The sequence below is a fragment of the Sphingomonas sp. 1F27F7B genome, from assembly GCF_005503355.1.
GTDB lineage: Bacteria > Pseudomonadota > Alphaproteobacteria > Sphingomonadales > Sphingomonadaceae > Sphingomonas.
Map to the genome: position 1 here is coordinate 111,250 of NZ_SCMK01000004.1, position 56,442 is coordinate 167,691.

Annotated in this window: 50 protein-coding genes (1 of these 50 only partly in view); 27 read left to right on the forward strand and 23 right to left on the reverse strand. The window is 68.4% G+C overall.

Features of this window, described 5'->3' with window-relative positions; translation table 11 throughout:
• Window positions 1-78, reverse strand: partial view of a mannose-1-phosphate guanylyltransferase/mannose-6-phosphate isomerase gene (locus FFS08_RS05185; RefSeq protein ID WP_137862617.1) — the 5' end (the start) only. It extends 984 nt beyond the left edge of the window; 78 of the gene's 1,062 nt are visible here — the first part of the coding sequence; the start codon lies at window positions 76-78; the stop codon falls past the left edge of the window.
• Between the two features lie 160 nt (window positions 79-238).
• On the opposite strand from FFS08_RS05185, the gene FFS08_RS05190 reads away from it, so the two are divergent.
• The 6 genes from FFS08_RS05190 to FFS08_RS05215 all read left to right on the forward strand — a co-directional run bounded on the left by FFS08_RS05190 (window position 239) and on the right by FFS08_RS05215 (window position 9,308).
• Window positions 239-1,627 carry a TIGR03013 family XrtA/PEP-CTERM system glycosyltransferase gene (locus FFS08_RS05190; RefSeq protein WP_137862616.1) on the forward strand — a complete coding sequence of 463 codons (1,389 nt, stop codon included), beginning with the start codon at window positions 239-241 and terminating at the stop codon, window positions 1,625-1,627.
• A complete protein-coding gene (gene prsK, locus FFS08_RS05195; RefSeq protein WP_137862615.1) occupies window positions 1,628-3,685 on the forward strand; it encodes an XrtA/PEP-CTERM system histidine kinase PrsK in 2,058 nt (685 codons plus the stop codon).
• The gene (gene prsR / locus FFS08_RS05200) at window positions 3,682-5,040 is read left to right on the forward strand and encodes a PEP-CTERM-box response regulator transcription factor (RefSeq protein WP_137862614.1); all 1,359 of its coding nucleotides are present in this window, start codon (window positions 3,682-3,684) and stop codon (window positions 5,038-5,040) included. The genes prsK and prsR overlap by 4 nt, the downstream gene beginning before the upstream one ends.
• Window positions 5,024-7,105 carry a tetratricopeptide repeat protein gene (locus tag FFS08_RS05205; RefSeq protein ID WP_137862613.1) on the forward strand — a complete coding sequence of 694 codons (2,082 nt, stop codon included), beginning with the start codon at window positions 5,024-5,026 and terminating at the stop codon, window positions 7,103-7,105. Before prsR ends, FFS08_RS05205 begins: the two co-directional genes overlap by 17 nt.
• 301 nt (window positions 7,106-7,406) lie before the next feature.
• Window positions 7,407-8,219, forward strand: coding sequence for a DUF815 domain-containing protein (locus FFS08_RS05210; protein ID WP_137862612.1), 813 nt, complete (start codon window positions 7,407-7,409; stop codon window positions 8,217-8,219).
• Window positions 8,220-8,291: 72 nt separating this feature from the next.
• Entirely contained in the window at window positions 8,292-9,308 is a 1,017-nt protein-coding gene (locus FFS08_RS05215; RefSeq protein WP_137862611.1) for a sensor histidine kinase, read from the forward strand.
• 30 nt (window positions 9,309-9,338) lie between these two features.
• Here the strand turns inward: FFS08_RS05215 and FFS08_RS05220 are convergent, their stop codons facing one another.
• Entirely contained in the window at window positions 9,339-11,129 is a 1,791-nt protein-coding gene (locus FFS08_RS05220) for an ABC-F family ATP-binding cassette domain-containing protein (RefSeq protein WP_137862610.1), read from the reverse strand.
• A gap of 104 nt (window positions 11,130-11,233) precedes the next feature.
• On the opposite strand from FFS08_RS05220, the gene FFS08_RS05225 reads away from it, so the two are divergent.
• The 4 genes from FFS08_RS05225 (at window position 11,234) to FFS08_RS05240 (ending at window position 14,375) form a co-directional block, all read left to right on the forward strand.
• Window positions 11,234-11,536, forward strand: a complete 303-nt coding sequence (locus FFS08_RS05225; RefSeq protein WP_249341082.1) for a hypothetical protein — start codon at window positions 11,234-11,236, stop codon at window positions 11,534-11,536.
• A 20-nt stretch (window positions 11,537-11,556) separates the two neighbouring features.
• A complete protein-coding gene (locus FFS08_RS05230) occupies window positions 11,557-12,225 on the forward strand; it encodes a response regulator transcription factor (protein ID WP_137862608.1) in 669 nt (222 codons plus the stop codon).
• Between the two features lie 142 nt (window positions 12,226-12,367).
• Window positions 12,368-13,675 (forward strand): sensor histidine kinase, encoded by a 1,308-nt coding sequence (locus FFS08_RS05235; protein ID WP_137862759.1) that lies wholly within the window; start codon window positions 12,368-12,370, stop codon window positions 13,673-13,675.
• A 220-nt stretch (window positions 13,676-13,895) separates the two neighbouring features.
• Complete coding sequence (locus FFS08_RS05240) at window positions 13,896-14,375, forward strand: hypothetical protein (RefSeq protein WP_137862607.1); 480 nt, start codon at window positions 13,896-13,898, stop codon at window positions 14,373-14,375.
• Between the two features lie 78 nt (window positions 14,376-14,453).
• Here FFS08_RS05240 and FFS08_RS05245 read toward each other — a convergent pair whose 3' ends face one another.
• Window positions 14,454-15,443, reverse strand: a complete 990-nt coding sequence (locus FFS08_RS05245) for an LLM class flavin-dependent oxidoreductase (protein ID WP_137862606.1) — start codon at window positions 15,441-15,443, stop codon at window positions 14,454-14,456.
• Between the two features lie 117 nt (window positions 15,444-15,560).
• Here FFS08_RS05245 and FFS08_RS05250 point away from each other — a divergent pair, with 117 nt between their 5' ends.
• A complete protein-coding gene (locus FFS08_RS05250) occupies window positions 15,561-16,238 on the forward strand; it encodes a pyrimidine 5'-nucleotidase (RefSeq protein ID WP_137862605.1) in 678 nt (225 codons plus the stop codon).
• Complete coding sequence (gene dapD, locus FFS08_RS05255) at window positions 16,235-17,053, forward strand: 2,3,4,5-tetrahydropyridine-2,6-dicarboxylate N-succinyltransferase (protein ID WP_137862604.1); 819 nt, start codon at window positions 16,235-16,237, stop codon at window positions 17,051-17,053. Before FFS08_RS05250 ends, dapD begins: the two co-directional genes overlap by 4 nt.
• Window positions 17,054-17,090: 37 nt before the next feature.
• Here dapD and FFS08_RS05260 read toward each other — a convergent pair whose 3' ends face one another.
• Window positions 17,091-18,044 (reverse strand): HupA family protein, encoded by a 954-nt coding sequence (locus FFS08_RS05260; RefSeq protein ID WP_137862603.1) that lies wholly within the window; start codon window positions 18,042-18,044, stop codon window positions 17,091-17,093.
• A 121-nt stretch (window positions 18,045-18,165) separates the two neighbouring features.
• On the opposite strand from FFS08_RS05260, the gene FFS08_RS05265 reads away from it, so the two are divergent.
• Window positions 18,166-18,930 carry a tryptophan 2,3-dioxygenase gene (locus tag FFS08_RS05265; protein WP_137862602.1) on the forward strand — a complete coding sequence of 255 codons (765 nt, stop codon included), beginning with the start codon at window positions 18,166-18,168 and terminating at the stop codon, window positions 18,928-18,930.
• On the forward strand, window positions 18,927-20,039 hold the full coding sequence (locus FFS08_RS05270; RefSeq protein WP_137862601.1) for a kynureninase/PvdN C-terminal domain-containing protein: 1,113 nt from the start codon (window positions 18,927-18,929) through the stop codon (window positions 20,037-20,039). The genes FFS08_RS05265 and FFS08_RS05270 overlap by 4 nt, the downstream gene beginning before the upstream one ends.
• Window positions 20,040-20,088: 49 nt before the next feature.
• Here the strand turns inward: FFS08_RS05270 and FFS08_RS05275 are convergent, their stop codons facing one another.
• On the reverse strand, window positions 20,089-20,388 hold the full coding sequence (locus tag FFS08_RS05275) for a UrcA family protein (protein WP_137862600.1): 300 nt from the start codon (window positions 20,386-20,388) through the stop codon (window positions 20,089-20,091).
• 197 nt (window positions 20,389-20,585) lie between these two features.
• On the opposite strand from FFS08_RS05275, the gene FFS08_RS05280 reads away from it, so the two are divergent.
• Window positions 20,586-22,151, forward strand: a complete 1,566-nt coding sequence (locus tag FFS08_RS05280) for a winged helix-turn-helix domain-containing protein (protein ID WP_137862599.1) — start codon at window positions 20,586-20,588, stop codon at window positions 22,149-22,151.
• Here FFS08_RS05280 and FFS08_RS05285 read toward each other — a convergent pair.
• Together FFS08_RS05285 and FFS08_RS05290 are read right to left on the reverse strand one after the other, a co-directional pair.
• A complete protein-coding gene (locus FFS08_RS05285; protein ID WP_137862598.1) occupies window positions 22,148-22,576 on the reverse strand; it encodes a CoA-binding protein in 429 nt (142 codons plus the stop codon). The genes FFS08_RS05280 and FFS08_RS05285 overlap by 4 nt on opposite strands.
• Before the next feature lie 4 nt (window positions 22,577-22,580).
• A complete protein-coding gene (locus tag FFS08_RS05290) occupies window positions 22,581-23,537 on the reverse strand; it encodes a P-loop NTPase (RefSeq protein WP_137862597.1) in 957 nt (318 codons plus the stop codon).
• A 70-nt stretch (window positions 23,538-23,607) separates the two neighbouring features.
• Between FFS08_RS05290 and hflK the strand changes: the two genes are divergently transcribed.
• The 4 genes from hflK to FFS08_RS05310 all read left to right on the forward strand — a co-directional run bounded on the left by hflK (window position 23,608) and on the right by FFS08_RS05310 (window position 28,891).
• Window positions 23,608-24,711 (forward strand): protease modulator HflK, encoded by a 1,104-nt coding sequence (gene hflK, locus FFS08_RS05295; protein ID WP_249341076.1) that lies wholly within the window; start codon window positions 23,608-23,610, stop codon window positions 24,709-24,711.
• Window positions 24,708-25,562, forward strand: a complete 855-nt coding sequence (gene hflC, locus FFS08_RS05300; protein ID WP_137862596.1) for a protease modulator HflC — start codon at window positions 24,708-24,710, stop codon at window positions 25,560-25,562. Before hflK ends, hflC begins: the two co-directional genes overlap by 4 nt.
• 94 nt (window positions 25,563-25,656) lie before the next feature.
• Window positions 25,657-27,153 carry a DegQ family serine endoprotease gene (locus tag FFS08_RS05305; RefSeq protein WP_137862595.1) on the forward strand — a complete coding sequence of 499 codons (1,497 nt, stop codon included), beginning with the start codon at window positions 25,657-25,659 and terminating at the stop codon, window positions 27,151-27,153.
• 70 nt (window positions 27,154-27,223) lie between these two features.
• Window positions 27,224-28,891 carry a helicase HerA-like domain-containing protein gene (locus tag FFS08_RS05310; RefSeq protein ID WP_137862594.1) on the forward strand — a complete coding sequence of 556 codons (1,668 nt, stop codon included), beginning with the start codon at window positions 27,224-27,226 and terminating at the stop codon, window positions 28,889-28,891.
• A gap of 49 nt (window positions 28,892-28,940) precedes the next feature.
• Here the strand turns inward: FFS08_RS05310 and FFS08_RS05315 are convergent, their stop codons facing one another.
• The 3 genes from FFS08_RS05315 to FFS08_RS05325 form a co-directional block, all read right to left on the reverse strand.
• Window positions 28,941-30,008 carry an AI-2E family transporter gene (locus FFS08_RS05315; protein ID WP_137862593.1) on the reverse strand — a complete coding sequence of 356 codons (1,068 nt, stop codon included), beginning with the start codon at window positions 30,006-30,008 and terminating at the stop codon, window positions 28,941-28,943.
• Window positions 30,009-30,162: 154 nt separating this feature from the next.
• The gene (locus FFS08_RS05320) at window positions 30,163-30,591 is read right to left on the reverse strand and encodes an SRPBCC family protein (protein WP_212741961.1); all 429 of its coding nucleotides are present in this window, start codon (window positions 30,589-30,591) and stop codon (window positions 30,163-30,165) included.
• Entirely contained in the window at window positions 30,588-30,911 is a 324-nt protein-coding gene (locus FFS08_RS05325) for an ArsR/SmtB family transcription factor (protein ID WP_137862592.1), read from the reverse strand. Before FFS08_RS05325 ends, FFS08_RS05320 begins: the two co-directional genes overlap by 4 nt.
• Before the next feature lie 197 nt (window positions 30,912-31,108).
• Between FFS08_RS05325 and FFS08_RS05330 the strand changes: the two genes are divergently transcribed.
• Window positions 31,109-33,136, forward strand: a complete 2,028-nt coding sequence (locus FFS08_RS05330) for an OPT family oligopeptide transporter (RefSeq protein WP_137862591.1) — start codon at window positions 31,109-31,111, stop codon at window positions 33,134-33,136.
• A gap of 31 nt (window positions 33,137-33,167) precedes the next feature.
• Here the strand turns inward: FFS08_RS05330 and FFS08_RS05335 are convergent, their stop codons facing one another.
• The 3 genes from FFS08_RS05335 to queF all read right to left on the reverse strand — a co-directional run bounded on the left by FFS08_RS05335 (window position 33,168) and on the right by queF (window position 37,361).
• Window positions 33,168-34,454, reverse strand: coding sequence for a glycoside hydrolase family 130 protein (locus tag FFS08_RS05335; protein WP_137862590.1), 1,287 nt, complete (start codon window positions 34,452-34,454; stop codon window positions 33,168-33,170).
• 43 nt (window positions 34,455-34,497) lie between these two features.
• Entirely contained in the window at window positions 34,498-36,759 is a 2,262-nt protein-coding gene (locus tag FFS08_RS05340; RefSeq protein ID WP_137862589.1) for a glycosyltransferase family 4 protein, read from the reverse strand.
• A 155-nt stretch (window positions 36,760-36,914) separates the two neighbouring features.
• Window positions 36,915-37,361, reverse strand: a complete 447-nt coding sequence (gene queF, locus FFS08_RS05345; protein ID WP_137862754.1) for a preQ(1) synthase — start codon at window positions 37,359-37,361, stop codon at window positions 36,915-36,917.
• Between the two features lie 54 nt (window positions 37,362-37,415).
• Between queF and FFS08_RS05350 the strand changes: the two genes are divergently transcribed.
• Genes FFS08_RS05350 through FFS08_RS05365 form a run of 4 tightly spaced genes read left to right on the forward strand, consistent with a single transcriptional unit; the run spans window position 37,416 to window position 41,869 of the window.
• Window positions 37,416-38,240 carry a sulfurtransferase gene (locus FFS08_RS05350; RefSeq protein ID WP_137862588.1) on the forward strand — a complete coding sequence of 275 codons (825 nt, stop codon included), beginning with the start codon at window positions 37,416-37,418 and terminating at the stop codon, window positions 38,238-38,240.
• Window positions 38,237-39,421, forward strand: a complete 1,185-nt coding sequence (gene metC, locus FFS08_RS05355; protein WP_137862587.1) for a cystathionine beta-lyase — start codon at window positions 38,237-38,239, stop codon at window positions 39,419-39,421. The genes FFS08_RS05350 and metC overlap by 4 nt, the downstream gene beginning before the upstream one ends.
• Window positions 39,418-40,689 carry a mechanosensitive ion channel family protein gene (locus FFS08_RS05360; RefSeq protein ID WP_249341075.1) on the forward strand — a complete coding sequence of 424 codons (1,272 nt, stop codon included), beginning with the start codon at window positions 39,418-39,420 and terminating at the stop codon, window positions 40,687-40,689. Before metC ends, FFS08_RS05360 begins: the two co-directional genes overlap by 4 nt.
• A 40-nt stretch (window positions 40,690-40,729) precedes the next feature.
• On the forward strand, window positions 40,730-41,869 hold the full coding sequence (locus FFS08_RS05365) for a GNAT family N-acetyltransferase (protein WP_137862750.1): 1,140 nt from the start codon (window positions 40,730-40,732) through the stop codon (window positions 41,867-41,869).
• Between the two features lie 248 nt (window positions 41,870-42,117).
• On the opposite strand, the gene FFS08_RS05370 is transcribed toward FFS08_RS05365, so the two are convergent.
• The 3 genes from FFS08_RS05370 to FFS08_RS05380 are packed head-to-tail and all read right to left on the reverse strand — an operon-like array spanning window position 42,118 to window position 46,341.
• Entirely contained in the window at window positions 42,118-43,902 is a 1,785-nt protein-coding gene (locus tag FFS08_RS05370; RefSeq protein WP_249341074.1) for a hypothetical protein, read from the reverse strand.
• Between the two features lie 41 nt (window positions 43,903-43,943).
• Window positions 43,944-45,746, reverse strand: a complete 1,803-nt coding sequence (locus tag FFS08_RS05375; RefSeq protein ID WP_137862586.1) for a hypothetical protein — start codon at window positions 45,744-45,746, stop codon at window positions 43,944-43,946.
• Window positions 45,747-45,750: 4 nt separating this feature from the next.
• Window positions 45,751-46,341: a class I SAM-dependent methyltransferase gene (locus FFS08_RS05380; protein ID WP_137862585.1), complete on the reverse strand. Its 591-nt coding sequence runs from the start codon at window positions 46,339-46,341 to the stop codon at window positions 45,751-45,753.
• 166 nt (window positions 46,342-46,507) lie between these two features.
• Between FFS08_RS05380 and FFS08_RS05385 the strand changes: the two genes are divergently transcribed.
• Together FFS08_RS05385 and FFS08_RS05390 are read left to right on the forward strand one after the other, a co-directional pair.
• On the forward strand, window positions 46,508-47,716 hold the full coding sequence (locus tag FFS08_RS05385) for a glycosyltransferase family 2 protein (RefSeq protein WP_249341073.1): 1,209 nt from the start codon (window positions 46,508-46,510) through the stop codon (window positions 47,714-47,716).
• 89 nt (window positions 47,717-47,805) lie between these two features.
• Window positions 47,806-48,534, forward strand: a complete 729-nt coding sequence (locus FFS08_RS05390) for a helix-turn-helix transcriptional regulator (protein WP_171012484.1) — start codon at window positions 47,806-47,808, stop codon at window positions 48,532-48,534.
• Window positions 48,535-48,735: 201 nt separating this feature from the next.
• Here the strand turns inward: FFS08_RS05390 and FFS08_RS05395 are convergent, their stop codons facing one another.
• Window positions 48,736-49,953 (reverse strand): argininosuccinate synthase, encoded by a 1,218-nt coding sequence (locus FFS08_RS05395; protein WP_137862583.1) that lies wholly within the window; start codon window positions 49,951-49,953, stop codon window positions 48,736-48,738.
• Between the two features lie 109 nt (window positions 49,954-50,062).
• Here FFS08_RS05395 and FFS08_RS05400 point away from each other — a divergent pair, with 109 nt between their 5' ends.
• Entirely contained in the window at window positions 50,063-50,482 is a 420-nt protein-coding gene (locus FFS08_RS05400) for a DUF1801 domain-containing protein (protein WP_137862582.1), read from the forward strand.
• Here the strand turns inward: FFS08_RS05400 and FFS08_RS05405 are convergent.
• The 6 genes from FFS08_RS05405 to FFS08_RS05430 all read right to left on the reverse strand — a co-directional run bounded on the left by FFS08_RS05405 (window position 50,470) and on the right by FFS08_RS05430 (window position 56,398).
• Window positions 50,470-51,723, reverse strand: a complete 1,254-nt coding sequence (locus tag FFS08_RS05405; RefSeq protein ID WP_137862581.1) for an SAM-dependent methyltransferase — start codon at window positions 51,721-51,723, stop codon at window positions 50,470-50,472. The genes FFS08_RS05400 and FFS08_RS05405 overlap by 13 nt on opposite strands.
• A gap of 88 nt (window positions 51,724-51,811) precedes the next feature.
• Window positions 51,812-52,549, reverse strand: a complete 738-nt coding sequence (locus tag FFS08_RS05410; protein ID WP_137862580.1) for a molybdopterin-dependent oxidoreductase — start codon at window positions 52,547-52,549, stop codon at window positions 51,812-51,814.
• Window positions 52,546-53,235: a cytochrome b/b6 domain-containing protein gene (locus FFS08_RS05415; protein WP_137862579.1), complete on the reverse strand. Its 690-nt coding sequence runs from the start codon at window positions 53,233-53,235 to the stop codon at window positions 52,546-52,548. The genes FFS08_RS05410 and FFS08_RS05415 overlap by 4 nt, the downstream gene beginning before the upstream one ends.
• A 17-nt stretch (window positions 53,236-53,252) precedes the next feature.
• Window positions 53,253-54,029, reverse strand: a complete 777-nt coding sequence (locus FFS08_RS05420; RefSeq protein ID WP_249341072.1) for a sulfite exporter TauE/SafE family protein — start codon at window positions 54,027-54,029, stop codon at window positions 53,253-53,255.
• 169 nt (window positions 54,030-54,198) lie between these two features.
• Window positions 54,199-55,383 carry a dual-specificity RNA methyltransferase RlmN gene (gene rlmN, locus FFS08_RS05425; RefSeq protein ID WP_171012485.1) on the reverse strand — a complete coding sequence of 395 codons (1,185 nt, stop codon included), beginning with the start codon at window positions 55,381-55,383 and terminating at the stop codon, window positions 54,199-54,201.
• A gap of 79 nt (window positions 55,384-55,462) precedes the next feature.
• Window positions 55,463-56,398: an NAD-dependent epimerase/dehydratase family protein gene (locus FFS08_RS05430; protein WP_137862577.1), complete on the reverse strand. Its 936-nt coding sequence runs from the start codon at window positions 56,396-56,398 to the stop codon at window positions 55,463-55,465.
• Between the last annotated feature and the right edge of the window lie 44 nt (window positions 56,399-56,442).

The window sequence follows — 56,442 nt, forward strand, 5'->3', positions numbered from 1 at the left end:
GGCCCGCGACATCGGCCAGAGTCGGGTGCCCGATCCCCCCGACAGGATGACAGGAACGATCGGCTTCGAATCCGGCATCTGCTTCGAACCTCCTGAAGATGCCGCAATGCGGCGATTTGCCCCCGGGGTCAAACACATGGGCCGCAATATCGGTGCCGCCGACGCGAGATTTTTCCGCCGGCATCGCAAGCGCCGCCATGTCGGATTTGTTTACACTTCCGCACTACAGAGGATCTCCATGATCCGGCTGTTCAAGCATTATGTGCCCAATGCGGTGCTGTTGCTCGGCTTTCTCGACATCCTGCTGCTGGCGGCGTCGGGCGAGCTCGGCTGGATGTTGCGCGCGCATCAGCTCGGCATCGGCCTGCCGCCGATGCCGGACCGCTGGCCCCAGCTCGTCAGCTATGCGCTGTTCCTCGAAGTCGCGATGGTTGCGGTCGGCGTCTATGGTGCCGATTCGCTCCAGTCGCTGCGCTATGCGATGGCGCGGCTGATCGTGGCGATCTCGCTGGGCGTGATCGGCTTGAGCGTGCTCTATTTCCTGATCCCCGAGATCGGCTTCTGGCGCTCGAACCTGCTCTACGCGATGGGCGTCTCGATCCTGCTGCTGATCGCGCTGCGCATCCTGCTCGGCAAGGCGCTGGGCAGCCAGGCGTTCAAGCGCCGCATCGTGGTGCTCGGCGCCGGCGCGCGGGCCCAGCGCCTCAAGGACCTCTCCAAGACCCCCGGCGCGGGCTTCGTCGTGGTCGGCTATGTCGCGATGAGCGAAGCCAATCGCGTGATCCCGGAGGCGATCGCCCGCGATGCGATCTACAACCTCGCCGACCATGTCGTGGTGCTCAACGCCAGCGAAGTCGTGCTCGCGCTGGAAGAGCGCCGCAACGCGCTGCCGCTCAAGGACCTGCTGCGCATCAAGACCACCGGCGTGCACGTCAACGAGATTTCGACCTTCCTCGAGCGCGAGACCGGCCGTGTCGACCTGGACAGCGTCAATCCAAGCTGGCTGATCTTCTCCGACGGCTTCTCCTCGGGCCGCATGCTGTCGAGCATGTTCAAGCGGTTGTTCGACATCGGCGCGAGCCTGGCGCTGCTCATGCTGATGCTGCCGATCATCCTGCTTACCGCGATCCTGGTGAAGCTCGAGAGCCGCGGCCCGGCCTTTTATCGCCAGCGCCGCGTCGGCCTCTACGGCACCGGCTTCGACGTGATCAAATTGCGCTCGATGCGCCAGGACGCGGAGGTCGACGGCAAGGCTGTGTGGGCAGAGAAGGACGACCCGCGCATCACGCGCATCGGCCGCATCATCCGCAAGACGCGGATCGACGAGCTGCCGCAATGCTGGAGCGTGCTCAAGGGCGAGATGAGTTTCGTCGGCCCACGCCCCGAGCGCCCCCAGTTCGTCGAGGATCTCGAAACCAAGCTGCCCTATTATGCCGAGCGGCACATGGTGAAGCCCGGCATCACCGGCTGGGCTCAGATCAACTACCCCTATGGCGCGTCGATCGAGGATTCGCGCCAGAAGCTGGAATACGACCTCTATTACGCCAAGAACTACTCGCCGTTCCTCGACGTGCTGATCCTGCTCCAGACCATCCGCGTCGTGCTGTTCCCCGAAGGCGCGCGCTAGATGGGCGCGCTGCTGCTCTGGCTGCACGCGCTTGCCGCGCTGCTGTTCGGGGCGCTCGCGCTCTGGGCGTGGCGCACCGATCTGGCCGGGCTGCCGCGCCGCCCGCTCGCCTTCGCGCTGGCGGCCACCGCGCTCTGGGCACTCGCCATTGCCGGTATCGGCTCGACCGACATCGCCAGCTGGTTCGCCGAGACGCTGCGCAACCTCGCCTGGCTTGGCTTCATGCTGATGCTTCACCGCCGCGATGCACAGGCGCGTCCGCCGATCGCGCTGGGTACGGTCTATGGCGTGGTCGCCCTGGTTCAGATCGGCACGCTGGCGCTCACGCTCATCGCTTATACCGATCCCGAGCCCATCGTCGCCGCGCAGACCGCCAACGCCGCCGTGCTGCTGCGCATGCTGGTTGCAGTCGCGGCACTGGTGCTGGTCCAGGCGCTCTGGTCGGCGCTGAGCCCGGCGGCCGTCGGGCCGCTCCGCACGCTGGTGATCGCGCTCGCCGGCATCTGGTGCGCCGAACTGGGGCTCTACACCATCGCCTATCTCGCCGCCGAATGGCGGATCGAGCCGCTGGTGCTGCGCGGGCTTGCCTATCTCGCCATCGCGCTCGCGATCGGCACCGCGCTCCAGCGCAAGGGCGAATGGAAGATCGAGGTGTCGCGCGCCATAACCTATCAGTCGCTCTCGCTGGTCGCGGTGGGCGTCTATTTCGCGCTGCTGGCGCTCACCACCTCGGCCATCGCCACCGTGGGCGGCACCAATGCCCGTATCCTCCAGACCGCCTTTGTGCTCGGCTCGACCGCGGCGATCCTCACGCTGGTCGCCAACAGCTGGCTGCGTGCCTGGCTCAAGGTCAAGCTCGCCAAGCATCTCTTCCGCCATCGCTACGACTATCGCACCGAATGGATGCGCTTCACCGAGACGCTGGGCAACCCGCAAGGCGGCGCCGCGCTCGACGAACGCATCGTCAAGGCGATCGCCGACCTGACCGAAAGCCCGGCCGGCGTGCTGCTCGTCCCCGATGCGGGCGGGCTCGGCATCGGCGCGAGCTGGAACTGGGACCGCGCGACTCTGCCCATCGCCAGCGACACGGCGCTGGGCGAGCATCTCCAGGCGACCGGCCGGATCATCGAGCTCGACGCGGTTCGCCGCAGCGAGGATCATCTCGACGCTGCCACCGTGCCGCAATGGATGCTCGACCTGCCCGAGGCCTGGGTGATCGTTCCGCTGCCGCATCTGGCCGAACTCGCGGGCGCGATCCTGCTCGCCCGCCCGCCACTCGACCGCGCCCTCGACTGGGAAGATTTCGACTTGCTGAAAGTGGCCGGCCGCCAGGTCGCCTCCTATCTCGCCGAGGCCCGCGCGCAGGACGCGCTCGCCGAGGCGCAGCGCTTCGACGAGTTCAACCGCCGCTTCGCCTTCATCCTGCACGACATCAAGAACCTGGTGAGCCAGCTGACCCTGACGGCGCGCAACGCCGAGCGCCATGCCGACAAGCCCGAGTTCCGCGCCGACATGGTGGCGACGCTGCAAAGCTCGGCCGAGCGGATGAACGGGCTGCTCGCCCGGCTTTCCCAGCATCATCGCGGCCGCGCCGAGGCACCGCATGCGATCGAGATCGTCACGCTGGTCGAACGCGTCGCCGCGCAGCGCCGGGGCCAGCATCCGGTGGTCACGTCCGGCGTCCGCAGCGCCATCGCCCATGCGGATCCGGCGAGCCTCGAGCAATTGCTCGCCCATCTCCTCCAGAACGCGATCGAGGCGAGCCCCGCGAACGAGCCGGTGACGCTCGCGGTCTCCGCGGACGGCGAGCGGGTGGCGATCGACGTGATCGACCTGGGGGTCGGCATGTCGCCCGCCTTCATCCGCGACAAATTGTTCAAGCCCTTCGTCTCTTCGAAGGAAGGCGGGTTCGGCATCGGTGCCTTCGAGGCCCGCCAGCTCGCGCATGCCATGGAGGGCCGCATCGAAGTGACGTCGCGCGAAGGCAAGGGCACGCGTTTCCGCGTGATCCTGAAGGCCGCGCATCCCGCCGATCTGGGAATGGGGAGGGCTGCATGAACGACGCCCGCACCTTGCCGAAACTGCTGATCGTCGAGGACGATGCCGGGCTCCAGCGCCAGCTGCGCTGGGCCTATGACGGCTATGAGATCTTCACCGCTTCCACGCGCGAGGAAGCCCTCACCGTGCTGCGCGCCGAGGAGCCGCCGGTCGTGACGCTCGATCTCGGCCTGCCGCCCGATCCCGACGGCACGCGCGAAGGCTTCGCGACGCTGGAGACGATCCTGTCGCTCCGCCCCGATACCAAGGTGATCGTCGCCTCGGGCCACGGCGCGCATGAATCGATGCTGCGCGCGATCTCGCTGGGCGCTTGGGACTTCTATCAGAAGCCGATCGACATCGACGCGCTCGGCCTGATCGTCGCCCGCGCCTTCCATGTCCATGCGCTGGAAGCCGAGAACCGGCGCCTGGCCGAGCGGGTCGAGGCCGGCGCGGTGCTGGGCGGCATGCTCACCGGCGCGCCCGAGATGCTCAAGGTCACCCGCACGATCGAGCGCGTCGCCAGCGCCGACGTCGCGGTGATGCTGCTCGGCGCCAGCGGCACCGGCAAGGAGCTGCTCGCCCGCGGGCTGCACGACAAGAGCGGGCGCATGGGGCGCTTCGTCGCGATCAACTGCGCGGCGATTCCCGAGACCCTGCTCGAGAGCGAGCTGTTCGGGCACGAGAAAGGCGCCTTCACCGGCGCGGTCAAGACCACCGAGGGCAAGATCGAGCTGGCCCAGGGCGGCACGCTGTTCCTCGACGAGATCGGCGACGTGCCGCTGCCGCTCCAGGTCAAGCTGCTGCGCTTCCTCCAGGAGCGCGTGATCGAGCGCGTCGGCGGGCGCCAGGCGATCGCGGTGGACACGCGGATCGTCTGCGCGACGCACCAGGACATCGACGCGATGGTCGCCGACAATCGCTTCCGCGAGGACCTGTACTACCGCCTCGCCGAGATCGTGGTTCGCATCCCGAGCCTGGCCGAGCGGCCCGGCGACGCCGGCTTGCTCGCGCGCCACTTCCTCCGGAAATATGCCGCGCAGATGAACACCGCCGCCCGCAGCTTCGCACCCGACGCGCTTGCCGCGATCGACGCCTGGGGCTGGCCCGGCAATGTCCGCGAGCTCGAGAACCGCGTGAAGCGCGCGACGATCATGGCCGACGGAAAGCACGTCACCGCCGCCGACCTCGACCTGGACGCGCAGGCGCAGATCGAGCCGGTCAACCTGAAGGCCGCACGCGAGCTCGCCGATCGCAAGGCGATCCGTCACGCGCTCGCCCGCGCCGAAGGCAATATCTCGGGCACCGCCCGTCTGCTCGGCATCAGCCGCCCCACCCTTTATGACCTGATGAAAGCCTATGACCTCCAACCCTAGGCGCCCCCGCTCCGGATCGAAGGGCATCGGCCTGCGACGCCTGGTGGTGATCGGCGGCGCGCTGGCCGTGCTGCTCGCCGTGCTGATCGGCTGGTTCACGCTGACCCCCGGCGGGATGGGCAAGGCCGAAGCTGCCGAAGCGACCGAGCGGGCCGAAGCGCTGCTCAAGGCCGACAACGCCACCGGCGCGCGCGACCTGGCGGCGCAGGCCGTGCGCGGCGACCCCGACAACGAGAACGCCCATATCGTCCTCGCCCGCGCGCTGCTCGCCTTGCAGGACGGCATCGGCGCCGAGGGCGAGATCCAGCGCGCGGTCGATGCCGGCTATGACGCCAGGGCGGTGCCGCAATGGCGCGCCGAGGCATGGGTGCTCCAGGGCAAGACCGACAAGGCGCCCGCCGAAGCCGACAAGGCACCGCAGGCGCTGCGCCCCTATGGCCTGCGCATCCGCGCGCGCGCGCTCACCGGCCAGGGCGACTATGCCGGCGCCCACGACGCGCTCGACGCGGCGCTGCACCTCGCCCCGAACGATGCGGGGACATGGACCGACATCGGTCGCTTCCGCTTCATAGCGGGCGACATATTGGGCGCCGCCGAGGCTTCGGACCGTGCGGTCAAGCTCGCGCCGGGCTCGATCGACGCGCTGATCCTGCGCGGCGAAGTGGTGCGCAGCCAATATGGGCTGGTCGCCGCCCTGCCCTGGTTCGAGCAGGCGCTGAAGCGCGACCCCGCCCGCCACGACGCGCTGATCGAATATGCGGCGACGCTGGGCGACATCGGCCGCACCGTCGACGCGCTCGCCGCCACGCGCCGCGCGCTCGCCGCCCGGCCGGGCAGCCCGCAGGCGCTCTACCTGCAGGCAGTGATCGCCGCGCGTGCCGGCAATTTCGACCTCGCCCGCGCGATCCTCGAGAAGACCGGCGGCGCGATCGACGACCTTCCCGGCATGATGCTGCTCGGCGGCACGCTCGATCTCGAAAAGGGCGATTACGAGCAGGCGATCGAGAAGCTGACCGACCTGGTCGGCACCCAGCCGATGAACATCACCGCGCGCAAGCTGCTCGCCATTGCCTTGCTGCGCACCGACCGCGCCCGCAATGCGATCGACATGCTCAGCCCCGTCGTCGCCCGCAGCGATGCCGACAGCTATGCGCTGACTCTGGCCGCCCGCGGCTTCGAGCGGATCGGCGACCGCGACAGCGCCTCGCATTTCCTCGACCGCGCCGCCTTTCCGGCAACGGGCGAATCGACGGCGTTCAGCGCCGACGACAGCACCGCCACCCTCGCTGCGGATGCGGCCAAGCGGCCGAACGACCCGGGAGCGACGCTGCCGCTGATCCGCGCGCTGATCGCCGGCGGCGACAAGGCCGGCGCCCTGGCCCGCGCCCAGGACATCGCCGCCCGGAATCCCGGCGCCGCGGCCGCCCAGGTGGTGCTCGGCGACATGCTGATGCTGCTCAACCGCCCGGCCGATGCCGCCGCCGCCTATCGCCACGCCGCCGACCTGCGCTTCGACGAACCGACCCTGCTCCGCCTGGTCGATGCGCTCGATCGCGCGGGCCGGCGCGAGGCCGCCGCGAATGCGCTCGCGCTGTTCCTGTCGCAGAACCCGGCGAGCATCGCGGCGCTCCGCCTCTCGGCCCACTGGCAGCTCGCCGGCGGCGACTATGACGCGGCGATCGATTCGCTGGAGGACATCCGCGCCCGCATCGGCGACGGCGACGCCGTGCTCAACGCCGAGCTGGCCGCCGCCTATGCCGGCGCCGGCGAAACCGGCACCGCAGTTGATTTCGGCGAGGCGGCCTATGGCCTGGCTCCCGCCAATCCGGCAGTGGCCGACGCCTATGGCTGGGCGCTGTTCCGCGGCGGCGACAGGGACGGCGCGCTCGAGCTGCTCCAGAAGGCGGTGATCCTCGCCCCCAGGCATCCGGGCCTGCACTGGCATCTGGCCCAGGTCTATGCGGCGCTAGGCCGCAAGGCGGAGGCGAAGCGCCACGCCCAGGCCGCACTGGCCGATCCCGCCTTCGCCGACCGCGCAGCGGCGCAGGCGATGGCGAACGGTTGACGCGGCCGCGCGCGCTCGCGGAAATCCAGGAAGTTCAGACTACGGGCCCCCGGTTTCTCCACCCGCGAGGGCCGGCGCTGTGCTCGGAGCCGAGTGCGGGAAGGCGAAAGAGGAAGACGGCCGGCATCCGCCGGCACGGACCATGCGAAGCCCCGTATCGCAAGGTTTCCGGCCCCGCGCTCGGTCGCCGGATCGATCGCCACAAGGGGCGGCGGCCCGCACGCCCGCACAAGCCAGACCCACAGGCGCCGATAGCGAAGTTGGGGGTGAGCCGGCGGCAGCTCCCCGCTATAGCCGCCCCATGACCGACCAGCTCCTCGCCCGCATCGCCGATGCGCTCGACCGGCTCGCGCCGCCGCCGCCGCCGCCCGCCGATCTCGAGGCGCATCCCGCCTATGTGTGGCGCGGGCACGGCCTGGCACCGGCGCGCACCTTCGATCCGCTGCCGATCGGGATCCTGCGCGGCGTGGATTCGCAGCGCGAGGCGCTGGTGGCGAATCTCACCCGGCTTTCCGACGGCCATGCCGCGCAGGACGTGCTGCTCTGGGGCGCGCGCGGCACCGGCAAATCGGCGCTGGTGAAGAGCGCGGTCGCCGCGGTCCAGGCGCGCGGCGGGCGGCTCGCCCTGGTCGAGGCAGTGACCACCGAACTCTCCACCTTGCCCGAGCTATTCGGGCTGCTCGCCGCCACCGACCGGCCCTTCGCGATATTCCTCGACGATCTCGGCTTCGACGGGGTGGGCGATGCGCGCGCGCTGCGCTCGCTGCTCCAGGGCGGGGCCGAGGCACGGCCGAACAATGCACGGCTGCTCGTCACTTCCAACCGCCGCCATCTCGTCGTACGCGACATCGCCGAGCAATCGAGCGCGATCAATCCGCGCGATTCGGCGGATGACGGCCTGGCGCTGGCCGACCGATTCGGGCTCAGCCTCGGCTTCCATGTCGTCGACCAGGACACCTATGTCGACATCGTCCGGGCCTATGCCGATGCGCATGGCCTGAGCTTCGATCCGGTCGACGCGATCGGCTGGGCAACGCGGCGCGGCAGCCGCTCCGGCCGAGTTGCATGGCAATATGTGGTTGATCTTGCAGGAAGATCCGGGCGCAGTCTGTAATTGCACTGATCCAGATCAAAAAGACCGGCGAGGACGCTTGACTCTCATCGGCGGTCGGTCCCTGCTCGCGCCATGGGGCGAATAGGCGAAACCGATCTTCTCGACCGGCTGGCGCCGAGCGGGCGCGGCACATGGGTCGTGCAGCTGGGGCTGGGATTGCTCGCCACTTCCGTGGCCATCGGGCTGCGTACGGCGATCGACAGCTTTGCTCCCGCCGCCGGCCCCTTCGTGCTCGGCTTCCCCGCCATCCTGATCGCGACACTGTTCGGGCGATGGCAGGCAGGGCTCCTCACCGGCGTGCTCACTTTGCTCTACAGCTGGTATTTCGTGCTGCCGGTGCGGCACACGTTTGCCCTGAAGTCGCCGGACGAAACGGCCCGGCTGGCGCTCGCCGCGGTAAATTATCTAGCGGTGATCGTGATCGCCGAGCTGTTCCGCCGGGCCGTGCGCCGCGCCTCCGACGAACGCGACCGCGAGATCGCCGAGCGCGACCTGTTCCTCGAGGAGTTCGATCACCGGGTGAAGAACAATTTCACGCTGGTCGCCGCCCTGCTCGACATGCAGCGCCGCCGCGCGCGGGACGCGGAGACCCAGGCGGCGCTCTCCTCGGCGCTCGCCCGGGTGGACAGCATCGCCCGGGCGCACCGGCACCTCTATCGCGGCGCGGCGTCCTCGCCCGGCGCGGTCGACATGGCCGTCTATCTCGAGGAGTTGAGCGCGGCGCTGGCCGAGGCGCTGTTCCTGCGCGGCGCGATCACGCTCGACTGCGTGTGCGACCATGGCGCGATCCCGCGCGACCGCGCCGTCTCGATCGGACTGATCGTCAACGAACTCGTGACCAATGCCGCCAAGCACGCCTTTGTGGGGCGGGAGAGCGGACGGATCGAAGTCCGGTTCGAGACGGCGGCAGCAGGCTGGAAACTGGTGGTGCGCGACGATGGCGTGGGCATGCCCGCCGAGCCCGGGGCACCCAAGGACGGCGGGCTGGGACAGAAGCTGATCGACGGCTTCGTCCGCCAGGCGCGGGGCAAGGCGAGCGTCGAGACCGGGCCGGAGGGAACCAGGGTCACCATCGTGCTGGAGGCTTGAGCCAACAGGCCGGCGTGACGATTAGGGAACCTAGCCCAGCGCCTCGACCATTTCCGCCAGCTCCAGCCAGCGCATCTCGGCGGCGTCCTTCTCGTCGCGCAGCCTGGAGATGCCGTCGCTCAGTTTCGAGAACCTGCCCGGATCCTTTGCATAGAGGTCCGGATCGGACATCGCGGTCTCGTCCCGGGCGATCTGCGCCTCGATCTCCTCGATTCGCTTGGGCAGCAGGTCGTAGTCGCGCTGGTCCTTGTAGCTGAGCTTGGTCGCCTTCCTGGGCGCCTCGGCCGCCGGCACGGTCTTGGGTGCCGCCTTCTTCCCCTCGGTCCGGGGCCGGCGCTTGGCTTCCCAATCGGCATAGCCGCCGACCACCGCGTCCACCATCCCCGACCCGTCGAGCCCAAGCGTCACCGTCACCGTGCGATCGAGGAAGTCGCGGTCGTGGCTGACGATCAGCACGGTGCCCTCATAGTCGGCGATCACTTCCTGGAGCAGGTCGAGCGTCTCCAGGTCGAGATCGTTGGTCGGCTCGTCGAGCACCAGCAGGTTCGAATGGCGGGCGAATTCGCGCGCCAGCAACAGGCGCGAACGCTCGCCGCCCGACAGCGTGGCGATCTTGGCTTCCGCGATGCTGGGATCGAACAGGAACTCCTTGAGATAGCCATGGACGTGCTTCTTCACGCCCAGCACCTCGATCCAGTCGCCACCGTCCGCCAGCACGTCGCGCACCGACTTGACGGGGTCCATCAGGCTGCGCTGCTGGTCGATGATCACGCCGTTCAGCGTGTTCGAGAGCTTCACTTCACCCTCGTCGGGCAGGATCTCGCCGGTGAGCAGCTTGAGCAGAGTCGACTTGCCCGCGCCATTGGCGCCGACGATGCCGATCCGGTCGCCCTTGGTGACGCGGAAGGTGAAGTCCTTGATGATCGCGCGCTGGTCGTCCCCGTTGCCGAAGCGCTTGGTGACGTGCTTGGCGTCGATCACCACCTTGGTGTTGCTGTCGTCGGCGGCGGTCACCAGCCTGGCCGCGCCTTGCGGCCCCATCATCGCGGCGCGGACCGCGCGCATCTCCTTGAGCTTTTCCAGCCGCCCCTGGTTGCGGCGGCGCCGGCCGGTGACACCGCGCTGGAGCCAATGCTCCTCGATCTTGAGCTTGGCATCGAGGCGCTGCGCGTTGCGCTCCTCCTCGGCATAGACCTGGTCGGTCCAGGCCTCAAACCCGCCGAATCCCACTTCCGCCCGCCGGATGGCGCCACGATCGAGCCACAGGGTCGAGCGAGTCAGGCGGGTGAGGAAGGTGCGGTCGTGGCTGATCACGATGAACGCGCCGGTGAAACGGCTCAGCCAGTCCTCGAGCCATTCGATCGCGGCGAGATCGAGATGGTTGGTCGGCTCGTCGAGCAGCAGCACGTCGGGATTCTGCGCCAGCGCTCGGGCAATGGCGGCGCGGCGGCGCTCGCCGCCCGACGCAGTCTTCGCCTCGCGGGACAGGTCGATGCCGAGCTGGTCGGCGATCGCCTCCGCCTCGTGCCGGGGTGGGGCGTCGCTGCCCGAGAGCACATAGTCGAGCAGCGTCGCGCAGCCCTCCATCCGCGGCTCCTGCTCGAGCAGCACGACATGGGTGCCCGGCACGATCGTGCGGCGGCCCTCGTCGCTGTCGATGCTGCCGGCGATCAGCTTGAGCAGGGTGGTCTTGCCGGCGCCGTTGCGGCCGATCAGCGCCAGCCGGTCGCGCTCGCCGATATAGAGGTTGAGGCCGCGGAACAGCCAGCCATGGCCCTGGACGAGACCGAGATTTTCATAAGCAAGGACGGGTGCAGCCATGCGCGCCACCTAGGGGCCCGCGACGGGCCCGGCAAGTTACCGCCGGCTGAAGCGTGCGTTCAGGGGCTATTCAATGCCCGGACCCTATGCCATCTGCCATGAAGATGTTGGTGACGCTCATTCTTTGCGCCTGTCTGGCGGCGTTCGCGCCCGCCGCGGCCGCGGCCGCGCGGCCGGATGGGCACCAGGATTCGGACGGCCGCCCCCGGCGCCAGGCCGGACCACCGCTCTCGGTACGCGAGATCGAGCGCCGCGTGGTGCCGCGGCTGCCGGGGGCCCAATATCTCGGTTTCGACTATGATCCCGCAACGGAAGTTTACACGCTCAAATTCCTGCGCAATGGATCGGTCATCTGGGTGGACGTCGACGGCCGGACCGGCACGATCGTCCGCAAAACGGGCGATTAGGGCCCGACGAGGGGAATGAGATGCGACTTCTGATCGTCGAGGACGAGCCGACCCTGGGGCAGCAGCTCCGCAACGCGCTGGAAGGCGCTGGCTATGCGGTGGACCTCGCCACCGATGGCGAGGAAGGCCTCTATCTCGGCTCCAACGAGCAATATGACGCGATCATCCTCGACCTCGGCCTGCCCGAGATCGACGGGCTGACGGTGCTCGACCGCTGGCGCAAGGAAGGCAAGGTCACGCCGGTCCTGGTGCTCACCGCGCGCGACAGCTGGTCGGACAAGGTGGCGGGCCTCGATGCCGGCGCCGACGATTATGTCGCCAAGCCCTTCCAGACCGAGGAGCTGATCGCCCGGCTCCGCGCGCTGATCCGCCGCGCCTCGGGCAATGCCTCGGCCGAGCTGACCGCCGGCGACATCCGGCTCGACACCCGCTCGGGCAAGGTCACGCGCGGCGGCGAGCCGGTCAAGCTCACTGCCCAGGAATATAAGCTGCTCAGCTACCTGCTCCATCACAAGGGCAAGGTGGTGAGCCGCACCGAGCTGATCGAACATATCTACGACCAGGATTTCGACCGCGATTCGAACACGATCGAAGTCTTCGTCACGCGCATCCGCAAGAAGCTGGGCGCCGATGTGATCACCACCATCCGCGGCCTGGGCTACAGCCTGGAAGAGCCGGCCGACGCCTGAGCCGATGGCACGGCTCGGCCAGACTCTAGCCGGGCTGCGCCGGCGCCTGTTCGGGCAGCCCCTCACCGAGCCGGAGCCCGTCGCGCCCGGCGAGGTCCAGCCGCGCCACTATGTGCGCACCACCGGATCGGTCAGCCGGCGCATGCTGCTGGTCGCCACTGCGTGGATCATGCTGCTGCTCGTCGGCGGTGGCATCGCGCTCGACCGGGTGCTGGTGACTACCGTCACCAAGAATTTCGACGATCAGCTCGACTATCTGCTCAAGGCGATGATCTTCTCCGCCGAGCTCGACCAGAATGGCGACGTGATGCTCAACCGCGAGCTCGCCGACCAGCGCTTCCTCGAATATAATTCGGGCGCCTATTGGCAGATCAGCGGCAAGGGCCACGAAGCCTTTCCGTCGCGCTCGCTCTGGGACCAGAAGCTGAAGGTAGACCGCGAGCACAGCGACACCAACGTGCATGTCTATGACAGCCGCCAGCTGCCCGGCCAGCTGCTGCGCGTCGCCGAACGCGATGCGGTGCTGCCGGGATCGAACGTGCGCTGGCGCTTCCAGGTGGCGCAGAGCCGCGAAACGCTGGACGGGCAGATCGCCCAGTTGCGCCGCACCCTGGTGCGCAGCTTCGTGCTGCTCGGGCTCGGCCTGGTCATCATGGTGGCGCTGCAGACCTGGTACGGGCTGCTGCCGCTGCGCCGGGTGCGCCAGGAGATCGCGCGGCTGCGCGCCGGCGAATCGACTCGAGTCGAAGGCGCGATGCCCGCCGAAGTCGCGCCGATGGTCGAGGAGCTCAACGCGCTCGTCGAACATAACGACCGCCAGGCCGAGGAAGCTCGGCGCCATGCCGGCAACCTCGCCCATGCACTGAAGACGCCCTTGAGCGTGATCATGAATGCGGCCGCCGCCGGCCAGCCGGACCTCGCCCAGGCAGTGATCCGCGAGGCGCGCACGATGCGCCGCCAGATCGACCACCACCTCGCCCGCGCCCGCGCCGTCGGCCGCCGCGGCTCGGCGCACAGCCGCGCCCAGGTCTGGCCCTCGATCGAAGCGGTCGAACGCGCCGTCGCCAGGCTCTATCCCAATGTCCGCATCGACATCGACGGGCGGAAGGACCTGGTCGCGCATATCGAGCGGCAGGATCTGGACGACCTGCTCGGCAACCTGGTCGAGAATGCCGCCAAATATGGTGGCGGCAGCGTGTTCATCACCGCCGGCGTGCAGGCGGGGTTCGTCGAGATCCTCGTCGAGGACGACGGCCGCGGCATACCCGAGGCCGATCGCATCCGCATCTTCGATCGCGGCGTGCGGCTGGACAGCGGCAAGCCCGGCACGGGCCTGGGCCTCGCCATCGTGCGCGACGTCGCCGAAATCTATGACGGCACCGTCAGCCTCGAGGAAAGCGAGGATCTGGGCGGCGTGCTCGTGCGCCTGCGCCTGCCCGCCGCGAACTGACGCGCTTGCAACAAACTGAAATTCCGTCGTGACGAACCGGACGCAAAGCGGGCGTGAACTCGCGGATTGCCCTCTTTTGTCCGTCGGGTCACGTGGCGGCGCCGGTTCTGGGGCCGGCGCCGCCCAATCGCGTTTCACCGCGATATAATCCTTTGTTTACAACATCTTAGTATCTTCATGCTACTATGTTGGCGAGGATTGCGTACGCGAAGGAACCAAGATGAATGTCATTTCCTCAACCTCGCGGCGGACGGATCCCCATGCCCGTATGGACGCGCGGATCGCTGCAGCGGCTCCGGCCCGTGCGACCGGCAGCGGCGACCGCAACCTTGCTTCGGATCGCGCCGCCGACGGCAAGCCCGGCGACATGCGGGAACGGATCGACGGACTGGTCGACCAGCAGGTGAAGAGCGGCCTGCTTACCGACGATCAGGCGGCCGAACTCCGGCGTTTCTTCGCCGAGGGCCCGGGCGGCAAGGAAGCGCCGCCAGCTTCCCGCGATGGCGACCTGGCGGATTCGGCCGACGGTACCGCCACCACGCGAATCAGCGACGCCGCTGCCCGTCAGCTCGATGCGATGGCGGCGTTCCTGCAGAAACTGCGCGACGCCGCCACGAGCTCGAGTGTCTATCGCGGCAATGCGGAGACGAGCGGCAATGGCGGCGCCGCGACGGGGCGCGTGATCGACCGGCAGGCTTGAGCCCATGCGGCCAGAGCCGCCGCGCGGGGCGTTTCAGCGCAGGCGCGAGGGCAAAATGCCCGGAGCGGCGATCCGCCCCTAGAGCGCGCGCATCGCCTCGGCGGCGATGGCCAGACTCTTCCTGCGCGCCTGGTGATCGAACATCGCGCTGGTGAGCATCAGTTCGTCGGCGCCGGTGCGGGCGATGAAGGCGGCGAGCTGCGCACGCACCTTCTCCGGTCCGCCGATCGCGCTCGCCGACAGCACCTGGTCGAGCATCGCGTTGCCGTGCCCGCCCAGGCTTTCGCGATAGCCCTGCACCGGCGGCGGCAGCTGGATGCCCTTGCCGGTGGTGCGAATCGCCACGAACGCCTGTTGCTGCGAGCTGGCGAGATATTCCGCCTCCGCATCGGTCTCGGCGGCGAACACGTTGAAGCCCAGCATCAGATGCGGCTTCTCCAGCGCCGCGGAGGCGCGAAAGCTGCGGCGATACGCGTCGATCGCTTCGTCGAGCAGCCCGGGCGCGAAATGCGAGGCAAAGGCATAGGGCAGCCCCAGCATCGCCGCGAGCTGCGCGCCGAACAGGCTGGAGCCGAGAATCCAGATATCGACCTTCGCCCCCGCGCCCGGCGTGGCGCGGATGCCGGTGCGGCCGTCATCGGCGAAATAACTCTGCAGCTCCGCCACGTCGCGCGGGAACTCGTTGCCGTCGCTGCCCAGCCCCCGGCGGATCGCGGCGGAGACGCGCTGGTCCGATCCCGGCGCGCGCCCGAGCCCCAGGTCGATCCTGCCGGGAAAGAGCGCATCCAGCGTGCCGAACTGTTCGGCGACCTGGAGCGGCGAATGGTTGGGCAGCATGATCCCGCCCGCCCCGACCCGGATCGTCGAAGTCGCCTGGCCGACATGCGCGATGACCACCGCGGTGGCCGCGCTGGCGATCCCATCCATGCCGTGATGCTCGGCCACCCAATAGCGGGCATAGCCAAGCCCCTCGACATGAGCGGCGAGGTCGGCGGCGTTGGCCAGGGCCTGGGCGGCGCTCCCGCCCTGGATGATGGGCACGAGGTCGAGCAGCGAATAGGCGGTCATGAGCAGGCAGATGGGGTCGCGCCGCGGGCTCCGCCATAAAGTTTTCGTCGTGCCCGCCGAAGCAATCCTCGGGAGGGAGGCTTGATAGCCGCGCCGCCTCGGCCTAACCGCCCGGCCATGAACCCTGCCCTGTCGCACATCCGCAACTGGATCTTCGATCTGGACAATACGCTCTATCCGGTGAGCGCGAACCTGTTCGCGCTGATCGACGCGCGGATCGGCCAATATGTCCAGAACCTGCTCGGGCTCGATGCCGCCGAGGCGCACAAGGTGCAAAAGGGCTATTTCCACGCCCATGGCACGACGCTGGCCGGGCTGATGGCCGAGCACGGCACCGACCCGCATCATTATCTGGCCGACGTGCACGATGTCGACATGAGCGTGCTCGAAGTGAATGAAACACTGGTCGCCGCGCTCGCCCGCCTGCCGGGCCGCAAGCTCGTCTTCACCAACGGCGACGCGCCCTATGCGGCGCGCGTGCTCGACAGGCTCGGCCTGGGCACCACTTTCGAGGCGATCCACGACGTCCACGCGACGCAATACCGCCCCAAACCCGATCCGCTGGCCTATCGGGGCCTGTGCGACGCCTATGGGCTGGACCCGGCGCACAGCCTGTTCGTCGAGGACATGGCGCGCAACCTGAAGCCGGCCAAGGCGATCGGCATGACCACGGTGTGGATCGACAACGGCTCCGAGCAGGCGCCGGAAGAGCGGGGATCCGACCGCAGCTATATCGACTATACCGTCAACGATCTCGGAGCCTGGCTCCACGACATCCTGGAGACTTCCGAATGACCGACCTGCAGACCATCATCGACGCCGCCTGGGAAGATCGCGCCAATCTGGGTTTCGGCACCGAGGGCGCGGTGCGCGAGGCCGTGAGCGAGGCGCTGAACCTGCTCGATCGCGGCGAGGCCCGCGTCGCCGAGCCGGTCGCGGATGGCTGGCAGGTCAACCAATGGCTGAAAAAGGCCGTGCTGCTCAGCTTCCGCCTGAACGACAACCAGGTGATCCAGGGCCCGGGCGGCGCCAACTGGTTCGACAAGGTGCCGTCGAAATTCGCCAGCTGGGGCGAGGACGCGTTCCGCCAGGCCGGCTTCCGCGCCGTGCCCGGCTCGGTCGTCCGCCACGGCGCGCATGTGGCCAAGGGCGCGGTGCTGATGCCGAGCTTCGTCAATATCGGCGCCTATGTCGGCGAGGGCACGATGGTCGATACCTGGGCGACGGTGGGCAGCTGTGCGCAGATCGGCCGGAACGTCCATCTTTCGGGCGGCGTCGGCATCGGCGGCGTGCTCGAGCCGCTCCAGGCCGATCCGGTGATCATCGGCGACGGCGCCTTCATCGGCGCCCGCGCCGAAGTGGCCGAGGGCGTGCGCGTCGGCGAGGGCGCGGTACTCTCGATGGGTGTCTATCTGGGCGCCTCGACCAAGATCATCGACCGCGCCACCGGCGAGGTCCATCGCGGCCATGTCCCGCCCTATTCGGTGGTGGTGCCCGGCACGGTCCCGGGCGAGGCGGGCAAGCCCGGCCTCTATTGCGCGGTGATCGTGAAGACGGTGGACGCGCAGACCCGCTCGAAGACCGGCATCAACGAGCTGCTGCGCGACTGAGCGCGTCCCGCATCCTCTCCCCCCCGGGAGAGGATGGCTACCGGATGCCGACCACGCTGCCGCTGGCGATGCGCAGCGTATAGGCCGGGCTGGTCGAGGCCGAGGTCGCCTCCAGCGCCAGCACGAATTCGGTCTCCTTGCCTTGTGGGCCGTAGAAGCGACCGCTGAACTGGCCGGTGATGCCGCTCAGCGTCGGGCTGGACCAAGTCCAGCCATAATAGCCGCCCGTCGCCGGGTCGATATTCGCGGTGCCGGTCACCGTGCCCAGATCGATGTCGGGACCGGAGGCCGGCGTGCCGATCAGATGGATCGTCGCGGTAACCTGGCCGGTCAACAGATCTGCACCGAGCGTCACGCCGCTCTTGCCGAGCGACAATGTGCTCGTGGCACCGCCGAGGATCGTTCGCGTGGCGCCTCCGCCATATGCCGCGTTGTAGGTGACGGTAGGCGTGGTCGGCAGGTCGGTCACCAATGTCGGGGCGCCTATCAGACAGGTATAGGTCCTGGACGATCCGGTCGCATTGGTAATCACCGACACCACACGGGCATATTCGAGCGGCCCGATCCCGACGATGCCGGCGGTCTGGATACGCAGCCGGTCGATGAAGCTGCCGATCCCGGGCTTTGCATAGAAGGGATATCCGGCAGGCGCGCTGGTGTCGATGTCGGCAGGACCGAAGCTCAGGCTCAGCCCGTCGCCGGTCACGCCCCAGCTCTGGGTGGAGGCGGTATAGCCGAAGGCGAGGCCGGTATCGGGAAAGCCGACCGTGGAGGAATTGGGGGGTGCCACCCGGACGCATCCCGAGGTGAAGCTCTGATCCCCGGTCTGATCCGCGAACTTGGTATAGGTCGGCGCGCTCACGGTGGCGGCGAGCCGGAGCCCGCCCGGCGCGTCGGCGGAGGGCCGCACCAGCACGGTGCCCTCCCGATCGTCCGCCCAGCAGGCGGAAAGCAGCAATGCGCCGGCCAGCGCGACACCGAAGCGAATCATGAAAGCCCCCTCTTCGCCGCGAAACCGCCGCCGCCAAAGGCTATGGAGCGCATCCACGCCGCTCAATCGAAGAAACCACGAAAACGGATGCAGGCGCCTGCGCCAGGCGATATGCCGGGGCATGACCGAAAGCATGACCTATGGGCGCTATCTCGCCCTCGACCAGCTGCTCACGGCCCAGCATCCGCTGTCGGATCGGCACGACGAGCTGCTCTTCATCATCATCCACCAGACCAAGGAACTCTGGCTCAAGCAGATGATCGCCGAGCTGCGCGCCGCGCTCGACCTGGTCCGCGCCGACAAGCCGGTGGAGGCGTACAAATCGCTCGCCCGCGTCAGCCGCATCCAGGCCGTGATGACGCTCAGCTGGGACGTGCTCGCGACGATGACGCCCAGCGACTATACCCGCTTCCGCGAAGTTCTGGGCACCAGCTCGGGCTTCCAGTCGGACCAGTTCCGCGCGGTCGAGACGATGCTCGGCCTGCGCGGCGGCGGCGTGCCGGGGCCGCTGACCACCGCCGTCGCGACGCTCCCCAGCCTTTGGGACGAGGCGAATGCCGCGCTCGCCCGCGCCGGCTTCGCCGTGCCGGCCGAGGCGCTGGCGCGCGACTGGCGGGCGCCCTATGTGCCCAGCAAGGCAGTCGAGGATGCCTGGGCCGAGGTCTATCGCGACACCACGCGCTGGTGGGAACTCTACCAGCTCGCCGAGAAGCTGGTCGACATCGACGACGCGCTCGCCACCTGGCGGCACAAGCATGTCATCACCGTCAGCCGCGTGATCGGGATGAAGCCCGGCACCGGCGGCACGCCCGGCGTGCCCTATCTCGAATCGACGCTGGCCAAGCGCGCCTTCCCTGAGCTCTGGACGCTGCGGACACAGCTGTGACCGGCTACAAGCATCTGTTCCAGCGCGCGTTGGCGGCGGCACCCGAGCGGCTGCACTTCGCGGCGCATTCGCACCATCTCTGGCCCGATGCCTCCTATGTCGGCCAGCTCGCCGCCTGGGAGGACGGGGTGCGCCTCGCCGACCGCAAATGGGAGCGGGTGATGGGCGAGATCTGGCCCGCCGCCCAGGCACATGTCGCAGCCGAGCTCGGGCTGCCCGATCCGGGCACGCTGGTGTTCGCGCCCAACACGCACACGCTACTGCTCGCCATTGCCTCGGCGCTGCCGCGCCGCCCCTTGCGCATCCTCGCCAGCGACGGCGAGTTTCACAGCTTCCGCCGCCAGGCCGCACGCTGGGAGGAAGCAGGCACCGCGATCGTCGAGCGCGCGCCGCTCGACCGGATCGTCGAGCGGGCCACGGCCGGCGGGCATGACCTGATCTTCGTCAGCCAGGTCCAGTTCGGCACCGGCCATGTGCTGGGCGACATCGCCGCCCTCGCCGCGCTGGCCCGGCCCGACGGCCCCTGGGTGGTGATCGACGGCTATCACGGCTTCATGGCGATGGAGACCGACCTGTCGGCCGTGGCCGACAGGATCTTCTACCTCGCCGGCGGCTATAAATATGCGATGGCGGGCGAAGGCTGCGCGTTCCTCCACGCTCCGCCCGGCTTCGGCGCACGGCCGGAGATCACCGGCTGGTATGCCGAGTTCGAGGACCTGTCGCTGCCGCCGGGCAGCATCGGCTACGCCCCCGACGGGCGCCGTTTCCTGGGCGCGACCTTCGATCCTTCGGGCATCTACCGCTTCGTCGCGGTGCGCGACATGCTGCGCCAGGAGGGGCTGACCACCGCCGGAATCGCGGCGCATGTCGACGGCCTGCGCGCGCAGCTGCTCGCCGCCCTGCCGATCGAGGCCGAGCTGCTCAACCCGGACAGCCCCGCGCGTTTCCTTGCTCTCCGCTCGCCGAACGCGCAGCGCTGGAAGGCCGCGCTCGAGGCCAAGGACGTGATCACCGACGTGCGCGGCGATGTGCTGCGCATCGGCTTCGGCCTTTATCAGGACATGCGCGACGTCACCCGGCTGATCGAGGCGCTTTCCGAGCTTCGCTGAAAAAGCGGCCGGGCGGGCAATGCGCGGCCCTGCCCGGCCGTGAGGAAGCTCAGCGCCGGGCGACCAGCGCCGCGCCCCGGCGGGCGGCGAGCTGGCGGGCGATGTCGGCCCCGACGGTGTTGCGGCAGCGCCGGATCTGGCGCTCGTCGTCCTGATCGGCCCCCGCATAGGAACCGCAGACCTGCTCGGTCGCCGCGGCGAGGCGATGGTTGAGCGCGGCCCGCCCGGCATCGCTGCGCAGGTCGAGATCCGCATGGCGGACGACGGCGCTCCGGTCGGGGCGACCCTGGGCAAGGGCCGGGGCCGCGATCAACGTGGCGACGGCGAGGGCGGCAATGAACTTGGGCATGTCTGGCTCCTTTCCCTGAAACTTTCCGGCCCTGAGACCTTCCGGCCCCGAGACCTGCCGGCACCGTGCCGGGACTTCGACCTGATCGGCCGGAAAGCGCCGGGGGGAGAGGATGAGGAGCCGATGAAGAGCTGATGAAATGCCGATGATTCGCCGATAGGGTGGCGCACGACGCGATTTACGGGAATGGGAGGGCCGTGGAGGGCCGCATCGATCTGGCGCATGAAGCAGAGTTCCGGCTGGGCGCGCTCGAAGTGCGCCCGGCGCTCCGCCAGCTCGTTCGCGACGACGGCGTGGAGGAAATACTCGAGCCGCGCGTGATGCAGGTACTCGTCGCGCTCGCCGGGGCGAGCGGGGCGATCCTGAGCCGCGACGATCTGACCCGCACTTGCTGGGAAGGGCGCGTCGTGGGCGAGGACGCAATCAATCGGGTCGTCTCGCGCCTGCGCCGCGCCGCCGAGGGGATCGGCCAGGGCAGCTTCCGGATCGAGACGATCACCAAGGTGGGATACCGGCTGGTCCGCGCCGGCGAGAACGCCGCGCCCGTCCCTGCTCCGGGCAGCCCGCTCGCCAAGGCACGGGCCGAAACGCGCCGCCTGCGGCTCGATCGCCGCGCGATGCTCGCCGGCAGCGGGCTGGCAGTAATCACGGTGGGCGGCGCCTTTGCCTGGCGGAACTGGTCGGCGCCCAAGGGGCCGCCCGCCGATGCCGTCCCCCTGATCGAACAGGCCCGGATGGCCGCACGCCAGGGCAATCTGGACGGCAGCAACCAGGCGATCGGCCTGCTTCGCCGCGTCACCGAGCTGCACCCGGACTATGCCGATGGCTGGGGCCTGCTCGCGATGCATTATGCCGGCGCCTCGCAGGCGATGGCGCCGGAGGTGACAGCGCCGATGCGGAGCCGCGCACAGGAAGCGATCGACCGCGCGATACGGCTCGATGCCGGCAATGTCCATGCCCGTTTCGCCCGCGCGATCCTCGAGTACCGCGCCGGCAACTGGCGGCGGGACGAGCAGCTCGCCCGCGAAGTGCTCCGCTCCGATCCGAGCAGCGACATCGCCTGGGGCTGGCTGTGCGGGGTGCTGAACAGTGTCGGGCGCTGCCGCGAGGCGGCCGCGGCATATGATCAGATCCCGAAGAACTACGCGCCCGATCCGGGCCTCGCCTATAGCCGCGTCATCACGTACTGGTCGGCCGACCGGCTCGACGATGCCGACAAGGCCTCCGACGACGCGATCGCGCTGTTCCCTACGCATTTCGCGGTGTGGTTCACGCGCTTCTATTTCCTGATGTACACCGGCCGCCCCGCCGAAGCGCTGGCGATGTCACACAATGTGCAGCAGCGGCCGACCGGCTTTTCCGACGAGAATTTCGCGATGCTCGAACAGGTCGCCCAAGCGCTGCTCACACGCGATCCCCAGGACACACGGCGGGCCATCGCCACTGCGTTCGCCTGGGCGCATCGCGGCGCCGGCTATGCTGAGAACAGCATCCAGTTCTGTGCCGCGCTGGGCGATGTCGATACCGCCTTCCGCATCGCCGATGCCTATTATTTCGCGCGCGGCTTTTCGACCGGCGACATCCGCTTCGAGCGCGATCAGCGCGTCTATACGCGCCAGCAGGACCGCCGCACCCGGCTGCTCTTCTTTCCCTCGACACGGGCGATGCGCGGCGACCCGCGCTTCGCCAGGCTCGTCGACGAGATCGGGCTCGAACACTATTGGCGCGAGACCGGGACGGTGCCGGACTATCGGAGAGCCTAGGCGACCGGCGCCACGCCCAGCCGCGGGATCTCGATCGCCGGGCAGCGGTCCATCACCACCGCCAGCCCCGCCGCCTCGGCACGCGCGGCGGCTTCCGCGTTGATCACGCCCAGCTGCATCCACACCGCCCTGGCACCCGCCGCGATCGCCTCGTCCACGGCCTCGCCGGCGGCCATCGGGCGGCGGAAGATGTCGACCATGTCGATCGGCTCGCCGATCTGGCTCAGCTCGCGGAACACGAACTCGCCGTGCACATGCTCGCCGGTGATCTGCGGGTTCACCGGGATCACGCGATAGCCCTGGCGCTGGAGGAAGGCCATCACGCCATAGCTCGGCCGGTCGGGCCGATCGGATGCGCCGATCATTGCGATGGTGCGCACGCCTTCGAGCAGCGCCTTGATGTCCTCGTCCCGCGTCAGCGGCATCGCCTCATCCTTTCAGCCAGTCGTCCACACGTTCCGCCAATCCGGCAAACAGCTGGGCCGCGGGTCCGTTCCCCGCCGCGGGCGGCTCGCCCGCATCGGAAGCGGCGCGGATCGCCATCTCGAGCGGCACGCGGCCGAGGAACGGGATGCCGAGCCTGGCCGCCGCCGCCTCCGCCCCGCCCGCGCCAAAGGGATCGGAGACTTCGCCGCAATGCGGGCAGGCATAGCCCGACATGTTCTCGATCAGCCCGATCACGGGCACGCCGGCCTTGGCGAACAGGTCGATCGCGCGAGTCGCGTCGATCAGCGCCAGGTCCTGCGGGGTGGAGACGATCACCGCGCCCGCCGGCTTGTGCTTCTGGATCATGGTGAGCTGCACGTCGCCCGTGCCCGGCGGCAGATCGAGCACCAGCAGCTCGGCCTCGCCCCAATCGGCATCGACCAGCTGGCCGAGCGCGCCGCCGGCCATCGGCCCGCGCCAGGCGATCGCCTGCCCCTCGGCCACCAGCCCGCCCATCGAGAGCATCGGCACGCCGAACTTGGTGCGCACCGGCAGCAGCGTCTTCTCGCGCGCCTGGGGCCGCACGCCCTCGACGCCGAGCAGGCGCGGCTGGGAAGGGCCATAGATGTCGGCATCGACCAGCCCCACCTTGCGCCCCCGCGCGTGCAGCGCGATGGCGAGATTGGCCGCGATGGTGGATTTGCCCACTCCGCCCTTGCCGCTCGCCACGGCGATCAGCCGGCGAGTGCGGCGCTCGCTCGTCATCAGCACGCGCACTTCGTCTATCCCCGGCAGACCGCCGGCGGCGGCTCGGACATCGGCTTCCAGCTCCGCCCGCGCGCCCTCCTCCAGCCCGGTCACGTCGAGCACGATGCTGGCGCGCGCGCCTTCGAGACGGGCAGTGGCACGGCCGGCGGCGACGGGGGCGAGCGCGGCTCCAAGAGCTTCATTGTCGGTCATCGGCTGCCAGATAGGCGCACAATCGCCGCGCGCCACTGTAAATCCGCGCGCGCGCCCTTATAAAGGCGCAATGGCAAACCTCATGAGCTGGCTGGGCAAGGCCGGCATCCTGCAGAACGAAGCCCCCAAAAGCCCCTGGGGCTCCGGCGGCAATGGTGGAAATGGCAGCTCGGGCGATGGCAAGGGCGGCTCGGGCGGCGGCTCCGGCGGAGGCCCGCGCAACCCCTGGTCCTTCCCGCCCGAGGGGCGGCGCCCCCGGCCCGGCGGCGGTGGCGGCGGCCCGTTCGAGGATCTGTTCCGCCGTGCGCGGGGCGGCGGCTTTCCCGGCGCGCCGGGCGGCACCCGGCTCTGGACCCTGGTGATCGCCGGCCTGTTGCTGATCTGGGTGATCTTCACCAGCTTCCACACCATCGGCCCGCGCGAGCGCGGCGTGGTCACTACGCTCGGCCGCTACACCGGCACGCTCGGTTCGGGCGTGAAGTTCACCTTGCCGGCCCCCATCCAGCTGGTCGATATCGTCGATGTCGGCAGCGTGCGCACCGAGAAATTCCCCGAGAGCGGCGCGAACCTGATGCTCACCGGCGATCAGAACATCGTCGACCTCGCCTATTCGGTGAACTGGTACATCGCCGATGCGGCCGATTATTCCTTCCAGATCAAGGATCCGAAGGAAACGGTGAAGGATACCGCCGAAAGCGCGATGCGCGCGGTGATCGCCAACACCACCCTGACCGAGGCGATTGGCGAGGGCCAGGCGCGAATCGCCGGCGACGTGCAGGCCGGAATGCAGAAGATCCTCGACGAATATCATGCGGGCATCCGCATCCAGAGCGTGGCGCTCACCCGCGCCGCCGCCCCGGAACAGGTCGACGACGCCTTCAAGGCGGTGCTGGCCGCGCAGCAGGGCGCCCAATCGGCGCGCAACAACGCCAACGGCTATGCCCAGCAGGTGATCGCCGTCGCGCAGGGCGAGGCCGCCGAATTCGACAAGATCTACGAGCAGTACAAGGCCGCGCCCGAAGTCACGCGCCGCCGTCTCTATTACGAGACGATGGAGCAAGTGCTCGCGCGCACCAACAAGACGATCGTCGAGGCGCCGGGCGTCACCCCCTATCTGCCGCTGCCGGGGATCCGCCCCGATGCCGGCAAGGCCCAGCAGGGAGACCAGAAATGACCTGGCTGCGCAGCCCCATCGGCATCGCCGTCGCGCTCATCGTCGCGCTCATCGTGGTGATGAGCAGCGTCGCGATCGTGCCCGAGACCAAGCAGGCGGTGATCCTTCGCCTCGAGCAGCCGCTCGGCAAGCCGGTCAACGCCTACAAGCCCGGCGAGCAGTTCGGCCGCACCGGCGCCGGCCCGATCTTCCGGATCCCGTTCATCGACCGCATCGTCTGGGTCGACAAGCGCGTGCTCTCGGTCGACCTGCCCAACGAGCCGGTGCTTTCCACCGATCAGCTGCGGCTCCAGATCGATGCCTATGCACGATTCCGGGTCACCGATCCGCTCAAGATGGTCGTCACCATCGGCACGGAGGACCGAGTGCGCGAGCAGCTGCAGCCGCTGTTCCGCTCGGCCTTGCGCAGCGAGCTCGGCAAGCGCCCCTCGGCGATCCTGCTCAGCCCCGAGCGCGGCCAGGTGATGGACAATATCCAGAACTCGCTCCAGCAGCTGGCAGCGCAATATGGCGTCTCGATCGTCGACGTGCGCATCAAGCAGACCGAGCTGCCCTCGGGCTCGCCGCTCGACAGCGCGTTCGAGCGGATGAAGACGGCGCGCTATCAGGAAGCGAAGACGATCGAGGCGCAGGGCATGAAGGACGCGCAGATCATCCGCGCCAACGCCGATGCCCAGGCCGCGCAGATCTATGCCCAGGCCTTCAACAAGGACGCCGATTTCTACAATTTCTGGCGGGCGATGCGTTCGTATCGGACGACGTTCCTGAACAACGACCCGGCCAAGGGCGAGACGTCGATCGTCCTGTCGCCGAACAATTCCTATCTGAAGGAATTCATGGGGCAACGATGAGCCTTTCGATCCGTTCATATTCAATCGCCGTTCAGCATTTCGGCGCAAATATTCCGTTCGAACGCTTTTCCTTCGTCTGAGAGGACCGACTCACGTGCGTTACGCTTACGCTCTCACTACCGCCCTCCTGCTGAGCGGCGCCGCCGCGACGATGACGCTCAACCAGCCGGCCGGCGCGCAGACCGCGCAAAACGAGCCGGGCGCGATCCAGGCCGCAGCCCCCAAGGCCGGCGCGCCGATGAGCTTCGCCGACATGGTCGCCAAGCTGCAACCGGCGGTCGTCAACATCTCGACCACCCAGCGGGTGACCATGAACGCCAATCCGTTCGCGGGCACGCCGTTCGAGGCGTTCGGCGGCGGCAACCAGCCGGTGACCCGCCAGGCCGAATCGCTCGGCTCGGGCTTCCTGATCTCGGCCGACGGCTATGTCGTGACCAACAATCACGTGATCTCGGCGGGCGCGCGCGGCGCCACGGTCGAATCGATCACCGTCACCCTGCCCGACAAGCGCGAGTTCAAGGCCAAGCTGATCGGCAACGACGCCCAGTCGGACCTCGCCGTGCTCAAGATCGAAGGCACCAACCTGCCCTTCGTGAAGTTCGGCGATTCGACGAGCGCCCGCGTGGGCGACTGGGTCGTCGCGATCGGCAATCCGTTCGGACTGGGCGGCTCGGTCACCGCCGGCATCGTCTCGGCGCTGCACCGCGTCACCGGCCAGGGCGGCGCCTATGACCGCTTCATCCAGACCGACGCCTCGATCAACCGCGGCAATTCGGGCGGCCCGATGTTCGACCTGAACGGCAACGTGATCGGCATCAACTCGCAGATCCTGTCGCCCACCGGCGGCAATGTCGGCATCGGCTTCGCGATCCCCGCGGAAGAAGCCAAGCCGGTGATCGACACGCTGATGAAGGGCGGCAAGATCGCCCGCGGCTATCTCGGCATCCAGATGCAGGACCTGACCGACGACATCGCCGACGGCCTGGGCGTGCCCAAGGGCCGGGGCACCGTCGTCGCCCGCACCGAGCCGGGCCAGCCGGCGGAGAAGGCCGGTCTCAAGCAGGGCGACGTCATCGTCAAGGTCGACGGCAAGGACGTCACTCCGGACCAGACGCTGTCCTACCTCGTCGCCAATGTGAAGCCGGGCACCCGCGTCCCGCTCGAGCTCTATCGCGACGGCAAGCGCATGACGCTGAGCCTCGTCGTCGGCACCCGTCCGCCCGAGGAACAGCTCGCCCAGTTCGATCCGAACGACGAGAATTCGGGCCCGGGCGGCGGCGATACTGAGACGATGGCCGCGGCCTCGCTCGGCGTGCAGGTGACCCCGCTTACGCCGCAGATCGCCCAGAGCGTCGGCGTCAACCCGAGCACCACCGGCGTGGTGGTGCTCCAGGTGAGCCAGGCGAGCGACGCCGCGGGCAAGGGCCTGCAGCGCGGCGACGTGATCACCACCGTCAACCGCCAGCCGGTGGCCAATGCGGCCGACGTCGCCAAGCAGGTCAGCGCGGCCAAGGCCTCGGGCAAGAACAGCGTCCTGCTCTGGGTCCAGCGCCGCGCGGTCGGCCGCTTCGTCTCGGTCGGCATCAACTAAAACCAGGCCCGTCGGGCTGACGAATGCCCGTTTCTCCTCTATCCCGGACTCCCAAGCAAGGAGTCGACGGATGGCGGGAGAGACGGGCATCTTCATTGGTGCGGGCACCGGCGGCGCGCAGCCACAGTCCCTGGTGCTCAGGCGCGCCAACCGGCACGGGCTGATCGCAGGCGCGACCGGCACCGGCAAGACGGTGACGATCCAGGGCATCATCGAAGGCCTGTCCAACGCCGGCGTCCCCTGTTTCGTGGCGGACGTGAAGGGCGATCTGTCCGGCCTGGCCATGGCCGGCTCGCCCACCGCCAAGACCCACGAGATCTTCAAGGCACGCGCCGCCGAGATCGGCCTCGCCGACTGGACCTATGCCGACACGCCGGTGCAGTTCTGGGACCTGTATGGCGAGCAGGGCCATCCGATCCGCACCACCATCTCGGAAATGGGCCCGCTGCTGCTCGCGCGGCTGATGGACCTGAACGAAGTCCAGGAAGGCGTGCTCACCATTGCCTTCACCGTCGCCGACAAGGACGGGCTGCTCCTGCTCGACCTCGACGACCTGCAGGCCATGCTCGCGCATTGCGCCGAGCGGGCGGACGAGCTCACCGCCACCTATGGCAATGTCTCGAAACAGTCGGTCGGGGCGATCCAGCGCTCGCTGCTCCAGCTGCGCAGCCAGGGCGGCGCGAATTTCTTCGGCGAGCCGGCGCTGTCGATGCAGGATTTCCTCGGGCTGGACGACAAGGGCCGCGGCATCGTCAACATCCTCGCCGCCGACAAGCTGATGGCGAGCCCCAAGCTCTACGCCACGTTCCTGCTCTGGCTGCTCTCCGCCCTGTTCGAATCGCTTCCCGAGGTCGGCGATCCCGACAAGCCCAAGCTCGCTTTCTTCTTCGACGAGGCGCACCTGCTGTTCGACGGCGCCCCCAAGGCGCTGCTCGACAAGATCGAGCAGGTCGTCCGCCTGATCCGCTCCAAGGGCGTCGGCGTCTATTTCATCACCCAGAACCCGATCGACGTGCCCGATACGGTCGCCGGCCAGCTCGGCAACCGCGTCCAGCACGCGCTGCGCGCCTTCACCCCGCGCGACCAGCAGGCGGTGAAGGCGGCGGCCACCACCTTCCGCGCCAATCCCGGAGTCGACGTCACCACCGCGATCACCGAGCTCAAGGTGGGCGAGGCGCTGGTCTCGCTGCTCCAGGAGGACGGCGCGCCGAGCCCGGTCGAGCGCACGCTGATCCGCCCGCCTTCCAGCCGCGTCGGCCCGGTCACGCCGGAGGAGCGCAAGGTGCTGATCGAGACCGATGCGATCGGCGCGAAGTACGACACCGTGGTCGATCGCGAATCGGCGGAGGAACTGCTCGCCGCCAAGTCGGCCGAAGCCGCCGCGGCCGCCGCCGAGGCCAAGGCCAAGGACGAAGCGGAAAAGGCCGCCGCCGCCCAGGCCAAGGAAGATGCGCGCATCGCCAAGGAAGCCGAGCGCCAGCGCCTCGCCGATCAGCGCGACGCCGATCGCCAGGCCCGGCTCGACGCCCAGGCCCAGCGCCAGGCCGAGCGCGAGGCGGCGAACAATCCCTGGAACCGCGCGATCAATTCGGCGACTCGCTCCGCCTCGTCGGCCGCCGGCCGCGCGGTGGCAAACGAAGTCTCCAAGGCGGTATTCGGCAAATCGGGCGGCGCGGGAGCGAGCATCGTCGGCGGACTGGTCCGCGGCGTGCTGGGCGGACTGTTCAAGGGGCGCTAGGCGCGCGCTTCGGATATACGGATGTTCCCCGGCAAAGGCCGGGGAACGGCTAGGCTTCGAACGTCCCGGCCGCTCCCGCCGCCAGAAACTCCCGCCACAGCATCACCAGCACCGCCATCACCGCGGGGCCGATGAACAGTCCGAGCAGGCCCAGCGTCTCCACGCCGCCCAGGATGCCGATCAGCACCCAGAGGAACGGCAGCTGCGTGGCGCCGCCGATCATCGCCGGGCGGATGAAATGATCCGCGACGAAGATGATCGCAGTGCCTATCGCCACCACGGCGATCGCGCCGCCCACCGATCCCTGCAACAGCAGCAGCAGCGCAGCGATCACGAACAGCACCGGCGCGCCGAACGGGATCATCGCCGCGATCGCCGTGGCGCCCCCGAGCAGCAGCGGGTGCGGCACGCCGGCGACCAGATAGACGATCGCCATCAGCGCGCCGACGCCCAGCCCCACCAGCACCAGCCCGTCGATCGTGCCGCGCACCGATCGGATCGCCTGCGATCCCACGCGCTCGCCGGTGGGGCCGAACAGCTTGAGCACCGCCCGCCGCCCCTGCTCGATCAGTGCGTCGCGATCGCGCAGCACGAAGAACAGCGTGAGCAGCGTGAATCCGAAGACCACCGCGCGATGCACAACGCCGACCCCGATCATGCGCGAATGTACCAACCATTCCCCGCCGCTGATCGCGCGGAGCTGGTGCACGGCATCCTCGGGCCGGGCGAGGTGCGTCTGCCACCAGTCGCGCACCGCTCCGCTGCCGACGGGCAGGCGCGCCACCCAGTCGGGTACCGGCACGCCCTGCGCCTGCGCCTGCGCGATCCAGCTCGAAATGTCGTGCGCCTCGCGCAGCGCCTGGGCGACGCCGAGGGCCAGCGGGATCAGCACCACCAGCGCCGCGATCGCCGTGATCAGCAACGGGATCACGATGCGGTGGCTGCCCTTCAGCCAGGCCCGCAGCCTGAGATGGAGCGGATCGACCGCGATGGTGAGCACCACCGCCCAGAGCAGCGCCGCGACGAACCCGTGCGCGATCCAGAGCCCGATGAGAAGCAGCGCGCCGACAAGCACGAGACGGGCGGCACGCTGGGCGGTTTCGGTTCTCGTGTTCATGCGGGGGAGCCTAGCTTCTCGACTTGCGCAATCAACCTCATCCGTCATGCTGAACTTGCCTCAGCATCCAACTCTCCACATGCGATATCCTCTGTGGCGCGTTGGACGCTGAGGCAAGTTCAGCGTGACGATATTGGGCAGTGCGCGCGCGATGTCACGCCAATCCCGCCGCAACCCCTTCCAGCCGCTCAAGGAAGCTCCGCCAGCCGAACCGCGCGCCATTATAGTTGCTATCGTTGCTGAATCCGCTCTGCTCCATCCGCAGCCGCGTGCCGCCCGCGATCGGCTCGAGCGTCAGCGTCACCACCGATTCGAAGCGCGGCATCGCCTCCTCGCCGCCGCCGGTGTTCCAGCTGTAGCTGAGCCGCCGGCCCGGATCGATTTCGCGCACCGTGCAGTCGATCCGCCCGCTCCAACCCGGCGCGCCGGGGCTCTGCAAGGTGAAGCGACACCCTTCCGCCAGGGCGAAATCGTTCGGCATCAGCCATTCGGCGATCAGATGCGGCTGGGTAATCGCGCGCCACAATTTGTCCGGGGCGTGCGGAAAGTCGCGCTCCATCACCAAAGTGCGCGCCTCGGTCACTGATCCATCCTCTTCAGCAGGTCGTCCAGCCTGTCGAAACTGCCGGCCCACAGCACCTCGTGCAGCCGCATCCAGTCGAGCAACGGCGCCAGCCCCCGGGGATTGGCGCGGTAATGCGTCTCGCGTCCCTGCGGCCGGTCGAGCACCAGCCCCGCGCCCTTCAATATCGCAAGATGCTTGGAGACGGCGGGCTGCGAGATGGCGGCACCGTCGGTGAGCGCGCGTACAGTCAATTCCCCTTGCGCCAGCCGCTCGAACAGCGCGCGGCGCGTCGGATCGCCCAACGCGCGGAACAACATGTCGAAAACGGCCGGCTCCATGCATCAATTCATAACCCCGTAGTTATTCAAATCAACCGCCACGCAAAAAAGGCTGTCCTCCCCGACGCGCAGATGCCACGCTCCGTCGATGAACAACGCATTCCGCACCCAACCCGCCGTCCCGGCCGCATCCGCGAGCGCGCCCGCGCACGCACATGCCGTGACCTTCGTGACTTTCCGCGCGGAGATCTGAACCGATGGCCTCCCAATCGTCTCGCCCGATGGCCGAGCTCACGCTGCGCGGGATCGTCCTCGGCGCGCTGATCACCATCCTGTTCACTGCCGCCAACGTCTATGCCGGCCTCAAGGTCGGCCTCACCTTCGCCACGTCGATTCCCGCCGCGGTCGTCTCGATGGCGATCCTCAAGGCGTTCAAGAGCGGCACCATCCTCGAGAACAACATCGTCCAGACGATCGCTTCCGCCGCCGGCACCCTTGCCGCGATCGTGTTCGTGCTGCCGGGATTGATCATGGTCGGCTGGTGGTCGGGCTTTCCCTATTGGACGACGGTGGCGGTGTGCATCACCGGCGGCGTGCTCGGCGTGATGTTCTCGGTGCCGCTGCGGCGCGCGCTCGTCACCGGCACCGACCTGCCCTATCCCGAAGGCGTCGCCGCCGCCGAAGTGCTCAAGGTCGGCTCGGCCTCGGGCGCGGGCGACAAGGAGAATGCCGCGGGACTGCGCACGCTGATCGTCGGCACGATCTTCTCCGGCCTGTTCGCGCTGCTCGCCAAGATGAAGCTGGTCGCCGAGGAAGCGGGCAAGAATTTCGCGGTGGGCAACACTGCCACCGGCTGGTCGACCAGCTGGTCGATGCTGCTGATCGGCGTCGGCCATCTCGTCGGCATCTCGGTCGGCGCCGCCATGTTCTTCGGCATGCTGATCTCCTGGACGGTGCTGGTGCCCTGGTTCGCTTCGGGCGGCGACATCGGCGCCGGGATCGACGCGCTGGTCGGCGGCACCTTCCGCGGCCAGGTGCGCTTCATCGGCGCCGGCACGATCGGCGTGGCGGCGATCTGGTCGCTGCTCAAGATCATCGGCCCGATCATCGCCGGCCTGCGTTCCGCGCTCGCCGCCTCGCGCGCGCGGCAGGGCGGCCAGGCGCTCGACATCACCGAGCGCGACATGCCGATCGGCGTGGTCGCCCTCATCACGCTCGCCACGCTGGTGCCGATCGCCTGGCTGCTGTGGAGCTTCTCGGCCGGCGGCCCGGTCCATGATCATCCGGTCGCGGTGATCGGCGGCTCGCTCGCTTATGTGCTGGTCGTCGGCGTGATGATCGCGGCGATCTGCGGCTATATGGCCGGCCTGATCGGCGCTTCCAACTCGCCGGTCTCGGGCGTCGGCATCCTCGCCGTGCTCGGCGCCTCGCTGCTGCTCGTGCTGGTCTTCGGGCACGAGGCCGATCCGGCGCGCACCAATGCGCTGATCGCCTATGCGCTGTTCACCACCGCGATCATCTTCTCGATCGCGACCATCTCGAACGACAATCTCCAGGATCTGAAGACCGGCCAGCTCGTCGGTGCGACGCCGTGGAAACAGCAGCTGGCGCTGGTGCTGGGCGTGGTGTTCGGCAGCCTGGCGATCCCGCTGGTGCTGGATCTGCTCAAGAACACGCTGGGCTTTGTCGGCATGCCCGGCGCCGGCCCCAACGCGCTCTCGGCACCGCAGGCCGCGCTGATCTCCTCGATCGCCAAGGGCGTGCTCGGCGGCGATATCGACTGGAACCTGATCGGGCTCGGCGCGCTGATCGGCGTCGGCGTGATCGTCCTGGACGAAGTGCTGGGCAAGGCCGGCAGGATGCGCCTGCCCCCGCTCGCCGTCGGCATGGGCATCTATCTGCCGATGGGCCTCACCCTGCTGATCCCGGTCGGCGCGGTGATCGGCCATTTCTACGATCGCTGGGCCAAGCGCCAGGCCAATCCCGAGTTCGCCGAGCGGATGGGCGTGCTGGCGGCGACCGGCCTGATCGTGGGCGAATCGCTGTTCGGCGTCGCCTTTGCCGGCATCCTCGCCTGGGCCAATCGCAACGCGCCGATCCCGCCCAACGACGCGCCGCTGGCAGTGATGGGCGAGAGCTTCGAGAGCGTGGCGACCTGGATCGCGCCGCTGCTGTTCTTCGGGCTGATCGCCATCGCCTATGCGATGACGCGCAGGCTGGTACGCGGCGCGCCGGCAGGCACCGGTCCGGAAACGCCGGCGGACGACATCGCGAACTATCGCTGAACTCCGGCTGATCCCCGGCCCGCGCCGGGGATCAGCTCATCTGGGCGAGCAGCGAGCTGATCGGGACGAAGGCGAAGGCGACCGAGCTGTCCGCGACGCCATAGGGGATGAACAGCTTGTCGCCATGCTTGATGGCGCCGCAAGTATAGACGACGTTCGGGACATAGCCTTCGCGGTCCTGGTCCGCCGCGGCGAGCAGCGGCTCGGGCGAACGGGCCAGCACCTTGGACGGGTCGTTCTTGTCGAGCAGCGCCGCGCCGATCGAATATTTGCGCATCGCGCCGACGCCGTGGGTGAGGATCAGCCAGCCCTGGTCGAGTTCGATCGGCGGGCCGCAATTGCCCATCTGGACGAGTTCCCAGGGAAATTTCGGCTTGATCAGCAGCTCGCCGCCTTCCCAGCGGGTGATGTCGTCGGACGCATGGAGGAAGATGTTCTCGCCGTCCTGGCGGCCGAGCATCATGTAGCGGCCGTTCACGGTGCGCGGGAACAGCGCCATGCCCTTGTTGCGGCTGGCGCTTCCCGACATCGGCACCAGGTCGAAGCTCCGCCAGTCGCGGGTGCGCAGCAGCTCGGACTGGATCACCGAGCCGTTATAGGCGGTGTAGGTGCCGATCCACTCCTCCCTCCCGTCCTCATGGCGGAAATGGGTGATGCGCAGATCCTCCAGGCCGTTCGACTGGGCCTTGGTGATCGGGAAGATCACTGTGCCGGAAAGCGTCGAATCCCGGTGCCGATACACCGTCACCGGCCCCTCCGGCACATGCGCCTCGTCTTCCTCGCGCGCATCCGCGGCAGTGGCGAAGGGCGGTTCCGGCGCGAGCGTCAGGTCGTTCCCGTCGGTGATGATGCCCTCGCGAAAGGCGACCGACGAGATATGCCCCTCGCCCACAGCCCGCAGGCTCATCAGGATGCGCAGCGACCCTGGCGGCATGCCGGTCTGGTCGTAATGCGGCACGGCGCTGGGGTTCATCAGCGCGGCGGCGGCATAGCTGTATTCGTGGCAGAAATAGGCGCCGATCAGCTGGCGCTTCTCGTCGCCGATCTGGCTGCCGTCCAGCCCCAGCATCCCCTCGATCTCGTCATAGCGAGTCATGAACACGCGGCGCGTCTGCCAGTGACGCGCCTCGAAATCCTTGAGCACGATCTCCAACTGGCTGCGCGCCTCGCCGGGCGACATCGCCAGCACTTCGCTTACCAGCCGCTCGGTGCGGCTCGGCGCCGATCCGTTCGATGCCCAGGCAATGTGGAAGGGCCGCACCACGACGCGCGAAGGATCCGCACGCAGGCGCAGCGCATGATTGAAAAGTTCGAGCATTCGGCTCCCAGCCATTGTCCCCGCACCGGCGCCCAGGCGGAAGCTAGGCGACGGCGGCTCGCACCGGTGTTGCCACGTTTCCGGTTGCCTTTGAAAGAGCCGAAATCGCGCAATTGGCGAGCTGGAGCGCCAAAATGGACTCGGCGCCCTGATTGCGGTTGAGCCCGTGCGGCATCAGCCCGTCGAAGCAGCCGCCGTCCTGCGCGGTGGCGAGCGGCAGGTCGAGGTCGTTGCCGCCGAGATACCAGCGATAGGCGCGCATCGCCTCGTCCACCCAGCGCCGCTCTCCCGTCGCCTCGTGCGCGGCGACGCAGGCCTCCACCGTCGCCTGTGCCTCGAGCGGCTGCTGGTCGAACTGGAGCGGCGGGGCATAGGCGCGGCCGAAGCTCTCGGTGCCGACGGCGCGGAAGCGGCCCTCGGGCGAAGTCTGGCGGGTGACGATCCATTGGAGCGTCTCGATCCCGACCCCGGTGAAATCGCGCCGGCCGAGCGCCATGCCGGCGCGCAGCAGCGCTTCGGGCAGGCGGGCATTGTCATAGGCCAGCACGATCTCGAACCATTGCCATTCGGGGCGACGATTGCGGCCGAGCAGCGCGATCAGCTCCTCGCCGAAGCGCGTGAGGATCTCGCGGCCCAGCGCATGGCCCGGATGCGCGCCCAGCATCGCGGCGGCGCCCAGCATCGCGAAGGCGCGCGCCCGCGGGCTGCCCAGTTCCAGCGCGATCGAAGCAGTGGCGTCGAACAGCGCCGCGGCCCAGTCGCGATGCTTCTGCGCCTTCGCATCGCGCGCCGTCACTCCCAATGCCCAGAGCGCGCGGCCGTTCGAATCCTCGGAGCCGACATCCTCGCACCAGGTCCGGTCGAAATTCATGAAGTTGCGGAAGCGGCGCAGCTCCTGGTTCCAGGCATATTGGACGAAGGCGGCATAGACGCTCGTCCATTTGTCGCGCAGGGCATCGTCGATCTCCTCGATCCTGCTCATCAGGATCAGCGCGCGGGCATTGTCGTCGATGCAATAGCCGTGGCGGCGATCGGGCACCGAATAGATCGAGTGCTGGAGCATGCCGGTCGCATCGCTCATCCGCTCCACCGCGGCGATATCGGGCCGGAGCGGCACGAGCGCCTTGGCCGGGCGGGCGAAGCGGCGCGGCCTGGCGGCGACGATGGCCGCCAGCGCCTCGACCGCCGTCTCGGCGAGGCGCGGCCACAACATGGTGCGGCCGCGGGCATAGGCGCGCTCGGCCAGCGCGGTGCGGGCACTCTTGTCGGCGAGCAGGCGCGCGATCTCCCGGGCAAAGGCGCCGCTGTCGTGGAAAGGCACCAGCACGCCGTGATCGTCCGCCAGTATCTCGGTCGCATGGACATAGGGCGTGGAAACCACCGGCTTGCCCACCGCCACTGCATAGGAAAGCGTACCCGAGGTGATCTGCGCGGGATTGGGATAGGGGGTCGCATAGACGTCCGCCGCCTGGAGATAGTCGAGCAGTTCGTCCTGCTCGACGAACCCGTCGACAAACGCGACGTGCCCGGCCACGCCGCGCTCTGTCGCCAGCGCCTTCAGCCGGTCGCGATAGGCCTCGCCCTCATGCGCGACGAGATTGGGATGCGTGGCGCCCAGGATCACGTAGAGCGCGTCGGGCCGCGCCGCGGCGATCGCGGGCATCGCCTCGATCATCGTCTCGATGCCCTTGCTCGGCGCGAGCAGGCCGAAGGTGAGGATCACTTCGCGCCCCTGCCAGCCGAAGCGCGGCTTGAAATCCTCGGGATCGGCAAGCGGCCGATCGGGCACACCGTGCGGAATCATCGCGATCTTCCGGTCATCGGCACCGTGCACGCGGCCAAGAATCTCGCGGCCCCTTTCGGCCATCACGATCACGCGTGAGGCGCGGCGCAGCAGCGCCTCCATCACGCGGCGCTCATCGGGATTGGGCGTTTCGAGCACGGTATGCAGCGTCGCGATCACGGGAATCGAGAGCCGGTCGATCAGCGCGATCAGATGCTCGCCGGCCGGACCGCCATAGATGCCATATTCGTGCTGCACCCAGAGCGCCTGCGCGCCGGACGCCTCGATCGCCCGGGCGGCATCGAGATAGCCGCCGCGATCGTGCTGCGGTATCGCGCGGGTGACCGCGTCGGGATAGTCATAGCGGCCGGGATGATCGTCCATCGCATAGACGTCGACGCGAAGCCCGGGAAAACGCTGCTTGAGCGCGGCATAAGTGTCGGTGGTGTAGGTGGCGATGCCGCATTTGCGCGGCAGGAAGTTGCCGATCAGCGCGATGTGCTGGATGTTCGGGGCTCGCATGCGCCGATCTTTCCTTTCGCTGCCGCAAACTCAATTGCGCGTCGCCCCCGCGCTCACCCTTCCAAACCAACTGTTTTCAATAAGGTTTCATCATGTTGCAGTGCAACACAATACGACCGCCCGGTCGCCCTGTAAATCTCCTGTAAATCGGGCGTTCAGCCGCGGCCGCGATAGCCGGGCACGCCCTGGTCGGGTATCCAGACACCTTCCGGCGGTGCACCGGACTGCCAGAACACGTCGATCGGTATGCCGCCGCGCGGATACCAATAGCCGCCGATCCTGAGCCATTCCGGCTGCATCTCGTCGAACAGCCGCTGGCCGATGCCGACGGTGCAGTCCTCGTGAAAGGCGCCATGGTTGCGGAAAGATCCGAGGAACAGCTTGAGCGACTTGGATTCGACGATCGTATCGCCCGGCACATAGTCGATCACCAGATGCGCGAAATCGGGCTGGCCGGTGATCGGGCAGAGCGAAGTGAACTCGGGTGCCGCGAAGCGGATGAGATAGCGCGTGCCCCGCCGCGGATTGGGCACATAGTCGAGCTCGGCCTCTTCCGGCGTGGCGGGGAGAGTCGAGGTTTTTCCGAGATGCTTGGCGTCCATCCCGGCCATGTAGGCGTTTGCGGAGCGCTTTGCATCCTTCTAGGACGCTTATCCATGGACGGGCTCGTTACGACCGAATGGCTGGCCGGCGCCAATGGCGTGCTGGTGCTCGATGCAACCTATAGCTCGACGATCCCCGGATCGCCGCCGCGCGATCCCCGCGCCGAGTTCGAGGCCGGGCACATCGCCGGTGCGCGCTTCCTCGATCTCGACACGCTGGTGGACGAGAGCAGCCCGCTCCCCTCGACCGTGCCGACCGTCGCCAGGATCGCGGAGCGGCTGCGCACGCTGGGAGCGGATACCGAGACGCAGATCATCCTCTACGACAATGGCCCGCATCATACCTCGTGCCGCGCCTGGTGGGTGCTGCGGCTCGCCGGGGTCGACGTGGCCCTGCTCGACGGCGGCCTCGCCAAATGGAAGGCGGAAGGCCGCCCCGTGGAAACCGGCCCGCATCAGGCCGAGCCCGGCAATTTCGAGCCCCGGGCGCCCAGGGCCCGGCTGCGCACGCTCGACCAGATGAAGGCCGAGACCGGGCAGATCGCCGATGCCCGCTCGGCCGCGCGCTTCACCGGCGCGGAAGCCGATCCACGCGCCGAAGTCGCCGCCGGCCACATCCCCGGATCGCGGAACGTCCCCTATCCGAAATTCTTCAACGCCGACGGCACCTGGAAGGCGCCCGACCATATCCGCGCGGTGTTCGAGGAACATGGCGTCGACCTGGCCCGGCCGCTGGTCACCACCTGCGGCTCGGGCATCACCGCCGCGATCCTGGCGTTCGGCGCACACCTGCTCGACAACGAGGCCGCGCTCTACGACGGCAGCTGGACCGAATGGGGTAGCCGTCCGGAGACGGCCAAGGCATTGGGCCCGGCATGAGCGAGAAACAGGACAAGACCAAGGTCGTCACCGCCGGCCGGCGCAAGGAATGGACCCAGGGCATCGTCAACCCGCCGGTATGGCGCGCGTCGACGATCCTCTACGACGATGTCGCGCATCTGCGCGCCGCCGGGGCCCGGGATACCCATCACCGCCTGTTCTACGGCCGCCGCGGCACCCCGACCCAATGGTCGCTCGCCGACGCGCTGACCGAACTCGAGCCAGGCGCCGAGGCGACCTTGCTCTATCCCTCGGGCGTCGCCGCGATCGCCTCGACCCTGCTCGCCCTGCTCTCGCCGGGCGACCATCTGCTGGTGCCGGACAGCGCCTATGACCCGACGCGGAGCCTGGCCAACGGGCTGCTTGCGCGCATGGGCGTGGAGACGAGCTATTATGATCCGCTGATCGGCGCGGGCATCGCGGCGCTCTGCCGGCCCAATACCAGGGTCGTCTTACTCGAAAGCCCGGGCAGCCTGACCTTCGAGGTGCAGGACGTGCCGGCGATCGTCGCGGTGGCCCGGGAGCGCGGCATCGCGACGGTGCTCGACAACACCTGGGCGACGCCGCTGCTTTTCCCGGTGATCGCGCTCGGGATCGACTATTCGATCCTCGCCGCGACCAAATATGTCGTCGGCCATTCCGACGTGATGCTGGGCTCGGTCACCGCCGCCCAGGGCAAATTTGCCGCGCTGCGCGACGCCACCTATCAGCTCGGCCAGACGGCCAGTCCCGACGACGCCTGGCTGGGCGCGCGCGGCCTGCGCACCATGGCGATCCGGCTGGAACAGCATGGCCGCGCCGCGCTGCGGATCGCCGAATGGCTCAGGACTCGCCCCGAAGTGGCACGCGTGCTTCACCCCGCCCTGCCCGATTGCCCGGGACACGCGATCTTCCAGCGCGATTTCAAGGGCGCCTCGGGCCTGTTCTCCTTCGTCCTCGCCGGCGGCGGCGAGAAGGAGCGCGCCGCGCTGATCGATGGCCTGGAGCATTTCGGCATCGGCTATAGCTGGGGCGGCTATGAGAGCCTCGCCTTGCCGGTCGATCCGCAGCGCTTCCGCACCGCGACCGAGTGGAAGGCCGAGGGGCCGGTCGTCCGCCTCCAGATCGGGCTCGAGGATCCGGACGACCTGATCACCGATCTCGAGCAGGGGCTCGCGCGCTTCGCCAGGCTGCGCGGATGATGCAGCGGTTCGGCGACTGGCTGGCGGGACACGACCTTCCCTCGCCGCCCGAACTGTCCGAAGCGGGCATCGCCGCCGCGCTCGCCATCGTCGCCCTGGCGCTCGGCTGGCTCGCCGGCCGCAGGATCGGCGCGCGTATCGCCGAATATTGGTCGCGCGATGCCGAGCACGGTCCGCTGTTCAGCGGGCGCATCTGCGACGTGATCCGCCACGGCGTGGCCACGCTGCTGCTCGGCATCATCCTCTCCGCCTGGCTCTGGCATCCACTTGCGGCGCTGGGCCTCGGCTTCGCGACCGGCGCCGCCGCTGCGATGTTCACCGTCGCGGTACTGCGCGGGCTCAACCTGCCGCGCTGGATCGCGTGGAGCGTGGCCGCCATCGCCTTCGCCGCGATCCTGAGCCATGCCATTGGCGGCTTCGCCGCGACACAGGACACGCTCGACCGGGTCGGCGTGCAGATCGGCCAGCGGCGGCTCACCTTGCTCTCGCTGCTCAGCATCGGCGTCACCGTGCTGCTGCTCTTCGCCGGCGTGCGCCTGTTCAACCGAATGCTGACCCGGTGGATCGGCGGTGCGCGCGGCTTCGACCCCACGCAGAAGCTGCTCTTCCAGAAGCTGGCCGCGATCGCCGCGGTGATCGTCGCCTTCTTCGTCGGCATCGACCTGCTCGAGATCGACCTGACTGCGTTCACCGTCTTCTCGGGCGCGTTCGGCCTCGCGATCGGCTTCGGCCTCCAGAAAACGATCGGCAACCTGATCGCCGGGATCATCCTGCTGATGGATCGCTCGATCAAGCCGGGCGACGTGATCGTCGTGGGCGACAGCTTCGGCTGGGTGAACAAGATCGGCGTGCGTGCGGTCAGCGTCGTCACCCGCGACGGCAAGGAGCATCTGATCCCGAACGAGATATTGATGACGCAGGAAGTGGAGAACTGGTCGTACACCGATCGCAACGTCCGCGTCCGCATCCCGGTGACCGTCGCCTATGACTGCGACCTCAAGCTCGCCCAGGCGCTGATGCTGCGCGCCGCGAAGGAGAGCCCGCGCGCACTCGACGAACCGCCCACCAATGTGCGCCTCGCGGCGTTCGGCGAAAGCGGCGTGGAGCACGAGATCCTCACCTGGATCAGCGATCCCGAGAGCGGCGTCGGCAATGTGAAGAGCGACGTGCTCAACCGGCTCTGGGTCATGTTCAAGGAACACGACATCGCGCTGGCCCTGCCGCAGCGCGAAGTGCGGATCACGCGGGACGAGACCAGGCGAGGCTAGGCCATTGCCCTTTGCGGGGCCCAATCCCTATCTGGACATCGTGCCCGCCTCTTCCGTGACCGCCCGTATCGCCGATGGAGTCAGCTCGATCCTGCCGGGCGACTGGGATGCGTGCGCGGGAACGCGCAATCCGTTCGTCGGCCACGCCTTTCTCTCGATCCTCGAACGCTCGGGATCGGTGAGCCCACGCGCCGGCTGGCAATCGCTGCCGATCGTGATCGAGGACGCGCAGGGCATCCCCGCGGCGATCGCCCCGGCCTATGCCAAGAGCCACAGCCAGGGCGAATATGTGTTCGACCATGCCTGGGCCGATGCCTGGGAGCAGGCGGGCGGGCAATATTACCCCAAGCTCCAGGTCGCCGTGCCCTTCACCCCCGTGCCCGGTCCCCGGCTGCTGCTGCGCGACGGCGCGCTGGCGCCCGGACTGATCGCGGGGATCGAAGCGGTGACCGACCAGAACCGGCTTTCCTCGGCGCACGTCACCTTCCTCGACGACGCCCAGCTGCCCTTGTTCGAGGCGGCCGGCTGGCTGATTCGCGCCGGCACCCAGTTCCATTGGGCCAATGAAGGCTATCGGAGCTTCGACGAGTTCCTGGGCGCTCTTGCCAGCCGCAAGCGCAAGGCGATCCGCAAGGAGCGCGCGGCGGCAGTGGCGGGCCTGACCATCCGGCACCTGTCCGGCGCCGAGATCACCGAGGCGCATTGGGACGCCTTCTGGGCCTTCTACCAGGACACCGGCAGCCGCAAATGGGGCCGCCCCTATCTCACCCGCGACTTCTTCTCGCTGCTCGGCGGCGAGATGGCGGACCAGGTGCTGCTGATCTTCGCCGAACGCGACGGGAAGCCGATCGCCGGCGCCCTCAACCTGATCGGCGCCGATGCGCTCTACGGTCGCTATTGGGGCGCGATCGAGGACGTCCCCTTCCTCCATTTCGAGCTCTGCTATTATCAGGCGATCGACGCCGCCATCGCCCGCGGCCTGGGTCGTGTGGAAGCGGGGGCGCAGGGCGAGCACAAGCTCGCGCGCGGCTATGCGCCGGTCACTACCTGGTCGGCCCATTATCTTCCCGATCCGGGCTTTCGCCGTGCCGTCGCCGACTATCTCGAGCGCGAGCGCGAAGCGGTGGCGCAGGAGCAGGAATGTCTCGGCGAGCTGACTCCCTTCCGCCGCGGGGCCTAGGCGCGACCGACATCACCCCAGGGCTTGGCACGGTGGCGGCGCGCGAAAGATTCGCACCCGGCGCGGGGCACGGAAGTTTAGACTAGGGAGCCCCGTCTTCCCCTGCCGCGCGGGTCCGCGCCATGGGTACAATCGATGGGGAAGCGAGAACCACGTCGCATCCACCAGCATGGAGCAGGCGAAGTCCTGCATTGCAAGCGCCCGCCGCTCCGCCAGGGAGCATGGCGCGGGCGCGAGCCGGTCCGGCCCTAGTGCCGCGCCCTGCCCTTGTGCTTGGCGCCCTTGTGCGCCGCAGTCGGCGAAGGCGAGGGACTCGGCGTCGGTACCGGCGATTCGAGCGGCTCCGGCACCGGGCTCGCTTCGGGATCGGGGAGGCTGCTGCCGCCCTCATGCCCTTCGCGCAGGATGATGTCGCGCTCCCAGCGCGGCACCGGCAACTCGCCCGGCTCGATCACCGGGGCAGGCACCGAATGGTCGATCTTGAACAGCGCGCTCGACCCGTCGCGCCACAGCGGGATCAGCCCCTGCTCGAAGCGCGGGTTATAGGCCGGCGTCTCGATCATCCAGACATAGTCGAACGCATCGCGCGGGAAGCGCGCCAGCGCCCAGGCCACCGGGCGCCAATATTCGCGCGGGCATTGCACGTCGGTGACGATCTGCGACGGATCGTGCGCGAAGCGCTTGGCGTCGGCATAGCGCACGGTCAGCAGCTGCCCGCCAGCCATCGACCATTGGTCGTTGGTGTAGGCGAGCTTGCGTTCGAGCGCGAGCGCAGGGACGTGCTGAAGGCGCGTCTGCTTCCACTCGTAACGGCAGGTCTCGCCGACGAAGCTGATCAGCCGGGCGCCCTGGGGCAGATGCTCGAGCGCCTTGAGCTCGCGGTCATAGGTGCCGCTGTAGAGCAGGAAGCTCCAGGTGGTCGCGGCGATGCGCACGCAGAAGAAGCTCATGCCGAGCACCGCCACGGTAGCCGCGCCGCGGATCGAGAGGCCGGGCTTGGGCCGGATCGCGAGAATGCCGATCGCCAGCAGGAACGGCACCAGCCGCATGTCGGCATAGGCCGATCCGAACACGACGCGCGGCAGGAAGACATAGACCAGCGTCAGGAAGATGCCCGACAGCGCCAGGTTGCGCGAATATTGGATGTTCGGATCGCGCACCGCCTTGAACAGCAGCAGGAACAGCACGCCCACCGAGGCCAGGTCGAACAACTGCCAGCGATCGCGGAACACCTGGGTGATCCACAGCATCTTCGCACGCCAGTTGAACATGTCGAAGGTCTGGCCGGTGACGTGCCCGCCCGAGCGCCACAGCACCATCAGCAGCGCGGGCGGCGCCAGCACGATGCACTGGAGGCCGGCATGGAACCAGGGCAGGATCCAGCCGCCGACCAGGTCCTTGTACCACGGCACGTGCGGATTGCGGCGAAGGTCGTGCTGGCGGATCAGCTCGGCCGAAAAGGCGAGGATGCCGAGCAGGCCCCAGCCATAGGTGTGGCAGATCCAGATCAGCACCGAGATCGGCAGGAACACCATCGAGCGGAAGACGAGCTTGCCCAGCCGCGCCAGCCGCAGCCACCAGCCAAAGGCGAGCAGCGCGAACGCCATCGACAGCGCGAAGTTGACGAAGCCGAAATGGAAGGGGAAGGCATAGGCGAGCGGCAGCGCGAACAGCGCGGTCGCCGGGATGCGGCCATGCACTTCGCGGGCGATCCACAGCATGCCCGCGACGGTCATCGCCGGAATCGCCATGACGATCAGCTTCACCGCCAGCTCGAGCCCGAAGACGTGATGGAGCGGGATGACCAGCAGGTCGACGCCCAGATTGCCCATCAGGCTCCAGCGGAAGTCGTACCAATCCTTCAGGAAGGGATATTGGTCATAGGTGAACTGGACGCGGTAGCGCCCCATATGGCCGGGCAGATCGACCAGCGGCGGGATCTGCGGCCAGAGCAGCGGAATGATGGCTATGAAGGTGCAGAGCGCCACGAACCATCGTGTCTGCCACCATTGCAACGCGTCGCCCCTGTCCATCCGGCGGCTTCTAGGGGAGCAGGGGCCCTTGCCGCAAGCGCTCAGCGCATTCGGCGTATGCGATAGAATTCGAGCGGAGTGCCGGCGAGCGGGATCGGCTCGAGCCAATCGGGCCGCCGGCCGGCGCGCAGCTGGGCCGCGAGGCTGGCGGGAAAGTTGGTCGCGACCTGGATCTCGTCGAAATCGCCGGGGCAGAACAGGACATAGTCGGCGCGCCAGGCCTGCGCGATCGCACGCGATTCCTCCGGCTTGCCCAGGAAGAAGCGATACATCGCCATGTTGCCGCGATCGTTGCGGTGATAGCCGGCGCCGATCGTCGCATGATGCGTCGCGCCGATCACATAGGCGGCGACATTGGTGCCCGCCATGATCACTCCCGGCTTCACGCGATCCACCTGCCGCCACGCATCGCCGGCCGAGCACAGCACCTGCACCTTGGGCGGGTTGACGCCCTTGGCCGGCTCGCCCGCGCCGCGCGGCTGCAACCGCATCTCGAGCTGGTCGGCAATCGTCACATAGACCATGCCGGCGCCGGCGAGCCATGCGGCGACCACCAGCGGCAGGCGCCAGCGCACCCGGGTCCGGGCCAGCGGCACCAGCACCGCGAGCATCGGCGCCGCCAGCGGCGCGCCGATATAGACGCCGCGCACCTGCGCCAGCGTCACCAGCCCCGATGCGAGCACCACCGCCGCATCGGGCAGCAGCACCGCCCAGCGCCGACGCTCGCGCACCAGCATCCAGATCGTCACGATACAGGCCATGCCGAGCATCCCGCCGATCGAGACGATCTTGGCGAGCCGCGGCTGCTGGAGCACGCCGTTCGCCTCGTCGATATAGGGCAGGAACGCTTCGCGCAGGAACGGATCCATCACGCCGTAGGGGCCGTTGATGCAGCTGGGAAAGGCAATCAGCGTGCCCCCGATCGCCGCGCCGCCGAGCAGCGCCCCCACACCTATTCGCAGGCGCCAGTCGCGCAGCCGGGGCGTCAGCACCGCCAGCGCGCCCATCGCCGCGGCCACGGCCAGCATCGCGGTCGAGGAGGCAGGCGTGAAGGCATCGCAGAGCGAAGCGGTCCAGTAAGTCGGCCGCAGGAAGGCAAGGAAGAACAGAGTCGTGCCGCCCAGTGCCGCCGCGAAGCCGGCAAGGCGCGCGCGCTCGTCCATGCCGCGACACACCCAGAAAAGCGCGAGCACCGAGAGCAGGGCGACGACCTGGGGACCCGTTTCCAGCCCGACGATCAGGCTGAGCGCCGTGAGCAGCCCGGCGGCGGCGCCCGCCCGGGCATTGGGCGCGCGCATCAGCGCCAGCACCAGCAGCTGGATCAGCACAACCTGAAGCGCGTGATGATCGATCCGGCCGGGGATGAAGACCGTGGTGCCGGGATAGGCGAGCGCGGTGAGCACCGCGGCAACCGGCCCCGCTTCGGCACCCCAGAGGCGCCTGCCGATTCGAGCGGAGAGGAAGATCGCGCAGGCGAAGAGCAGCCCGGGATAGAGCAGCACCGCCGCCATCTCGGCATGGGCGCGACCCAATAGCGGCGTGAGCCCGAGGATGATCGCGGCGATGCCGAAATCGTTGATCCGCGACCAGTGCATCGGCGAGCCGAGCGGCGGCGCCATGCGATATTGGGTCCAGTCGTTGATCCCCTGCCCGGCCAGCCAGTCGCGGACCTGGGCAAGGCGCATCATGTCATCGGGATCGGGCAGCAGCATGCGGCTCAGCCGCGGCCAGTCGGTGATCGACCAGCCGATGGTGAGCACCAGCGCCAGCGCGACGGCGACCGCCAGGTCGAGCCGGATCGCGCCGCGCCGGGCTTCCGCTTCTCCCGGCGGCGAAATGGTCATCGGATCAGCGCGACAGCACGGCGACGAAATGCAGCCCGCGGTCGAACAGCCAGGAGAAGGGGCGCGGATAGAGCGCCAGCCGCGTCGCGAAGGCACTGGTGGCGAGATGGAGCCTGGTCCAGATCGCCGTCCATTCGCGCCGCGAGAGATAATTGTAGGGCAGGCGCACGCCGTGCGCGGCATTGCCCACCCAGTCCATGAAGCGCAGCGTCGGGCCGGCGGCCAGGCCGTTGCGCAGATGGTCCTTGATCACGACGTGCGGCGCGACTCGGGAGATCTCGGCCAGCACTGCGGCGGGATCGTCGGTATGGTGGAGCACGTCGATCACCATCGCGGCATCGAAGCTGTCATCGGGGAACGGGATATGCGCGCCGTCATAGGCATGCACCGGGATCGCCGTGCCGGGGCGGACCAGCACGTCGATCCCCTCGATGCGCACATCCGGCCGCATCTGCATGATCAGCGCCGCCAGATCGCCGCTGCCGCACCCCACGTCGAGCACCCGCGCATCTTGCGGGATCCGCTCGGCGATCGCCGTCGCCAGCCGGCGGATGCGGCGATTGAAGACGAGTTTTCCATGAACGGCGCCGAGCATCGAGCTGATCTCCCTGTGTCCCTCGCTGCCTATCGGGCGACCGCTGAAATTTGGTTAACGAGCCCTTCCGGACCGCAGCGAAATGCGGACCGCGCCGGGCGGGACGTTAACCAAAATTTGGCGCTCCTGCGGGCAGACAGGCGCGATACCCGAAAAGGAATCGTGCGTGCCCGCTGCTGCCCAGGTCCTGACCCCCGCCTCCCATGCCGTTCCGCCGCGCGAAGCCGGGGCGATCGAGCTGTCGATCGTCATGCCCTGCCTCAACGAGGCGGAAACGCTTGCGGTCTGCATCAAGAAGGCGCGCGCCTTTCTCGTCGACCACGATATCGCCGGCGAGGTGCTGATCGCCGACAATGGCTCGACCGACGGATCGCAGCAGATCGCCAACGCGCTCGGCGCGCGGATCGTCCATGTTTCGGCGCGCGGCTATGGCGCGGCGCTGATCGGCGGGATCGAAGCGGCGCGCGGCCGCTATGTCGCAATGGGCGACGCCGACGACAGCTATGATTTCGGCGCCCTGATGCCCTTCCTCGCCGCGTTGCGCGACGGCGCCGAGCTGGTGATGGGCAATCGCTTCGAAGGCGGCATCGCGCCCGGCGCCATGCCGGTGCTCCACAAATATCTCGGCAATCCGGTGCTCAGCCTGATCGGCCGCACCTTCTTCAGCACGCCGATCGGCGATTTCCATTGCGGCCTGCGCGCCTTTCGCCGCGACAGCATCCAGCGGCTCGGCCTCAGCGCGCCCGGCATGGAGTTCGCCAGCGAGATGGTGGTCAAGGCCTCGATCGCGCGGCTCGACATCCGCGAGGTGCCGACCACGCTGCAGCCGGACGGACGCAGCCGTCCGCCGCACCTGCGCACCTGGCGCGACGGCTGGCGGCACCTCCGTTTCCTGCTGATCTATGCGCCGAAATGGCTGTTCCTCTATCCGGGCCTGACGCTGGCGTTCGGCGGCCTCGTCGCGCTGCTCGGCCTGGTCCCGGGCGACCTGCATATCGGCGGCGTCGAGTTCGGCATCCACACGATGATCTTCGCGGCGATGGCGGTGCTGATGGGCTCGCAGCTGATCGGCCTGAGCGTGATGGCGCGTCGCTACGGCGCGATCGCCGGGCTATGGCCCGAAAGCGGGCTGATGCGCCGGGTTCGCAACTGGTTCAGCGTCGAGCGCGCCTGCATCCTGGGCGGGCTGATGCTGGCGCTCGGGATCGGCGGCGGCGTCACCGCCACCGCGATCTGGGCGGGACAGGGTTTCGGCGGCATGAACCCGGCGGCACTGATGCGGCTCACCATCCCCTCGCTCGTGCTGGGCTGCACCGGGCTGCAGATGGTGGTGACTGCCTTCTTCATCGGGCTGCTCGACCAGCCGCGGCGCTGATCCGGCAATGCGCGGAGCGCGTGGGGGCTGACATGCGGCCCGGCGCCGCCTAGACAGACCCGATGTCGCGGGGGCGGGCAAAACTGGCAATGTCCCAGGGCATCAGCGCCTGGGTACTCGAAGCCCCAATGGGCTTTGGCGACGCCGGCCTGCACGCGCATCACGCGATCCAGATCACCATCTGCCTGTCCGGCGCGCTGGCCCTGACCTGCTCGGGAGCAACGATCCGTGCGCCGGCCATCGCGGTGGCCGCCGACGCCGGCCACCGGTTAGAGGCACATGGTCTGCTTGCCTTCATCTTCGTCGAGCCCGAGAGCCGCTTCGGCCGTGCGCTGGCACGCGCCCTGTTCGCCGACGCACCGCTGGCCGCACTCGATGCCGCGGCGCTCGCGCCAGCGATCGCCCGCCTGCACGCCACCTTCGATGCACCGCTCGGGCCGGCGGACATTCTCGCGGCGGCACGCGCCGTGGTCGATATGCTGGCAGCTGTCGGCGAGCCGCCCATGCCCGATCCGCGCATCCAGCGGATCATCGCCTATGCCGCCGCGCATCTCGACGCGCCGCTCAGCCTCGACAAGGCCTCGGCCGGCATCCATCTCTCCCCGAGCCGCCTCCGGCACCTGTTCGTCGAGCAGACCGGCCTGGCGTTCAGGACCTATGTCCTGTGGCTGCGCCTGTTTCGCGCGGTGCAGGCCTATTCGGAAGGGCTGTCGCTCACCGAAGCCGCACATGCTGCGGGCTTCGCCGATTCGGCGCATTTCAGCCGCGCCTTCAAGCGCACGTTCGGCCTGCCGGCGAAGACGCTCACCCGATTTTAGCCGTTGCGTTCAATCGGCCGGGTCGCAGCAGGGCTATCCGGCACTCCTCACCCCAAGAGGAGAAAGACGATGATCACGCAGAACCAAGACCCGCGCTGCAAGCCCGGTTGCACCTGCACCGACTGCAAGTGCGGTCCGAACTGCCGCTGCGGCAAGTAACCGGCATGCGCCGGGCCGGCCCCCGCCGGCCCGGCCGCCATGTCAGCCGTCGCGCCGCCCCAGCAGGCGCAGGCGCAGCGCGTTGAGCTTGATGAAGCCCGCCGCGTCGCGCTGATCATATGCGCCCTGATCGTCCTCGAAGGTCACGACCTTCTCGCTGTACAGGCTGTACGGCGACTTGCGGCCGGTCACGATCACGCTGCCCTTGTAGAGCTTGAGGCGGACGGTGCCGGTCACCTTCTCCTGGCTATGGTCGATCGCCGCCTGGAGCATCTCGCGCTCCGGCGCGAACCAGAAGCCGTTGTAGATCAGCTCCGCATAGCGCGGCGCCAGCTCGTCCTTGAGATGGGCGGCGCCGCGATCGAGCGTGATCTGCTCGATGCCGCGGTGCGCGAGATGATAGATGGTGCCGCCCGGCGTCTCGTACATGCCGCGGCTCTTCATCCCGACGAAGCGGTTCTCGACCAGGTCGAGGCGGCCGATGCCATGCTTGCGGCCCAGCTCGTTGAGCGCGGTGAGCAGCGTCGCCGGCGACATCGCCTGGCCGTTCAGCGCCACGCCGTCGCCGCGCTCGAAATCGATGGTGATGACTTCGGGCTGATCCGGCGCATCCTCCGGGTTCACCGTGCGCGAATAGACATAATCGGGCACTTCCTCCCACGGATCCTCGAGCACCTTGCCCTCGCTCGAGGTGTGGAGAAGGTTCGCATCGGTCGAGAAGGGCGATTCGCCGCGCTTGTCCTTGCTCACCGGGATCTGGTGCTTCTCGGCGAACTCGATCAGCCTGGTGCGGCTGGTCAGGTCCCATTCGCGCCAGGGGGCGATCACCTTGATGTCCGGGTTGAGCGCATAATAGCCGAGCTCGAAGCGCACCTGGTCATTGCCCTTGCCGGTGGCGCCGTGGCTCACCGCGTCGGCATTCACCAGCTTGGCGATCTCGATCTGGCGCTTGGCGATCAGCGGGCGCGCGATCGAGGTACCGAGCAGATACAGGCCTTCGTACAAGGCATTCGCGCGCATCATCGGGAAGACGAAGTCCTTGACGAACTCCTCGCGCAGATCGTCGATGAAGATGTGCTCGGGCTTCACGCCGGCCATCTCGGCCTTCTTGCGCGCCGGCTCGAGCTCCTCGCCCTGGCCGAGATCGGCGGTGAAAGTCACCACCTCGCACTGATATTCCTGCTGGAGCCATTTCAGGATCACGCTCGTGTCCAGGCCGCCCGAATAGGCGAGCACGACGCGGTTGATCTTGTCTGACATGGGCGACTCCGGGAATTTCTGGAAAACCGGGGCGCTCTAGGGTCGATGCGCGCCTTCCGCAACCTTTGCCACTGGGGCATGCTCGCCGGCATCGACTCGGGAGGGTGCAATGGCCGAGCTCAAGACCAAGGCGACCGAGGTGAAGGTCGCCGACTTCATCGCCGCGGTGCCGGACGAAGTTCGCCGCGCGGATGCCGAGACGGTCTGCGCGATGATGGCGCGACTGACCGGCGAGGCGCCGAGGATGTGGGGGCCGTCGATCATCGGCTTCGGCCGCTACGCCTATCGCTACGACAGCGGCCGGACCGGCGAGATGTGCCGAATCGGCTTCAGCCCGCGCAAGGCGGAGCTCGTCCTCTACGTGCTCGACGGCAATGCCGATCAGAGCGAGGTCCTGGGCCGGCTGGGCAGGCACCGGACCGGCAAGGGCTGCCTCTACATCAGGCGGCTGGCCGATGTGGACGCGGACGTGCTCGAGGAGATCGTCCGCGCCAGGCTGGCCCGGATGGATGCCGCCTATCCCGCCTGACGCAGCGCCACCTTGTGCGGCTCGCGCAGGGCCCGTTCCTCCTCGAACATATAGTCGCGGGTGAGCGGCAGCGCGTCGCGCGAGCGGGAGAACTGGAGCTGGTAGTTGACCAGCCCGCCATATTGGAAGCTCACATGGCACCCCGCCAGATAGAAGCACCACATGCGATAGAAACGCTCGTCATACAGGCCGACGATCGCGTCGCGCGCCGCCACGGTGCGCTCGTACCAGTGCCGGAGCGTCTCGGCATAATGGAGGCGCAGCACCTCCACATCGGTCATGAAATAACGCAGCCCCTCATAGCCCTTGGCGATCTCGGAGAGCGCCGGGATATAGCCGCCGGGGAAGATGTACTTCAGCGTGAAGGCATCGGTGACGCCGGGGCCGCCGGCGCGGCCGATCGTATGGAGGAGCATCACGCCCTCGGGCGTCAGCAGCTCGCGCACCTTGCGGAAGAAGGTGCGGTAATGCGGCGTGCCGACATGCTCGAACATGCCGACCGACACGATCCGGTCGAACTGGCCGGCGACGTGGCGATAGTCGATCAGCTCGAACTTCACCTTGTCCGCCACGCCGGCATCGGCCGCCCGTTGCCGCGCGACCTTGAGCTGCTCTTCCGACAGCGTGACGCCCAGCACCTCGGCGCCGGTCTTCTGGTGAATGTAGAGCGCCATGCCGCCCCAGCCGCAGCCGATGTCGAGCACCCTCATGCCCGGCTTGAGCGCCAGCTTGGCGACGATGTGCGCCTTCTTGTCGAGCTGGGCCTGATCGAGGCCGAGGCCCGCCTGGCTGAAATAGGCGCAGCTATATTGGCGGTCGGTATCGAGGAAGAGATCGTAGAGCTTGCCCGACAGATCATAGTGATGCGCGACGTTCCGCTTCGAACGCCGCTCCATGTTGATCCGGCCGAGCCGGAACATCACGGCGTCGACCGCCTGCTTCAGCGCACTGGGAAAGAGCACCGAATCATTGTCTTCCCAGCGATTGTTCGACGCGAACAGGATCAGCAGGTCGAGGATCTCACCCTGCTCGACCTGGATGTCGCCGTCCATGAAGGCCTCGGCCGCGCCGAGCGAGGGATCGCGCAGGATCCGGCGGGCCGCGCCCGCTCCGAAACGGATCGTTACCGGCTTGAGTGCGGGATCGGCTTCGCCGAAACTCCGCTTGGTGCCATCCGCGTGGATGACGGTGAGTTGTCCGCGCCTGATTGCGCGTGCGAAAAAACGATCGATCAACGCCATTAAGCCGTCACCACCACCCGATGTAACAGCCCCCCGTAACCACTTTAGGGAAGCACGCGATTTCCGCAATATTTCCGCAGCTGCGAAATCAGATCCCGGCATACCATTCATAGCCGGCGACATCCTCCCAGAAGCCGCCCCGGCCGCGGCCGATCCCGGCCAGGCTCGCCACCGCTTCGATCCGCATCACATATTTCGCGTGCTTGTATCCCAGCTGGCGCTCGACCCTGAGGCGCAGCGGCGCGCCGTGCCCGATGCCGAGCGGCGCGTCGTTCATCGACCAGGCAAGGATCGTCTGGGGGTGAAAGGCGTCCACCAGGTCGATCGATTCATAATAGGGGATCCGGCGCTGGCCGAACACGTCGGCGCAGTGGAACACGATGTAGCGCGCGCCGTCGCGCAGGCCGGCGAGCTGGAGGACGGTCTCCAGGCGCGGTCCCTGCCACTTGCCGATCGCGCTCCAGCCCTCGACGCAATCGTGCCGGGTGATCTGCGCGCGCTGGGGCAGCGAACCCAGCTGGGCAAGGCTGAGCGAGAGCGGCTGCCGCACCATCCCGCCCACTTGCAGCCGCCAGTCGGCGAAGCGGTTGGCGGCGAGTGCGTTATACTCGGGCGTATCGGGATTGGCGGTGCCGTTGGTCCGGAAGCGGGGGCTGCGCTGCTCCGGGCGGAACTCGCGGGCCAGCGCGGCGCGGCCGTTGATCGATCGCTGGAGATAGCGGTGCGCATCCTCGGCGCTCAGCAGCACCGGGCTCCCGCTCCAGGCATCACAGCCGGCGAGCAGAGTCGCGCCGCCGGTGACGATCAGGCCGCGCCGCGTGATCATTCCGCCGGCTCCGCTTCGGGCGATTTCCACCAGCCGGTGATCATCGAGCGGACCTCGTTCACCGGGCCGGCGAGAATCACCAGGGTGAGATGCACCACGACGAAGCCGGTCAGCAGCGCCATCGCGATGAAATGGAGCGAGCGCGCCGATTGCCTTCCGCCGAACAGGTCCGCGAGCCAGGGCCACATCCCCGGCGCCAGTGCCAGGCCGGTGAAGATCAGCAGCGGCAGCAGCACGAACAGGACCAGGGCATAGCTCGCCTTCTGGAAGAGATTGTACGCGCGGGGATCCCGCGGATCGTGGAAGCGCATCTCCCAATGCGCCCGGAGATCCTCGGCGACGTGCGCGGCGGTGAGCTCGTCGCGACGGAAGCGCAGGTCGCGCTGGAGGTGCCGGTTGGCCAGGCTCCAGAGCAGATAGAGCAGCAGCGAGAAGGCCAGCACCAGCGCGAAGAACAGATGCCAGTGCCGGGCGCCGGCCAGGTCATAGGTGGACGGCAGGGTCAGCCAGCCCGGCCAGCGCGGCAGGCTGAGCCAGGCATGGTCGAAATTCGCGCCGTAATTGCCCCAGTAGAGCCGCGGATGCGCATTGAAGATCATCAGCCCGCTCGGGATCATCACCAGCACGGCAAGCGCATTGACCCAATGCCAGATGCGCGTGACCAGCCGGTGGCGATAGACCTGCATGGCCCTATCCTAGCCGATTATCCATAGGCGCGCACGAAGAAGACGAGGGTGGTTCCGCCGGTGACGAACAGCGTCCAGGCGCGCACCAGCCGGTGCGAGAGCCGCTTGCCGATCCGCGCGCCCAGCCAGCCGCCCAGTATGCCGCCGGCGAGCATCGGCAGGCATGCCCACCAGCGCACCATGCCGATCGCGACGAAGATGAGCGCCGCTGCGAAATTGGCGACCGCGAGCATCAGCGTGCGGATCGAGAAGAGCGAGCGCGGGTCCGCGCCGGCGAGCAGGCCGTAGACCGCCGTGGTGATCAGCCCCACTCCGCCGCCGAAATAACCGCCATAGACGCCCAGCAGACTCTGCGCGGCGACGAGCGTGCGCCGCCCGATGGTCACGCGCGCATGCAGCCAGTCCGAGGCGCGGCGGCCGAACGCCATCACCACGAAGGCGAAGAGCAGCAACCAGGGAATGATCATGTCGAATGCCCGGGTCGGGGTGAGCACGAGCAGCATGCTGCCGACCAGCCCGCCGGCGAAGGTGATCCCGGCGAGCGTCCGCACCGACAGGCCGCCCACCGGCGCCAGCTCGTCGCGATACTCCCAGGCGCTCGCGCCCGCGCCCGGCAGCAGGGCGACGTTGGACGTGGCATTGGCGATGTTCGAAGGCAGGCCGAGGGCGATCAGCGCGGGCAGTGTCGCGAAAGTCCCGCCCCCCGCCAGCGCATTCATCGCGCCTCCCAGCATGCCGGCAGCGGCGGGCAACAGGATCGAGGCAGGATCGAACGGCAAGAGCTTCCCCGGCACAGGCCGCGCCCAGATGCAGCATATGGGCGCAAAAAGCGACTCGCCTCGTCATGCGCCGCGATGCCTGCCCGAGCTGATGACGGCGATCGGCGACACGGGCCGCCTCCGTCTGTCCGCCATCGTGGCACAGATTCCGCCGGGCGTGGCGATCCCGCCCGGCTATCGAGCCTTACCCCAGCGCCGCCTGCTTCTCGTCGGCCAGCCGGTCGAGCTCGGCGCGGCTCTTCTTCTCGGCGGCGGTCTTGAGCTGGCCGCAGGCGGCATCGATGTCGCGGCCGCGCGGCGTGCGCACCGGGGCAGAGATGCCCGCCTCGAACACGATGTTCGAGAAGGCGCGGATCCGCTCCGGAGTCGAGCATTCGTACGGCGCGCCCGGCCAGGGATTGAACGGAATCAGGTTCACCTTGGCCGGCAGCTTGTACTTCTTGAGCAGGCGGACCAGCTCGCGGGCATCGGCGTCGCTGTCGTTCTTGTCCTTCAGCATCACATATTCGAAGGTGATGCGCCGGGCATTGTTGGCGCCCGGATAATCGGCACAGGCCTGGAGCAACTCCTCGATCCCGTATTTCCGGTTGAGCGGTACGATCTCGTCGCGCACTTCCTTGGTGATCGCATGGAGCGACACCGCCAGGTTGACGCCGATCTCTTCGCCCGCGCGCGCCATCATCGGCACCACGCCCGAGGTCGACAGCGTGATGCGCCGCTTGGAGAGCGCGAGCCCGTCGCCGTCCATCACGATCGCCAGCCCGTCGCGGACATTGTCGAAATTGTAGAGCGGCTCGCCCATGCCCATCATCACGATGTTGGTGAGCATGCGCCCCTCGGGCTGGCTCGGCCACTCGCCCAGGGCATCGCGCGCCAGCATCACCTGGCTGACGATCTCGCCCGCGGTCAGGTTGCGCACCAGCCGCATCGTGCCGGTGTGGCAGAAGCGGCAATTGAGCGTGCAGCCCACCTGACTGGAGACGCAGAGCGTGCCGCGGTCCGCATCGGGGATGAAGACCATCTCGTAATCCTGGCCATCCGCCGAGCGCAGCAGCCATTTGCGGGTGCCGTCGGTGGAGACCTGCGCTTCCACCACTTCCGGGCGGCCGATCACGAAGCGCTCGGCGAGCCAGGGATGCTGCGCCTTGGCGATGTCGGTCATCGCCGCGAAGTCGGTCGCGCCGCGATTGTAGATCCAGTGCCAGATCTGCTTGGCGCGCAGCTTGGCCTGTTTCGGCTCCAGCCCGGCATCGGCCAGCACCGCGCGCATCTGGTCGCGGGTGAGGCCGATCAGGTCGACACGGCCGTCCTCGCGCGCCACCGCGGGACGGGGCACGGGCACGGGATCGATGTGCCCGGGAATGGGCATAGGATCGATGTGCCCGCGCACGGGCGGGGGGGCGGCCGAGACTGTCTGCATGGCCGCGCACATAGTCGATCCTGCGCGATTATTCCAGTGACCCGAGTGCCTTGAGACTGGCCCGCAGCGATTCGACCAGCTCGGTGCGCGGTTCCTCGCCCAGAAAGGCCACCAGCTCGCGATTGTCGAGCCGCACCGGATGGTCCCAGAAGGGGCGCATCTCGATCAGCTCGCGCAGGGTCGGGTTGAACGGCGCGGCGAGCGGCAGCAGCGCCCAGGGCAGGCGGGCCTGCTTCGCCCCGCGCCCCGCCGCCGCCGCGATCGCCGCCGGGAAGGCGCTGCCGTCCGGGTCCCAGTGACCGGCGAAATGAAAGCGGGCGAAGCGTGGCAGTTCCTCCTCGCGATCGAGCAGCCGGGCGAAGGCCTCGCCCACATCGGGGAGATAGGCCCAGGCATGCCCCACCCCGCGCCGCCCCGGATTGGTCACGCGCGTCACCGGCTTGCCCGGCGCGATCATGCCCTGGGAAAGCCAGCTGTTTCCGGGCCTCGGGCCGTAATAGTCGCCGGCCCGCAGGATCAGCGCCCGCACCCCCGACTCGGCCAGCCGCGCCTCCATCGCCTTGCGGATCGCGCCCTTCCGCGTGCCCGGCTCCTGCGGCGAATCGGGCCGGGCGACCGGGGTTCCGGCGGGGTCGTAATTATAGATCGTGCCGGGCAGCGCGAGACGGGCATCATTGGCCCAGGCCGCCTCGATGCTGTTCTCGAGCATCGGCAGCACCCGCTTGTCCCAGTCGCGATAGCCTGGCGGGTTCACCGCATGGACCAGCGCCGCCACCCCCTCGGCCGCGGCCAGCACGTCGCCGCGCACCATGGCGTCGCCCTCGCGCCACTCGATCCGGGAGTCGAGGCCGGGGCGAAGCTGGCGGACCAGCCCGCGCACCCGCCAGCCCCTGGCCAGCAGCGCCCGCGCCGTCTCTCCGCCCACGCCGCCCGTCGCCCCGAGCACCAATGCGATCCTGTCCATTCCAGCCTCCGTTGCTATCGATGTTCACGGGATTGGACGAGCTG

Excerpts from the sequence above, each read along its gene's own strand:
- FFS08_RS05395 (WP_137862583.1), bottom strand. The coding sequence starts at position 49,953 with ATGTCAGACAAGATCAACCGCGTCGTGCTCGCCTATTCGGGCGGCCTG.
- FFS08_RS05380 (WP_137862585.1), bottom strand. The coding sequence starts at position 46,341 with ATGCTCGGCGCCGTTCATGGAAAACTCGTCTTCAATCGCCGCATCCGC.
- FFS08_RS05240 (WP_137862607.1), top strand. The coding sequence starts at position 13,896 with ATGAATGTCATTTCCTCAACCTCGCGGCGGACGGATCCCCATGCCCGT.
- FFS08_RS05340 (WP_137862589.1), bottom strand. The coding sequence starts at position 36,759 with ATGCGAGCCCCGAACATCCAGCACATCGCGCTGATCGGCAACTTCCTG.
- FFS08_RS05390 (WP_171012484.1), top strand. The coding sequence starts at position 47,806 with ATGTCCCAGGGCATCAGCGCCTGGGTACTCGAAGCCCCAATGGGCTTT.
- FFS08_RS05370 (WP_249341074.1), bottom strand. The coding sequence starts at position 43,902 with ATGGACAGGGGCGACGCGTTGCAATGGTGGCAGACACGATGGTTCGTG.
- hflK (WP_249341076.1), top strand. The coding sequence starts at position 23,608 with ATGGCAAACCTCATGAGCTGGCTGGGCAAGGCCGGCATCCTGCAGAAC.
- FFS08_RS05285 (WP_137862598.1), bottom strand. The coding sequence starts at position 22,576 with ATGCCGCTGACGCGGGACGAGGACATCAAGGCGCTGCTCGAAGGCGTG.
- FFS08_RS05315 (WP_137862593.1), bottom strand. The coding sequence starts at position 30,008 with ATGAACACGAGAACCGAAACCGCCCAGCGTGCCGCCCGTCTCGTGCTT.
- FFS08_RS05330 (WP_137862591.1), top strand. The coding sequence starts at position 31,109 with ATGGCCTCCCAATCGTCTCGCCCGATGGCCGAGCTCACGCTGCGCGGG.
- FFS08_RS05265 (WP_137862602.1), top strand. The coding sequence starts at position 18,166 with ATGACCGAAAGCATGACCTATGGGCGCTATCTCGCCCTCGACCAGCTG.
- FFS08_RS05375 (WP_137862586.1), bottom strand. The coding sequence starts at position 45,746 with ATGACCATTTCGCCGCCGGGAGAAGCGGAAGCCCGGCGCGGCGCGATC.
- FFS08_RS05260 (WP_137862603.1), bottom strand. The coding sequence starts at position 18,044 with ATGATTCGCTTCGGTGTCGCGCTGGCCGGCGCATTGCTGCTTTCCGCC.
- FFS08_RS05250 (WP_137862605.1), top strand. The coding sequence starts at position 15,561 with ATGAACCCTGCCCTGTCGCACATCCGCAACTGGATCTTCGATCTGGAC.
- FFS08_RS05350 (WP_137862588.1), top strand. The coding sequence starts at position 37,416 with ATGGACGGGCTCGTTACGACCGAATGGCTGGCCGGCGCCAATGGCGTG.
- FFS08_RS05360 (WP_249341075.1), top strand. The coding sequence starts at position 39,418 with ATGATGCAGCGGTTCGGCGACTGGCTGGCGGGACACGACCTTCCCTCG.
- FFS08_RS05290 (WP_137862597.1), bottom strand. The coding sequence starts at position 23,537 with ATGACCGACAATGAAGCTCTTGGAGCCGCGCTCGCCCCCGTCGCCGCC.
- FFS08_RS05310 (WP_137862594.1), top strand. The coding sequence starts at position 27,224 with ATGGCGGGAGAGACGGGCATCTTCATTGGTGCGGGCACCGGCGGCGCG.
- FFS08_RS05215 (WP_137862611.1), top strand. The coding sequence starts at position 8,292 with ATGGGGCGAATAGGCGAAACCGATCTTCTCGACCGGCTGGCGCCGAGC.
- rlmN (WP_171012485.1), bottom strand. The coding sequence starts at position 55,383 with ATGCCCATTCCCGGGCACATCGATCCCGTGCCCGTGCCCCGTCCCGCG.
- FFS08_RS05410 (WP_137862580.1), bottom strand. The coding sequence starts at position 52,549 with ATGATCACGCGGCGCGGCCTGATCGTCACCGGCGGCGCGACTCTGCTC.
- dapD (WP_137862604.1), top strand. The coding sequence starts at position 16,235 with ATGACCGACCTGCAGACCATCATCGACGCCGCCTGGGAAGATCGCGCC.
- FFS08_RS05220 (WP_137862610.1), bottom strand. The coding sequence starts at position 11,129 with ATGGCTGCACCCGTCCTTGCTTATGAAAATCTCGGTCTCGTCCAGGGC.
- FFS08_RS05245 (WP_137862606.1), bottom strand. The coding sequence starts at position 15,443 with ATGACCGCCTATTCGCTGCTCGACCTCGTGCCCATCATCCAGGGCGGG.
- FFS08_RS05205 (WP_137862613.1), top strand. The coding sequence starts at position 5,024 with ATGACCTCCAACCCTAGGCGCCCCCGCTCCGGATCGAAGGGCATCGGC.
- FFS08_RS05430 (WP_137862577.1), bottom strand. The coding sequence starts at position 56,398 with ATGGACAGGATCGCATTGGTGCTCGGGGCGACGGGCGGCGTGGGCGGA.
- FFS08_RS05415 (WP_137862579.1), bottom strand. The coding sequence starts at position 53,235 with ATGCAGGTCTATCGCCACCGGCTGGTCACGCGCATCTGGCATTGGGTC.
- FFS08_RS05235 (WP_137862759.1), top strand. The coding sequence starts at position 12,368 with ATGCTGCTGGTCGCCACTGCGTGGATCATGCTGCTGCTCGTCGGCGGT.
- FFS08_RS05230 (WP_137862608.1), top strand. The coding sequence starts at position 11,557 with ATGCGACTTCTGATCGTCGAGGACGAGCCGACCCTGGGGCAGCAGCTC.
- prsK (WP_137862615.1), top strand. The coding sequence starts at position 1,628 with ATGGGCGCGCTGCTGCTCTGGCTGCACGCGCTTGCCGCGCTGCTGTTC.
- FFS08_RS05210 (WP_137862612.1), top strand. The coding sequence starts at position 7,407 with ATGACCGACCAGCTCCTCGCCCGCATCGCCGATGCGCTCGACCGGCTC.
- FFS08_RS05325 (WP_137862592.1), bottom strand. The coding sequence starts at position 30,911 with ATGGAGCCGGCCGTTTTCGACATGTTGTTCCGCGCGTTGGGCGATCCG.
- FFS08_RS05335 (WP_137862590.1), bottom strand. The coding sequence starts at position 34,454 with ATGCTCGAACTTTTCAATCATGCGCTGCGCCTGCGTGCGGATCCTTCG.
- FFS08_RS05405 (WP_137862581.1), bottom strand. The coding sequence starts at position 51,723 with ATGGCGTTGATCGATCGTTTTTTCGCACGCGCAATCAGGCGCGGACAA.
- queF (WP_137862754.1), bottom strand. The coding sequence starts at position 37,361 with ATGGACGCCAAGCATCTCGGAAAAACCTCGACTCTCCCCGCCACGCCG.
- FFS08_RS05400 (WP_137862582.1), top strand. The coding sequence starts at position 50,063 with ATGGCCGAGCTCAAGACCAAGGCGACCGAGGTGAAGGTCGCCGACTTC.
- metC (WP_137862587.1), top strand. The coding sequence starts at position 38,237 with ATGAGCGAGAAACAGGACAAGACCAAGGTCGTCACCGCCGGCCGGCGC.
- FFS08_RS05275 (WP_137862600.1), bottom strand. The coding sequence starts at position 20,388 with ATGCCCAAGTTCATTGCCGCCCTCGCCGTCGCCACGTTGATCGCGGCC.
- FFS08_RS05190 (WP_137862616.1), top strand. The coding sequence starts at position 239 with ATGATCCGGCTGTTCAAGCATTATGTGCCCAATGCGGTGCTGTTGCTC.
- FFS08_RS05225 (WP_249341082.1), top strand. The coding sequence starts at position 11,234 with ATGTTGGTGACGCTCATTCTTTGCGCCTGTCTGGCGGCGTTCGCGCCC.
- prsR (WP_137862614.1), top strand. The coding sequence starts at position 3,682 with ATGAACGACGCCCGCACCTTGCCGAAACTGCTGATCGTCGAGGACGAT.
- hflC (WP_137862596.1), top strand. The coding sequence starts at position 24,708 with ATGACCTGGCTGCGCAGCCCCATCGGCATCGCCGTCGCGCTCATCGTC.